The sequence below is a fragment of the Pseudoalteromonas sp. NZS127_1 genome (genome assembly GCF_015864295.1).
Lineage (GTDB): Bacteria > Pseudomonadota > Gammaproteobacteria > Enterobacterales > Alteromonadaceae > Pseudoalteromonas > Pseudoalteromonas arctica.
On the sequence record NZ_JADYXO010000007.1, the window covers coordinates 115344 to 173014 of the forward strand.

At 38.3% G+C, this 57671-nt stretch carries 48 protein-coding genes (1 of these 48 only partly in view); 22 read left to right on the forward strand and 26 right to left on the reverse strand.

The genetic code is table 11. The annotated features are described in order from the left end of the window. Positions 1-188 precede the first annotated feature (188 nt). The 5 genes from I6F50_RS08835 to I6F50_RS08855 form a co-directional block, all read right to left on the reverse strand. A complete protein-coding gene (locus tag I6F50_RS08835) occupies positions 189-1877 on the reverse strand; it encodes a hypothetical protein (protein WP_197175968.1) in 1689 nt (562 codons plus the stop codon). A gap of 11 nt (positions 1878-1888) precedes the next feature. Then, on the reverse strand, positions 1889-2272 hold the full coding sequence (locus tag I6F50_RS08840; RefSeq protein ID WP_024591078.1) for a DUF3192 domain-containing protein: 384 nt from the start codon (positions 2270-2272) through the stop codon (positions 1889-1891). A gap of 69 nt (positions 2273-2341) precedes the next feature. After that, entirely contained in the window at positions 2342-3115 is a 774-nt protein-coding gene (gene xni, locus I6F50_RS08845; protein ID WP_007580680.1) for a flap endonuclease Xni, read from the reverse strand. A 10-nt stretch (positions 3116-3125) separates the two neighbouring features. Continuing rightward, positions 3126-4469: a nucleotide 5'-monophosphate nucleosidase PpnN gene (gene ppnN, locus I6F50_RS08850; protein WP_007580678.1), complete on the reverse strand. Its 1344-nt coding sequence runs from the start codon at positions 4467-4469 to the stop codon at positions 3126-3128. Positions 4470-4534: 65 nt separating this feature from the next. After that, positions 4535-6070 (reverse strand): GGDEF domain-containing protein, encoded by a 1536-nt coding sequence (locus I6F50_RS08855; protein WP_165728000.1) that lies wholly within the window; start codon positions 6068-6070, stop codon positions 4535-4537. Positions 6071-6274: 204 nt separating this feature from the next. On the opposite strand from I6F50_RS08855, the gene I6F50_RS08860 reads away from it, so the two are divergent. From I6F50_RS08860 to I6F50_RS08870, 3 genes are all read left to right on the forward strand, one after another. Continuing rightward, the gene (locus tag I6F50_RS08860; RefSeq protein WP_197175969.1) at positions 6275-8062 is read left to right on the forward strand and encodes a M61 family metallopeptidase; all 1788 of its coding nucleotides are present in this window, start codon (positions 6275-6277) and stop codon (positions 8060-8062) included. 180 nt (positions 8063-8242) lie between these two features. Then, positions 8243-10333, forward strand: coding sequence for a bifunctional diguanylate cyclase/phosphodiesterase (locus I6F50_RS08865; protein WP_197175971.1), 2091 nt, complete (start codon positions 8243-8245; stop codon positions 10331-10333). Positions 10334-10431: 98 nt separating this feature from the next. Further along, a complete protein-coding gene (locus tag I6F50_RS08870) occupies positions 10432-12603 on the forward strand; it encodes a S46 family peptidase (protein ID WP_197175973.1) in 2172 nt (723 codons plus the stop codon). Positions 12604-12722: 119 nt separating this feature from the next. Here I6F50_RS08870 and I6F50_RS08875 read toward each other — a convergent pair whose 3' ends face one another. Continuing rightward, positions 12723-14510, reverse strand: a complete 1788-nt coding sequence (locus I6F50_RS08875; protein WP_197175975.1) for an NACHT domain-containing NTPase — start codon at positions 14508-14510, stop codon at positions 12723-12725. Positions 14511-15370: 860 nt separating this feature from the next. Between I6F50_RS08875 and I6F50_RS08880 the strand changes: the two genes are divergently transcribed. Further along, positions 15371-16642, forward strand: a complete 1272-nt coding sequence (locus I6F50_RS08880) for an O-acetylhomoserine aminocarboxypropyltransferase/cysteine synthase family protein (RefSeq protein WP_197139400.1) — start codon at positions 15371-15373, stop codon at positions 16640-16642. Positions 16643-16867: 225 nt separating this feature from the next. Further along, on the forward strand, positions 16868-17878 hold the full coding sequence (gene gntR / locus I6F50_RS08885; RefSeq protein WP_197139401.1) for a gluconate operon transcriptional repressor GntR: 1011 nt from the start codon (positions 16868-16870) through the stop codon (positions 17876-17878). Between the two features lie 94 nt (positions 17879-17972). On the opposite strand, the gene gntU is transcribed toward gntR, so the two are convergent. Further along, positions 17973-19316, reverse strand: a complete 1344-nt coding sequence (gntU, locus tag I6F50_RS08890) for a gluconate transporter (protein ID WP_197175977.1) — start codon at positions 19314-19316, stop codon at positions 17973-17975. Between the two features lie 150 nt (positions 19317-19466). Between gntU and I6F50_RS08895 the strand changes: the two genes are divergently transcribed. Continuing rightward, a complete protein-coding gene (locus I6F50_RS08895; protein WP_197118961.1) occupies positions 19467-20000 on the forward strand; it encodes a gluconokinase in 534 nt (177 codons plus the stop codon). 55 nt (positions 20001-20055) lie between these two features. Here I6F50_RS08895 and I6F50_RS08900 read toward each other — a convergent pair whose 3' ends face one another. From I6F50_RS08900 to hisG, 10 genes are all read right to left on the reverse strand, one after another. Then, positions 20056-20244: a DUF1289 domain-containing protein gene (locus I6F50_RS08900; protein WP_197118962.1), complete on the reverse strand. Its 189-nt coding sequence runs from the start codon at positions 20242-20244 to the stop codon at positions 20056-20058. A 2-nt stretch (positions 20245-20246) separates the two neighbouring features. Further along, positions 20247-20783, reverse strand: coding sequence for a hypothetical protein (locus I6F50_RS08905; RefSeq protein WP_197175979.1), 537 nt, complete (start codon positions 20781-20783; stop codon positions 20247-20249). A 119-nt stretch (positions 20784-20902) separates the two neighbouring features. Further along, the gene (gene hisIE, locus I6F50_RS08910) at positions 20903-21517 is read right to left on the reverse strand and encodes a bifunctional phosphoribosyl-AMP cyclohydrolase/phosphoribosyl-ATP diphosphatase HisIE (protein WP_197175989.1); all 615 of its coding nucleotides are present in this window, start codon (positions 21515-21517) and stop codon (positions 20903-20905) included. After that, complete coding sequence (gene hisF, locus I6F50_RS08915) at positions 21508-22287, reverse strand: imidazole glycerol phosphate synthase subunit HisF (RefSeq protein WP_197175991.1); 780 nt, start codon at positions 22285-22287, stop codon at positions 21508-21510. Before hisF ends, hisIE begins: the two co-directional genes overlap by 10 nt. Continuing rightward, positions 22269-23003, reverse strand: a complete 735-nt coding sequence (locus I6F50_RS08920) for a 1-(5-phosphoribosyl)-5-[(5-phosphoribosylamino)methylideneamino] imidazole-4-carboxamide isomerase (RefSeq protein WP_197111929.1) — start codon at positions 23001-23003, stop codon at positions 22269-22271. Before I6F50_RS08920 ends, hisF begins: the two co-directional genes overlap by 19 nt. 33 nt (positions 23004-23036) lie before the next feature. Further along, positions 23037-23627, reverse strand: coding sequence for an imidazole glycerol phosphate synthase subunit HisH (gene hisH / locus I6F50_RS08925; RefSeq protein WP_002960265.1), 591 nt, complete (start codon positions 23625-23627; stop codon positions 23037-23039). Continuing rightward, positions 23624-24685, reverse strand: a complete 1062-nt coding sequence (hisB, locus tag I6F50_RS08930) for a bifunctional histidinol-phosphatase/imidazoleglycerol-phosphate dehydratase HisB (protein WP_182724733.1) — start codon at positions 24683-24685, stop codon at positions 23624-23626. The genes hisH and hisB overlap by 4 nt, the downstream gene beginning before the upstream one ends. Continuing rightward, on the reverse strand, positions 24682-25791 hold the full coding sequence (hisC, locus tag I6F50_RS08935) for a histidinol-phosphate transaminase (RefSeq protein ID WP_197175993.1): 1110 nt from the start codon (positions 25789-25791) through the stop codon (positions 24682-24684). The genes hisB and hisC overlap by 4 nt, the downstream gene beginning before the upstream one ends. Further along, entirely contained in the window at positions 25781-27082 is a 1302-nt protein-coding gene (hisD, locus tag I6F50_RS08940) for a histidinol dehydrogenase (protein ID WP_197175995.1), read from the reverse strand. The genes hisC and hisD overlap by 11 nt, the downstream gene beginning before the upstream one ends. A gap of 5 nt (positions 27083-27087) precedes the next feature. Beyond that, positions 27088-27987, reverse strand: coding sequence for an ATP phosphoribosyltransferase (hisG, locus tag I6F50_RS08945; RefSeq protein WP_007580644.1), 900 nt, complete (start codon positions 27985-27987; stop codon positions 27088-27090). A 420-nt stretch (positions 27988-28407) separates the two neighbouring features. Here hisG and I6F50_RS08950 point away from each other — a divergent pair, with 420 nt between their 5' ends. Further along, entirely contained in the window at positions 28408-28644 is a 237-nt protein-coding gene (locus tag I6F50_RS08950) for a hypothetical protein (RefSeq protein WP_197118969.1), read from the forward strand. A 90-nt stretch (positions 28645-28734) separates the two neighbouring features. Here the strand turns inward: I6F50_RS08950 and I6F50_RS08955 are convergent, their stop codons facing one another. Continuing rightward, positions 28735-30591: a cytochrome c/FTR1 family iron permease gene (locus I6F50_RS08955; protein ID WP_197176019.1), complete on the reverse strand. Its 1857-nt coding sequence runs from the start codon at positions 30589-30591 to the stop codon at positions 28735-28737. Positions 30592-30874: 283 nt separating this feature from the next. Continuing rightward, complete coding sequence (locus I6F50_RS08960) at positions 30875-32158, reverse strand: sodium:proton antiporter (RefSeq protein ID WP_197118970.1); 1284 nt, start codon at positions 32156-32158, stop codon at positions 30875-30877. Between the two features lie 344 nt (positions 32159-32502). Between I6F50_RS08960 and I6F50_RS08965 the strand changes: the two genes are divergently transcribed. From I6F50_RS08965 to I6F50_RS08975, 3 genes are all read left to right on the forward strand, one after another. After that, complete coding sequence (locus I6F50_RS08965) at positions 32503-34419, forward strand: ATP-dependent DNA helicase (protein WP_197118971.1); 1917 nt, start codon at positions 32503-32505, stop codon at positions 34417-34419. Between the two features lie 9 nt (positions 34420-34428). Further along, on the forward strand, positions 34429-35130 hold the full coding sequence (tsaB, locus tag I6F50_RS08970) for a tRNA (adenosine(37)-N6)-threonylcarbamoyltransferase complex dimerization subunit type 1 TsaB (protein WP_024591060.1): 702 nt from the start codon (positions 34429-34431) through the stop codon (positions 35128-35130). An 83-nt stretch (positions 35131-35213) separates the two neighbouring features. Beyond that, positions 35214-35543, forward strand: a complete 330-nt coding sequence (locus I6F50_RS08975; protein WP_007580633.1) for a hypothetical protein — start codon at positions 35214-35216, stop codon at positions 35541-35543. Between the two features lie 257 nt (positions 35544-35800). Here I6F50_RS08975 and I6F50_RS08980 read toward each other — a convergent pair whose 3' ends face one another. Next, on the reverse strand, positions 35801-37090 hold the full coding sequence (locus I6F50_RS08980; protein ID WP_166420523.1) for an alkaline phosphatase: 1290 nt from the start codon (positions 37088-37090) through the stop codon (positions 35801-35803). A 415-nt stretch (positions 37091-37505) separates the two neighbouring features. Between I6F50_RS08980 and I6F50_RS08985 the strand changes: the two genes are divergently transcribed. From I6F50_RS08985 to rnd, 3 genes are all read left to right on the forward strand, one after another. Continuing rightward, positions 37506-38357 carry an alpha/beta hydrolase gene (locus I6F50_RS08985; RefSeq protein ID WP_165727985.1) on the forward strand — a complete coding sequence of 284 codons (852 nt, stop codon included), beginning with the start codon at positions 37506-37508 and terminating at the stop codon, positions 38355-38357. Positions 38358-38472: 115 nt separating this feature from the next. Next, positions 38473-40125 (forward strand): long-chain-fatty-acid--CoA ligase FadD, encoded by a 1653-nt coding sequence (gene fadD, locus I6F50_RS08990; protein WP_165727984.1) that lies wholly within the window; start codon positions 38473-38475, stop codon positions 40123-40125. Positions 40126-40176: 51 nt separating this feature from the next. Further along, entirely contained in the window at positions 40177-41307 is a 1131-nt protein-coding gene (gene rnd, locus I6F50_RS08995) for a ribonuclease D (protein WP_165727983.1), read from the forward strand. A gap of 148 nt (positions 41308-41455) precedes the next feature. On the opposite strand, the gene minE is transcribed toward rnd, so the two are convergent. Genes minE through minC form a run of 3 tightly spaced genes read right to left on the reverse strand, consistent with a single transcriptional unit; the run spans position 41456 to position 43240 of the window. Further along, positions 41456-41719: a cell division topological specificity factor MinE gene (gene minE, locus I6F50_RS09000; protein ID WP_007377619.1), complete on the reverse strand. Its 264-nt coding sequence runs from the start codon at positions 41717-41719 to the stop codon at positions 41456-41458. Between the two features lies 1 nt (position 41720). Further along, on the reverse strand, positions 41721-42530 hold the full coding sequence (gene minD, locus I6F50_RS09005; protein WP_165727982.1) for a septum site-determining protein MinD: 810 nt from the start codon (positions 42528-42530) through the stop codon (positions 41721-41723). A gap of 5 nt (positions 42531-42535) precedes the next feature. Then, positions 42536-43240: a septum site-determining protein MinC gene (gene minC / locus I6F50_RS09010; RefSeq protein WP_165727981.1), complete on the reverse strand. Its 705-nt coding sequence runs from the start codon at positions 43238-43240 to the stop codon at positions 42536-42538. Positions 43241-43395: 155 nt separating this feature from the next. Here minC and I6F50_RS09015 point away from each other — a divergent pair, with 155 nt between their 5' ends. Together I6F50_RS09015 and I6F50_RS09020 are read left to right on the forward strand one after the other, a co-directional pair. Next, positions 43396-43683: a YcgL domain-containing protein gene (locus tag I6F50_RS09015; protein ID WP_165727980.1), complete on the forward strand. Its 288-nt coding sequence runs from the start codon at positions 43396-43398 to the stop codon at positions 43681-43683. Next, positions 43676-44692: a lytic transglycosylase domain-containing protein gene (locus I6F50_RS09020; protein ID WP_165727979.1), complete on the forward strand. Its 1017-nt coding sequence runs from the start codon at positions 43676-43678 to the stop codon at positions 44690-44692. The genes I6F50_RS09015 and I6F50_RS09020 overlap by 8 nt, the downstream gene beginning before the upstream one ends. A gap of 40 nt (positions 44693-44732) precedes the next feature. Here the strand turns inward: I6F50_RS09020 and I6F50_RS09025 are convergent, their stop codons facing one another. Then, entirely contained in the window at positions 44733-45278 is a 546-nt protein-coding gene (locus I6F50_RS09025) for a GbsR/MarR family transcriptional regulator (RefSeq protein WP_165727978.1), read from the reverse strand. A gap of 204 nt (positions 45279-45482) precedes the next feature. Here I6F50_RS09025 and adhP point away from each other — a divergent pair, with 204 nt between their 5' ends. Beyond that, complete coding sequence (adhP, locus tag I6F50_RS09030; RefSeq protein ID WP_007583268.1) at positions 45483-46493, forward strand: alcohol dehydrogenase AdhP; 1011 nt, start codon at positions 45483-45485, stop codon at positions 46491-46493. Positions 46494-46621: 128 nt separating this feature from the next. On the opposite strand, the gene I6F50_RS09035 is transcribed toward adhP, so the two are convergent. Next, complete coding sequence (locus I6F50_RS09035) at positions 46622-49042, reverse strand: TonB-dependent siderophore receptor (RefSeq protein WP_197175997.1); 2421 nt, start codon at positions 49040-49042, stop codon at positions 46622-46624. A gap of 218 nt (positions 49043-49260) precedes the next feature. Further along, complete coding sequence (locus tag I6F50_RS09040; protein ID WP_197175999.1) at positions 49261-50538, reverse strand: amidohydrolase family protein; 1278 nt, start codon at positions 50536-50538, stop codon at positions 49261-49263. Positions 50539-50692: 154 nt separating this feature from the next. Between I6F50_RS09040 and I6F50_RS09045 the strand changes: the two genes are divergently transcribed. From I6F50_RS09045 to I6F50_RS09070, 6 genes are all read left to right on the forward strand, one after another. Continuing rightward, entirely contained in the window at positions 50693-52534 is a 1842-nt protein-coding gene (locus I6F50_RS09045) for a DUF885 family protein (RefSeq protein ID WP_197176001.1), read from the forward strand. Positions 52535-52631: 97 nt separating this feature from the next. After that, positions 52632-53144 (forward strand): YcgN family cysteine cluster protein, encoded by a 513-nt coding sequence (locus tag I6F50_RS09050; RefSeq protein WP_165727974.1) that lies wholly within the window; start codon positions 52632-52634, stop codon positions 53142-53144. Beyond that, positions 53144-53662 (forward strand): RNA methyltransferase, encoded by a 519-nt coding sequence (locus I6F50_RS09055; RefSeq protein WP_165727973.1) that lies wholly within the window; start codon positions 53144-53146, stop codon positions 53660-53662. Before I6F50_RS09050 ends, I6F50_RS09055 begins: the two co-directional genes overlap by 1 nt. Positions 53663-53732: 70 nt before the next feature. After that, complete coding sequence (locus tag I6F50_RS09060; RefSeq protein WP_197176003.1) at positions 53733-54623, forward strand: ABC transporter substrate-binding protein; 891 nt, start codon at positions 53733-53735, stop codon at positions 54621-54623. Between the two features lie 88 nt (positions 54624-54711). Continuing rightward, a complete protein-coding gene (locus tag I6F50_RS09065; RefSeq protein ID WP_007583255.1) occupies positions 54712-55968 on the forward strand; it encodes a sugar MFS transporter in 1257 nt (418 codons plus the stop codon). 257 nt (positions 55969-56225) lie between these two features. Further along, positions 56226-57671, forward strand: partial view of a methyl-accepting chemotaxis protein gene (locus I6F50_RS09070; RefSeq protein ID WP_197159902.1) — the 5' portion only. Its footprint extends 444 nt past the window's final position; 1446 of the gene's 1890 nt are visible here — the first part of the coding sequence; the start codon lies at positions 56226-56228; its stop codon lies beyond the right edge, outside the window.

Consider the following 57671-nt stretch of genomic DNA (forward strand, 5'->3'; position numbering starts at 1 on the left):
GTTTGATTTGCACATAAATTATTACCCTGAGAGAGTAATCGCTTGTTAGATCATTTATGTGAACGTGCTTGAAAATTTAAGGGCGCATTTATATCAACTTATCACCCATTTTGCTAGTTTATACAAGAAATACTGGGTATACACCAAAGTTATAATGGGTATGAAGACGTTAAATAGGTTTCCATAAATTAAATACAATTAAATAACGCGAGAGATTCTAATTTTTGATTAAAATCAGTTGGGTTTTGCCAATTTAGTATTTTCAGTTGTTCGTTTAATGTTTGCAGTTGCCACGCTGTTAGCGCAAGTTCTGGTTTAAAAACACTCTGGGCAACAATTTTAAGTGTGATCCAGAGTTTATGAGAATCAGTTAAGTGTTTTTTAGGTGTTTGCTCTGCTTCTAAAAGTGCCGTTGTCCATGGGTTGTCACTTAATAAATGAGTAAGCTGTTGCGTTAGTTGCTCGTTATTAATTGAATCTACTCCAAAAAATGAGCAAATAGGGGCACTCAATGTTTTATTTGGTGTGTCGTCAATCAGCGTTTTACGAGAAAGCTGTGTACTGCATTGCGTTAATAAAAAATGAGCATAAGCATATAAAGGTAATGTAATGTGTTCAAACTGGTCGTGTTTATTTTTACTGACTAATAAGGCCATTATTTTCACTAAACCATTTAATCTGTTAGTAACGTAGGCTTGTAGAGGGTGTGGGGTAACATTAACTAATTGCTCAAAAACAACTCTTTGAATTATCGCAGGTGCATTATAATAACCGACCATCGATAAACTATGCTTTAAGTCTTTAGCGGCCTGATGCTCCTTATTATAAGGTTTTACTGCCTCACATAAATTAGCAACTACCTGAGGGTGAGCCGCCATTAGCTGGCTTAGCCCTTTATAGCTATATTCGTGCTGTGACTTAATATTACTTATTAGTTCAAGTAAAGACTGTGCTTTATCAACGCCAACCACACTTTTTGACTTAACATGTTCACTGTTAAACACTTTGAAGCTAATGGTTTTATCAGCGCAATGCCATTGTTTTGGGTTGTCGTTAAGGGTTGCTTTAACGCTAAACCAAGCTAATTTATTTGGATTAGTGTTACTAATTAAAATATGTTTTTGCTGCGCATCAGTCGCTAAATAAATCATTGTTTGCTCGGCATAAAAAACGCGGCTTCCCGGTAATAGTGGCCCCAAATGGGCTATAAGTGATTTGATTAGCTGCAGTGCAAACAAATTTGGTGTGCGAATATACAAGTCAGTAAGTGCTTTAAATAAACTCATGTGTTTATTAGCCGTATTACTAGTAATGTTCATACTAATAATATTTGCTAAAGCAATTAGTGTTATGCCCCCATCGTAAAGCATTATTTTAGGAGCACTTACCAATGCTTGTTTATATTTACTTAACTTAGCTAATAATTGCGTAACGGGTTTGGCAGAATCGCCACTGGATAACATTACTTTAGCAGCTAACTGATGACGCATTTTCCATATGTTTTTATCAGAGTCTTGAAAAGGTGTTTGCTCACAGAGCTTGTTTAATTGCGCCCCAACACATAAATGCTCAATGAGTGAAGCCGCTATGTATAGCTCGCTTAGGGCATTGTTATAGTGTTGAGATTTACAAAGTGCAGCGGTTATTACACTTTGACTAACAACTAAGTTGGTGGCATAAGAATAATTAGGATTATAAAGTGTTAAACGAGCTTGTAATGCGAATGGCTGTTCACTATAGAGCACTCTATATTGCTCAGCTAGCTTACTTGCCATGGGGTATAAGGCTGTCCATTTTTGTTTATTGTTATAATAGCTTAAAAACAGCTGCGTATTATTAAGCAGCTGCTCTAAAGTAGTTGAAACAGCTTCATCCATTAAACCTTCACCTAATTTTGTTCTTGATATTTATTATATGCACTAGGACCCCATAAAAATAGCTGCCCATTTTTAAATAATAACCCAGTACATTCATCCATAGTGGTTATACCGTCAGATGTTTTATGCTGTGTACGGTAAAAAACTATCTGAAATACCTGTTCACCATCTCGTTTGGCATAAGTAAGGTCGGGGCTGCCTAAATAATCAAGCACAGTATTTAGTGTTGTTGGCTGCTCAAGTGATAGTTTTTCGATATAACGTTTATTAAAAGCTTCTCGGTCTTGCCAGATCATAGCCTGAGGATCGTCTTTATAAAAGGTGATCACCAACGCTGCTATCAGTGCATATAGCCCTAAACCTAAGATTAAATATCGGATAAATTTTTTCAATATGGTTTACTCTGACTCCGGTAACTAATAATAGTATACGTTTTGTAATGTTTAGAGGCTATTAACTTGCGACTAATTAAGTCTTAACTGCTTTAAACTAAAGCCTAAATTTATATCGGTGCGTAAACTAACCAAGTGCTTTGAGATTACGTACATATCCATATTAGCGGCTAACTTTGCTTTAATACTCGGGCTTAGAGACTCATCTTCGGCCGCATGCTCAATTGAATTATAGTTATTAACTATTTGCTGCGCAGACTTAGTGCCTATTCCTTTTACTCCCGGAATATCATTTGTTTTATCGCCCGCTAATGCCCAAAAATCAACGAGCTTATTTTGCTCAACACCAAAACGCTCTTTTATACTTGTCTCATCTAAATAGAGTTTTTTAAAGTAATCATAAACTGTAATGTAGGGGCCTAAGTAGGGTAAAAAGCCTTTATCAGTAGAGACAACAGTATTAGCTATTTGATTATTTGATGCCTTAAATGCAAGCGTTGCAATAATGTCATCGGCTTCATCGTTAATAGGCTCAAATACAACAATACCGGTTTCTTCTATTGCGGTTTTAAAGTGCTCTAAGGCATCTTTTAGCACTTGAGGCATTGGGGCACGGGAGTGTTTGTAGTCTTTATAAAAATGATAACGCCAGCTTTTGTCACCATCAAATACCGCAATCGCATGGGTTGCATTGCTTGTATCTAAAAGCTTTTTGCACGCATGAGCTACACGTGCACAGCACGTTTGTATCATTTGCTCATCACTGTGATGTTTTTGATTAGCGTCAACGGCGTAAATGCGCCTAATTAAATTAAGCGCATCAATAAGAAGTAAATGGGGTTTCAAACTATAAAACTCATGCTTTTATTTTGTAACACGGAATATATTTGCTGCCAGGGAGTTTCATACGGCCTTGATCAACAAATGCTTGTAATAACGTATCCATATTTTCCATAAGGGCAGGCTCGCCACTTAAAATGTATGGACCGTTTTGCTTAATGGCTTTAACGCCTTCGTCTTTTACATTTCCAGCTACAATACCTGAAAAAGCTCTGCGTAAATTAGCCGCTAATAACTGCTTTGGTTGATCAAGATGTAAATCAAGACTTGCCATATTTTCGTGTGTTGGGGCAAAAGGTTGTTGAAAATCGTTATCGATTTTTAACGTCCAGTTAAAGTAGTAGGCATCGCCTTCACTTTTACGGTAATCACGAACATTGGCCATAGCCGATCTTAGCTTTTGTCCAACTAACTCAGGATTATCAATAATAACTTCAAACTTATCTAATGCTTCTTTACCAAGCGTCATTTCAACAAATTCACACAGCTCTTTAAAGTACGCTTCACTTTCTTTAGGGCCAGTTAAAATCACAGGCAAACATTGTTTGGTGTTATCTGGATGAAGTAATATGCCTAATAAATATAGCAATTCTTCAGCAGTACCTGCGCCACCAGGAAAAATGATAATAGCGTGAGCTGTTCTTATAAAAGCTTCAAGGCGCTTTTCAATGTCAGGTAAAATAACTAATTCGTTAACAATAGGGTTTGGTGGCTCTGCAGCAATAATGCTTGGCTCTGTTAGGCCTAAGTAACGGTTATTGGTATTGCGCTGTTTTGCATGGCCAATAGTGGCACCTTTCATTGGGCCTTTCATGGCACCAGGGCCACAACCAGTACAAATATTTAATCCACGTAAGCCAAGCTCGTAACCCACTTGTTTTGTGTATTTATATTCAACTTCGTTTATTGAGTGTCCGCCCCAGCAAACAACCATACTTGGCTCGCTATTAACACGCAAAGCACCGGCATTTCTGAGCATATCGAATACCATATGAGTAATGGCTTTTTGCTCTTTTAAATCTTTTTCGTATTTTTGACAAATAAACAAAATATCGCGAATAACAGAAAATATATGCTCGTGAATTCCGGTAATTATTTCGCCATCAACAAATGCGGTTTCGGGTGGGTTTTCAAGCTCAATTTTAATGCCTCGTTCGCGGCTTACTAAACGAATATCAAAATCTTTGTATTTGTCGTATATATCGCTACTTTCGTCGGTATGGCTACCTACATTAAGCACTGCTAGTACGCAGTTTCTAAATAACTTATAACGCTCACTAGCAGAAGATTGCTCTAATAAATCAACTTCTAATTGCGACAGTAAATCTAAAACCCCAGTTGGGTTTAACTGTATTAACATAGACGTTCTCCTTACTGCTAAATCGTAAAAAACTACTTGTCATAAAATTTATAATGGCTATGACATTATTTACTGGTACAAAGTCTATCTCGTCCTGAATTTTTGGCCTCGTAAAGAGCATCATCTGCTCGATCAAATGCCTTTAACAGAGTATCGCCTTTTTTAAACTGAGTTGCACCTACCGAAATAGTGATCTCAATTTGTTTTTCTCTAAATTTAAAAGGTATATTTTTAATTACCTTTCTTACTTTATCCAGAGGTAATGTTGCGTTTTCAAGCGACACACCTGGCATTAACAATACAAATTCTTCACCGCCGTAACGCGCTATAAAATCGGACTTTCTTACCGATTTTTGCAACGCTTTTGATATAACCTGTAAGGTAATGTCACCTGCGGTATGGCCAAATCTATCATTGATAGATTTAAAGTGGTCAACATCAATAACCGCAAGCGTAACATCTGATGGCTGCACATTAAACAAATGCATTTCGTGATTGTAACGTTCATCAAATGCAGCTCGGTTAGGCAGTTTTGTAAGCCCATCAAGTAAACTTTTAAAGCGCTGTTCGTTTAAGCGTTTTTTATACGTTGTTAACTTATCTTCTAAAGTAATAATTCGTTTGTTTATTTCACTAAAGCTAGTGCTAAGCATTTCTCTGTCTTTTCGTTCTAACTTTTCTTTTGCTAGAAAATCTTCGCTTAGTGATTTTAATTCGTTATCTACAAGTTCTTTTAAAGATGAGATTGACGTTGCTTTTTGTGTTTGTTCGTTGAGGTTTTTTATTTTTAGTTCAATGCTTTTATTTAACGAATCAAACTCAATACTCATCGATTCTGAGTGTCTACTAGTAGAGACAATAGAATTATGTAGATCTTCGAGGGTTTGATTTAATGAAACTAAAAAGCTTTGTGCAGATTTACGCTCTTTGCTAATGTTTTTTACTACGACTTCAATTATGTTAATCGCAACATCGAGTAATGCATCGATTGTGTCACTTTCTGTAATATTATTTTTTATACTATTAATTTGTAGTGTAGCTTCTTCTTCAAGTATAAGTTCGTTAGCTAGCTCAAGTAGTTTTTTTGCACGAGCCTGTTTTACAGGGCGCTGATTATCGGCTTGAGGGTCTTGCTTAGTTAGTAATGCTTCATGATAAAAGAGAATAAGTTGATCAAGTAGCGGAATATAACCATGGGTTGACTGAACGTTATTAATCTCTTGATCGAGTAAATTTCTCAGGGCTCTGCGAGTATCGTCAGGTAAACCTTTAGTTTTTTGTAACTGTTTACCTGCATTTTGTACACTGTTGAATAAATCACGTTGCTGAGCTTGCTGAATCGATTCTTGATTTTTAAGTAATATCAAAGTTTCACTAACAAGGGGGGAGAGGTCTTCAAAGCTCATACCTTTATTGAGTGCACTTCTAAATTTAGCAAGGCGATTATCTAACTCAATATCAAGCCCTTTACAGCTTAGCGAAAGTTTAGCTGCAAAGTCGCACAAAATATCCACTTGATGTTTGCGTGCACTCTCAATAGCCATACGAGCATCAATTGCTTGTTTGAGTTTTTTATCTGTTGGATTAGATCTTTCAGACACCTAAGCGTACCGCCATCAAATTAATTTTATTATCTTCAGTTTACAACAAATTTTTATTATGTGTAGTTATCTAGTAAAAAACTTAGAAATTTTAATAAGCTACTACGTATAAACTCGTATACGGGGCAATTTGTCGTATTTAATTCACTTTTAAATAGGGGCTTGCTAGTCTTGCAGGCAATTAAGTTTCCACTAAGAGTTTCTATGAAAAAGTTATTAGCCCTATCTATTTTAGCTGCATGTTCAGCACCTGTATTTGCCGATGTAAATTATTCTTTAGAAATTTCGCAACCACAACATCATTTAGGCGATGTAAGTGTTGAGTTTCCAAAAACAGCGCAAGCACATCTTGATATAAAACTTCCTGCATGGCGAACGGGTCGCTACGAAATGCTAAACCTTGCCAATGGCATTCGTTACTTCAAAGCTAAAGATGAAGATGGTAAAGAGTTAAAATGGGAAAAAATTGATCACAGTACATGGCGTGTACACCTTAATGAGCCAACAGAAGTTAATGTTGACTACCAGGTGTATGCAAATGAGCTTGGTAAGCGCGCTCGCCACATTGACGACAGCCATGCATTTATAGATGCATCAGGCTTTTTTATGTTTAGTGAATCATTTCGCCAAGAGCCAGTAACCGTTAATTTAGAAGTGCCTAAAAAGTGGCGCTCTGTATCGGGTATGGATAATTTAAAAGGCAAAAATTCATTTAAAGCAGCAGATTACGACATACTTGTTGATTCACCAATCGAAACGGGTATTAACCAACTACACACATTTGAAGTAGATGGCCGTGAATACGATTTAGTTATATGGGGCGACGGTAACTACGATGTAGAGCAAATGCTTACCGATCTTAAAAAATTAGTTGCTACTGGTAATGTAATTTGGGATGGCTATCCATATGAACGTTATGTATTTATGGTTCATGCTACGTCGGGTGCTGGTGGTGCAACAGAGCATTTAAACTCAACAATTATTCAACGTCCACGCGATAGATTTGGTAGCCGCGAAGATTACCTAGCCTTTATTAGCACCGCTGCGCATGAGTTTGTTCATACGTGGAATGTTAAAGCATACCGCCCTCAAGGTTTAGTGCCGTACGATTACACTAATATGAATTACTCTAAACTGCTTTGGATTGCAGAGGGTTCAACAAGTTATTTTGAAGATCATTTAATGGTTCGCTCTGGTATTGAAACCACAGATGAATTTTTTAAAGTGATGAGTAAAACCATTAATCGTCATTTACAAACACCGGGCCGTGAAGTGCAAAGCGCAAGCGAAACAAGCTTTGATAAATGGATTAACCAAGGTGGCGATCATGCACGTAACTACAGCACTAATATTTATTCTGAGGGTTCGTTACTTTCATTAGTTTTAGATATCGACTTGCTAGAAAAAAGCCAAGGTAAAATAAGCTATCGCGACGTACACAAAGCACTTTATAACAATCATAAAATGCCAGCTGGTTTTACAGATGTAGATGTACTTAATATCTTAAAAGATTTAACAGGGCGTGATTACTCAAGCTGGTGGCAAGAAAATGTTGAGTCGCCTGCAAGTATTAACTTTGACGACTTACTTACTAAAGTAGGCTTGAAATTTGAACGTCCTGAAAAAGCAAAAGCGCTTGCAAGCATTGATGCTACCGCTAAAAACACCGGCGAGTTACTTACGTTAAGTTACGTTCGCCGTGGTGGCAGTGCGTGGAAAGCAGGTTTAACTACCGATGATAAAATTGTCGCTATAAACAAACATCACGTAGGTAAAGATTTAAAAACCAGCTTAGAAACGTTTAAAAAAGGCGATAAAGTAACCATTGACTATCTTCGTCGCGATGCTCTTGAAAGCTTAACATTAGTATTATCAGAAGATTTTGATAAGCCTAAAAAAGTAGTTGCTGATAAAGAGGCAACGCCTGAGCAAAAAGCACTATTCAAAGCATGGATTGGCGTGGAACATCCAAATGATGTGACAAAAAAATAAATTCAGTTTTTATAGCGTTTAAATATAGTTAACAATTATTAAAAAAGAGCTTCGGCTCTTTTTTTGTTTTGTATAATGGCGTATATAATGTACATGGAAATTTAATATTAAAATTAAATTTAATTATTATTTAGTATTTCTCTATTATTAAATAAAATTATTTATGGATATAGCCTCAAAATGAAATTAGATAACCCGACTTCAAACTTAACCCATCAATTTGTAATTAACGACTATTTGCATCAATTATTTGATGCGGTAAATGTTATTTCTGTTCAAGGTTATGACAATGAACGTCGTGTTATTTATTGGAATGAAGGCAGTGAGCGACTTTATGGATATACCAAAGAAGAAGCCATAGGACAAAAAATAGAAGACCTTATAATTCCAGAGCCAATGTGTGAATTAGTTATTAACGCACATAGTGAATGGGTAAAAAACGATATAGAAATTCCAGCATCTGAAATTATCTTACAAGACAAAGATGGAAACAATGTATCGGTTTTTTCCAGCCATGTTATGTTTACAAATCAATATAATACAAAACAAATGTACTGTATTGATATTGATTTATCTGAGGTTAAAAAGGCACAAGCAGATGCGTCATTTAATGAGCATATGCTAAAAACTATTTTTGGAGCAATTCCTGACTTATTTTTCTTGATGGAAAACGATGGAACTATTATTGAGTATCATGCCAGTAATGAGACCGATCTCTACACCAAGCCAAAGCAATTTATTGGTAAAAAAATGGGTGATGTACTCCCTCAAGATGTAGCCAAAAAATTTGAAACCTATATCAGCCTTGTATTAGAAAAAGAGCAGATGATGAGCTTCAAATACGAGCTAGCTTTGCCCCATGGGCTCGTTTTTTTTGAAGCAAGAATAAATAAAATAACAGAACATAACCAGTTAATGGTTATTATTCGAGATATTACAGAACAGCATAAATCAGATGAAATAATTAGACATCAAGCGTATTACGATAGTCTAACTTTACTCCCAAATCGTTTTTTAGCACTTGATCGTTTGTCGCAATTACTTATTGAAGCACAAAGAAATAACGAGAAAGCGGCAGTACTGTTTTTGGATTTAGATGATTTTAAAAAAATAAATGATTCTTTAGGCCATGAAACAGGAGACAAACTTTTAATTGAATCAGCGCAAAGGCTACAAGAGGCACTGCGAAAAGACGACACGGTAGGGCGCCTAGGTGGAGATGAGTTTATCGTATTACTACGAGGTATAACTGATCACCATGCAGCGCTAAAAATTACTGAAAAACTGGTCAATAACTTTAGAGCCCCTTTTAAAATTGAGGGTCGGGAACACATACTAACAGCGAGTATTGGTGTAGCCATATACCCAGAAAATGGCACAACCGTTGCTGATTTATTACGAAATGCTGACACTGCAATGTATCAAGCAAAATCATATGGTCGTAATACTTATTCATTTTTTACTAAAAAGATGAACGTAATTATTCAGCGCCGACTCGTAATAGAAGAGCAGATGCGTGGCGCCCTTGAGCGTAATGAATTTGAGTTATTCTACCAGCCCCAATTTGACGCCAAAAATAAACACATCATTGGTGCAGAAGCGTTATTACGCTGGCATAACCCTGTGCTAGGTAATGTAACACCCGATGAGTTTATACCTATTGCCGAAAATACAGGATTAATTGTACCTATTGGCAAGTTTGTAATTAGCCAAGCATTACACTTTTTAAACACATGGCAAAGTACCTGTAAACGCCAACAAAAATATACAATGGCTGTTAACTTATCTCCTCGCCAATTTAGAGACGTAGGGCTGCTCAGTTTTATTCAAAACTCATTGAGTGAAGCAAACGTAAACCCCGAAAGTTTAGAGCTTGAAATAACTGAAGGTGTATTGATGAGTTGCCACACTAATGTTGTTGATATACTGACTGAAATTACTGCATTAGGCATTAACTTATCAATGGATGACTTTGGTACAGGTTATTCATCATTAAGTTATTTGAGAGAATACCCTTTTAATGTACTTAAAATAGATAGAAGTTTTATTGATGGTATTGTACTAAACAATGAAGACCGTAATCTCGTAAAGGCAATTATTGCCATGTCGCACAGCTTAGGACTGACAGTGGTAGCCGAAGGTGTAGAAACAAAAGAGCAGCATACATTATTGAACGAATTGGGTTGTGATTTTATGCAAGGCTTCTATTTTAGTAAACCAATACCAGCAAAACAGTTCCTTGATTTATCGATAAATTTTGATAAAAAGTAAAATGAAACACTCGATTGTAACAATTCATTGCACGGCTATTGACCTTATTGTCCCATCGCGAGTAACCTGTTATAGAAACAAATAAAAAGGATTCTATAATGCGTTTAAAACCTCTTGTAGCTACATTAGTAGCCACATTTTCTTTATCACTTTCAAGTAGTGCCATAGCCGACGAAGGCATGTGGCAACCACACCAACTTCCAGAGTTAGAATCAATTTTAAAAGCCAAAGGGCTTGAAATTGATGTTGAATCTATTTCTAAATTAACCGAATTCCCAATGAATGCGGTAATTAGCCTAGGTGGCTGTACAGCATCGTTTGTATCGCCTAAAGGTTTAGTTGTGTCAAACCATCACTGTGTTTATGGCTCAGTACAATATAACTCAACGCCTGAGAACAACATTTTAGAAAATGGCTTTTTAGCTAAAAGTCCTGCTGAGGATTTACCAGCAGCACCGGGTTCACGCGTATACGTAACAAAAACGGTTACCAACGTAACAGATGAAGTAATTAAAGGTACTAACGAGCTAACAGCAAAAGCACGCTACGATGCACTCGAAAAAAACGAAAAAGCACTAGTAGCCCAGTGTGAAGCCGACGAAAGCTATCGTTGTAACGTGTATTCGTTTCATGGTGGTTTAGAGTTTTACCTAATTAAGTCACTTGAAATTAAAGACGTACGCTTAACTTATGCACCGGCAATGGGCGTAGGTAAATACGGCGGCGATATAGATAACTGGATGTGGCCGCGCCACACAGGCGACTTTGGTTTTTACCGTGCTTATGTAGGTAAAGATGGAAAACCTGCAGAGTACAGCAAAGACAACGTACCTTACGTACCAGACTCTTACCTAAAAGTAAGTGCCAAAGGCGTGCAAGAAGGCGACTTTGTAATGGTTACAGGCTACCCAGGGCGTACTAACCGCTACCGTATAGCAACAGAGGTAGATAACGTATTTAACGACAGTTACCCTAAAGCACGCGTTCATAACTCAAAATACGTGTCGCTTATTGAAGAAAACTCAGAAGACGGCAGCAAAGCGCGTATAGCTTACGAAAGTACTATTGCAGGTTACAACAACTATATTAAAAACTATGGTTCGATGATCGAAAGCTTTAAAAAAGGCACTATGCTTGAGCGCAAAAAACAGTTTGAGCAAGATCTAACACAATGGATCAATAGTGATGCTGAGCGTAAAGAGCAATACGGAAGCGTATTAGGTGAGCTATCTGAGCTAATTGCGCAATCACAAGAGCACAGTGAACGCGACCGTATGTTAGGTTATGTACATCGCTCACAAATGATCAGCACAGCACGACGTTTATACCGCTTAGCTTACGAAAAACAAAAGCCAAATAGCGAACGTGAATCTGGTTATCAAGAACGTGACTTACCTCGCATTAAAGCAGGGCTTGAGCGCATGACGCGCCGTTATGATAGCAAAGTAGACAAAGCTATTTTACTGCACTTTTTAGAACTGTATGCAGCACTTCCAAAAGAAGATCGTTTTAGCGACGTTGATAACGTATTTAAAGTACAAAATGGGTTTGATAAAGCAACCCAAAGCGCGTTACTTGATAGCATGTATGAGCAGTCAAGACTCGATAATGCCACTGTTCGCAATTCATTATTTGAGCAATCGTTTAGCCAGCTAAATCAAAGCCAAGACCCATTTGTGCAGTACGCTAAAGCAATCTTTAAAGTAATGAAAACTGAGGAAGATAAATCAAAAGCACTTGCAGGTAAATTACAAGCCGCTCGCCCAGAGCTAATGAGCGCAATCATTGCGTTTAACAAAGCTAAAAACAAACCTGTATACGCCGATGCCAACAGCACATTACGAGTAACCTATGGCACCGTAGGCGGCTACTCACCTCAAGATGGCTTGGTAGCAACACCTTTTACCTCGCTTGAAGGGTTACTAGCTAAAAACACCGATGTTGACCCATTTAATGCGCCTAAAAAGCTACAAGAGCAAATTAAAGCCAAGCTTTACGGTGATTACACGGGTGGCATGAATACAGTACCCGTTAACTTTTTATCAAATGTAGACACTACCGGTGGTAACTCAGGTTCGCCAACACTTAACGGCAAAGCAGAGCTTGTAGGTTTACTGTTCGACGGTGTTTACGAAAGTATTATTGGTGATTGGGATTATAACCCAGAGCTTAATCGCTCTATCCACGTTGATTCACGCTACATGCTGTGGGTAATGGATAAAGTAGATAATGCACAAAACTTGTTAGACGAAATGACAATCGTAAAATAAGAGAAGGGCGCTTACCGTAAAGGAAGCGCCTTTTTTGTTGATGTTGGATTCGCTTATTTATGACTGCTAAGTGTCATGAGCGGACTGTCGTAACCTTAGACACTTGTATGGTAAATTTTTTAAAAGGGTAAAATAGCATCAGTTACTTTGTCTGATATTTCCAAATCTGCCTCTAAATTTAAAACTTCGTCTTTAAATGAACTATTATCAAACCTTTTGGAGAGATACTTGGTCACTTCTATTTGTATTTTATTTTCTTTAAAAAACTTATCAATAACTATTACATAGTCGCCATCCAAGTCTTGAGAGTCGACATAATCTGATTCATCACAATAAGATAGAAACTCAGCGAGCATCATCGCTTTACTTTGTAAGTATGAGTTTATAGCATTTTTTGCAAACTCTGAGTATTGAACGTATAAAACAGAAGACAATGTATCTCCCCAATAAAAGTTCTTTAGCCTACCGGCTTCATCTATTCGCACTTTTGAATCACTACCTACTAGTTTTAATAAAGAAGGATAATTTATATTAATTCTTGAATTATCATCTAAACAAAGTGCATTTTTCTTATACGGGATAAGAAAATATTTTCTGTAATTTCTTTCATCGATAGTTTCAAGAAACGATAGGGTATTTTGCCATTTTCTAAACTCATTAAAATCATTGATGACTAGTTTATAAAAACCTATTTTACGATCCTCACTAAGCATTGAAATAAATACGGAAGCAAAATACTCCTGAATACTTTTATGAGTGAAAGAGAATTCATCAAAACCATCTCGAATGATTAGTGCAGTAATACTTGTTATATCGTCAATTAAACGATCTTCCAAATTTTCTGGGAGTCCATCCAATTTTGCCGAATTATGTAAATAATCTTGAAATAAATAGCTAGGAAATCGAGTGTTATTATCATTCAAAGATAAGAAACTTAAGGAGTTAAATAATCGTTGCATTTGATAATCGGTTAAGCCAGCCTTTCTTTCTCTCTCAAAGCCCATTTTCATTCTATCGTGCCTATAAAGCATCGTTGGGAAAATTAAGCTGTAAAATTCAGAAAGGCTGTCTGGTTTGAACTGTCTCGCATTATAAGTAATAGTAAATAAGGTAAGTAATAAAGCTGTAGTAGTAACTTCAGAGATAAAGTCACTGTTTGAAAGGATTGTATTAATACTTTCTGCTTCCTTATCTGATTCATATAAATGGTTTACAAATTTCTTTTGTGTATCAAGTGACATAGGGCTTATTTTTCGTTTAGAAAAATAAAAAGAAGAGCCCATACCAGAATCTGGTCTTGAAGACACCACAATCCGTAAATCAGGATAAGTTCTTACTATTGTTTCTAACTCTCTTGCGATTCGGGTTCTTTCGTTATTTGGTACCTCATCAAAACCATCTAAGAATAAGACTATTTTTTTTGACTTCGCCAAAAAATCAAATAGAGAATTATCAAGTTTAACCCCTAGATCTTCGATTGCTTCCATTAACTCTTCTTTGAGCTTTTTCTTATATCCCAAATTTCTAAATTCGATAAAAATAGGTATAAAATTACTTCCAGCTCCTTCTTTGATGCAAAGTTTTCTAAGGTATAAAGATTTCCCTTGACCAGGACCTCCTTCGACTAGGACTTGTTTAGTACCAAATTGACTAAATGATTCAATTTTTTCACCGTCAAAAAGTACAGCGTCATCAAAAAATATATTATTTAAATTTACAATTGAATCGGGATTTAATATGGTTTTCACTTGTCCTATTCGTTCAACATTATCTTTAAAGGACTTAAGCTTACCGATAGCGAATGCTTCAGATATTTTTTCTTGAACTTTTCCTTTGGCAGACTTTAATAAGTCATCGACAATACCATCGAGACCACCAGTTGCTTTTTTTATTATATCGTCAATCATAACGGCTCCATGTAGGTTGAGGATTTCTCTATTTGCCTAGCAGCTTATTGAACACCATTGTGGTTTTTTATAACACACCAAAATGGCGTATATTACATATCCTGATAATTTCACCAATAATTACATTTGTAAACAGGTAATTAAAACAGCTAGGAATTAAGCATGTTATTTTACCCCAAAACGGCGTTTAATAATGTTATCGGACAAAATTAGGCTCCTACTCAAAGAAGTAGGAATAAATTTAACTTTTCCAGTGTCCGGTTATCGCTCTTAGCTGAACTTAGAAAGAATGCTAGAAGCTTATGGCGTCTGCTCTCTTGTATGAATAACGTTACGCCAATAGTTTCAAGTTATAACTAAGAGAACCAACTACCTTTCTTACTTAATACAGAGTAAGTTATGAGAATAGAGACGACAGCTAAACCTAGCCCTACAAATATGTTATGAAATGATATGTATGTAGCGCAAATTAATGTCACTCCACAACTCATTTTTATGGCAATATTTTTGTTTGATTTTAACTCGAACATTTTTGACATACTAATAACTCCTTTTATTACACTGCAGGTTTATTGAAGGATATTTTTCTTTTTTACGCTGGAATATCCTTATTTTATGGGCTTCTATTAATAGCAAATTGTGTAAATTATTACCAATAATAAATATTATGCTAGGGTGGGTTGTCATATTGTTAGTAAAGGGTGGCTAGTTGTTAAATATCATTTGAATGCCCATTAATCGGCACCTTTAACTTAAATCAAGCAGCCTCAAAACCACCTAAACATCCTTTAATATATTTCATGTGCATTTTATAACCAAGAAGTGCTAGGTTAGTGGTAAATTAATTGAAGGAAATAATTATGAAATTAGAGTCATTAGCACTGCACCACGGTTACGAATCTGAGCCTACGACCAAATCGGCAGCCGTGCCTATTTATCACACTTCTTCTTATACATTTGACAATACGCAGCATGGCGCTGATTTATTCGATTTAAAAGTACCTGGAAATATTTACACCCGCATAATGAACCCAACCAATGCCGTACTTGAACAACGTATTGCTGCGATGGAAGGGGGCATTGGTGCGCTGGCTGTTGCCTCTGGGATGGCTGCTATTACGTATGCTATCCAATGTTTGTGTGAAGTAGGCACTAATATTGTGAGTACCAGCCAAGTATATGGTGGCACGTATAACTTATTTGCACATACCTTACCTAGGCAAGGTATTGAAGCGCGCATGATTAAAGCCGATGACTTTACCGCGTTCGAGAATGCAATTGACGACAACACCCGCGCTGTTTTTTGTGAATCTATTGGTAATCCGGCAGGCAATATTGTTGATATTGAACGCTTAGCACGTATTGCACACAGTAAAGGTGTGCCGCTTATTGTTGATAATACAGTAGCTACGCCGTATTTATGCCGCCCATTTGAGCTGGGCGCCGATATAGTGGTTCACTCACTTACTAAGTATATAAACGGGCATGGTACTGCCATTGGCGGCATGATTGTCGACTCTGGTAAGTTTGATTGGAAAGCCAACCCCACGCGCTTTGCAATGATGAACGAGCCCGATCCGTCGTATCACAATGTGGTGTATACCGAAGCCTTTGCTGAAGCTGCATTTATTGGACGTTGTAGAGTAGTGCCACTGAGAAATACCGGTGCAGCGCTTGCGCCTAAAAACGCATCTGACATTTTAATCGGCCTTGAAACATTAGGTTTAAGAATGGATCGCCACTGCGAAAATGCACAGCAGTTGGCTGAGTATTTAGAAAATCATCCAAAAGTGCTTTGGGTTAATTACGCAGGGTTAAAATCAAGTCCGTATAACGAAATGAGTCAAAAAATTACCAGTGGTAAAGCATCCGGTATTTTAAGCTTTGGTATTGCTGGTGGGCTAGAGGCTGGCACTCGTTTTATTGATGCACTAAACATGATTTTACGCTTAGTTAATATTGGCGATGCTAAGTCACTTGCGTGTCATCCTGCGTCAACCACACACCGCCAATTAAATGATGACGAATTAGCAAATGCAGGCGTAAGCCGCGATTTAATTCGTTTGTCAGTCGGTATTGAAAACATTGTAGATATAATGGCAGATGTAAGCCAAGCGCTCGATAAAGCTTAAAATTACATTAATTAGAAATGCTTGTTCAACTTTACTGTAAATACAGTATCGTTTGCTAAAAAGGTTTAGGTTTTCTAAACCTTTTTAGACATTCATTTAGCAACAGTGTAAATACAGGCGGTAGGCTAAATATTTATTACTTTAACCCAAATAAAAAGGGCTAAAAGTAGTGATTTTTCACAATAGTTGGTATGTTACAAGTAACATTTTATTTAATTGTGTGTGATGAAAAAAAACAAACGTTCTTCTCTTCAAGATATTGCCGATGCGGTTGGTGTAACCAAAATGACGGTGAGTCGTTATTTACGTAATCCCGAAAAAGTATCAGGGTCTACTCGCACTAAAATTAGCGCAGCTATTGATACGCTAGGCTACATTGCAAATAAAGCCCCTGATTTACTGTCTAATTCTAAAAGCTACTCTATTGGTGTACTAGTCCCATCGTTAACGAATCACGTGTTTGCTCAGGTGATAAGAGGCATTGAAGATGTGACAGGGCCTGCAGGATACCAAACAATGTTGGCCCATTATGGTTACAACCCTGAAATTGAAGAAAAACGGGTTGAGTATTTATTGTCGTACCACGTTGATGGTTTAATTTTATCAGAAACCACACACACAGACAGAACGTTAAAAATGATTGAAATGTCAGGCGTACCTGTGATTGAAATAATGGATACTCATCACTGTGCTATGCAACAAGCGGTTGGTTTTGATAACGTTAAAGCAGCTTTTGATATGACGACAGCGCTTTTAAATAAAGGCTATCGTAATATTGTTTATATAGGTGCAAGGCTTGATGTGCGAACACGGCTAAAATTTCAAGGTTATTCAGATGCTATGTTAGCTAAAGGCTTTACGCCTAATAGTGTGATGACTGATCAAGCTTCATCTTACAGTTTAGGCGCTGAACTTTTACAAAAAGCGCGTACTGACTACCCAAATACTGAATGTCTGTTTTGTACTAATGATGATTTAGCAATTGGGGCTATTTTTGAGTGCCAGCGAAACAATATTTTAGTGCCTAGCCAAATGGGGGTTGTGGGTTTTCATGGTCATGATATTGGCCAAGCAATGGTGCCTCAATTAGCAAGTGTGATCACCCCTCGTTATCAGATAGGTAATGTTGCGGGAAGAGAATTGCTGAGCCGAATTAATTCCGATTTGGATGCTAGCATTAATTATGAGCAAGTAATTGATACTGGTTATATAGTTCATCTAGGTGAAAGTGTTTAAATACTCTAATTACATGAGCTTAATTACCTGAGCCTAAATAACAAAAGGCTCAGGTGATTTTTATGTGTACGTTGATAACTCTACAACTGTAAATTTACAAAAACAGAGATATAACCATAGCGACAAGTGCGCCAACAGACCCAATAATGGTTTCCATTACTGTCCACGTTTTAAGAGTTTGCATTTCGCTCAAACCGAGATAGCGACTCGCTAACCAAAATCCTGAGTCGTTTACATGGGAGAGCACAATAGAGCCCCCACCAATAGCGATGGTGACAGCAGCAAGCTGCGCTCCATCAAGGCCTAAAGGCTGAAGCATTGGAATAATTAAGCCACACGCTGTAAGCATAGCTACTGTCGCTGAGCCTTGAATAACCCGCACAGCGGCTGATAATACAAAAGCGAGTATTACAATCGGTAAGCCTGAGCCTGCTAAGTAATTACCCAGTGCCGTACCTACCCCTGAATCAACTAATACTTGTTTAAATACCCCACCGGCACCAGTGACAAGAATAATAATTCCTGCAGGTTGTAAGGCACTACCACAAATTTCCATGATTCTAGCATTAGGGACACCGCGCCTTGCGCCGAGCAAATAAAATGCCATTAGGCAGGCAACTAAAATTGCTGTAAATGGATGACCTATAAAGGCTAACCAATTATATAAATCAGAGTCTTTTTCAACAAAGCGGCTACCAATAGTATTCAAACTAATCATAATTAATGGCAAAGCAATCAAACCTAATGCTAATCCAAAACTAGGTGTGCCTTTACCAACTCTTTGGTTATCGTCGATTTGTTCGTGCTGTGGGAGTTCTACATGAATAGATTTAGAAATAATAGAGCCCCAAATTGGACCTCCTATAATCATTGCCGGTATGGCAGCAATAAGGCCAAATAAAATCATATAACCATAGTCAGCGCCTAATTGAGAGGCAACCAAAATCGGCCCTGGCGCAGGAATAAGAAACGCCTGACAAGACGCTATCCCAGCAAGTAGCCCAATACCAATTTTAACAACGCTGCCACCGCCTTTTCTTACTACAGCAAAAACAATACCGATTAAAAGTACCACGGCCACATCAAAAAACAGGGGGAGGGCACAAATAAAGCCCGTAAAGGTAAGCGCCCAATTAGCGTTTTTTTCTCCAAAACGGTGTAAAAGTGTGTGGGCAATACGATCCAGCGCGCCGGTTTCTTCCATTACTTTGCCAAACATGGCGCCTAAAGCGACCACCACCGCTACAAAGCCTAGTGTTCCGGCCATTCCTTTTTGAATTGTAGCGGCAATTATTTCAGGGCTCATTCCTGAGAATAATCCTGCAATCATAGAAACAAGGATCAAAGAGACGACAGCATGTAGTCGTACTTTCATTACTAAAAAAAGCAATAAAAATATGGAGCCTGCCGCTGTTAGTATTAATGATAGATCTGACATTTTTCCCTACTTATATTCAGTGTGAATTATGATGTTTAGTGTGTGTTTAACTTCACTTTCGCATTTGTTACGGGTAACATGTTACCCGTAACTCAATATAATATATACATTGAAAATAATTAATTATTAAATTAAGGCGAGGGTAAATACATGAGTAACACAAATGTAGGTCGTGTTTATATTGTAATGGGGGTTTCAAGCACAGGAAAGTCAAGTGTGGGTGATGCATTAGCAAAGCGCATTGGCGCTAAATTTATCGACGGAGACGACTTACATCCCAAGGCTAATATATTAAAAATGTCATCTGGGCAGCCTTTAAATGATGCTGATCGTGTGCCTTGGCTAGAAAGAATACGTGATGCTGCATTTAGCATTGAAAAGAAAAATGAAGTCGCGGTAATAGTTTGCTCAGCATTAAAAAAGAAATACCGAGAACAAATATGTGACGGAAATATAGGCATTACCTTTTTACATCTTTATGGTGATTTTGAACTGGTTAAAAGCCGTATGCAGGACAGAAAAGGGCATTTTATGCCTGTTGATTTACTCAAAAGCCAATTTGAAGCGTTAGAAGTACCAAAAGAAGACGAGCCCAATGTTATAAATATAGATATTAATAACTCATTTGAGCAAGTAGTCAAAAGTTGTATTAGCGCAACTAAAATGAATAAGCACAACAAGTAAAAAGTTTTTAGTTAATCAGTTAACTGTTACTTTTAACATTTAGGGGCTTTATTTGTTATGGGTTAGCATCTGCTCGTGGTGTTTCTAAAATCGCTTTTTTTTCATCTTCAGATAATATTATCCAATCAAAAATTTCTTCGTTGGTACGGCCGCAACCGGTGCAGTAACCGCTGCGCCTTTCGCATATTCCTAAGCAATCGGTTTTAAATTTAGATGGTTTTTTGTTTTGATTTAATTGGCGCATAATTAAAGCCCTAACGGTGGTGCAATTTCAAAGCGAGTATTGAACCCATTACCTTCTTGATTGGTAGAGAGTGTAATGACAGGGGTTTTAGTATCAAGTACAAAGGTGCTGTAAATTGAACTTGCTGTTTCTTTTTGGCTTTCAAACCAACCTGTTGTGGTTAAGCATTGGCGTAATTGCTTAGCCAGTTTTTGATGAGACTTTACGGTTTGCGTTTGTGTATTAACGGGTGTTTGGCATTGGTAGCTTGCTTGCTCTGACTTATTTAAAGTAATCGTACAGCTTGCTCCAATAATATGAGTATTAGTACGCCATTGATTAGTAAACTGGTTATTTACTTTATCTGTTTTGATTGAATTAAAACCAGATTCATAACCATTTATTAGGTTATTTATGGTGCTGCATTCATCGGGTGTTACTGTGGTTTTTACAGACTGATTCGTTGTAGTAGTGGCTGCTGTAGTTGTAGTCTGATTAGTTTTGCTGGTACAGCCCGCTAAAATAAACGCGATAATAAGAGGAATAATATAGTTTTTCATAGTTCACAGTAACCGATTAATTGAGCCTCGCACTATACCATACATAATTTACTCAATTAAAAGCGAAAAACAAAAAGGCCCATAAAATATGAGCCTTTTGTAATTTTCTGTAACAGGTGCTATTTATGGCGACCTTGCAAGCATTTAACTACATCTTCAAGGGCTAAGCCTTGGCGTTGTAGCAATACGGTAAGGTGATAAATTAAATCAGCAGACTCGTTAGTTAGCTCATCGTTATCGTGTTTCATAGCGGCAAGGGCAACTTCTACGCCTTCTTCACCTACCTTTTGACAACTACGGCTTAAGTCTTTTGCAAATAATGAGGCAGTGTAGCTTTTTTTAGGGTCGTCGTTTTTACGCGCTACAATCACATCTTCTAACTGTGCTAAAAAGCTTAAACTTGGTTTTGCTTCATCGCCAAAACAGCTTTGTGTGCCTAAGTGGCACGTTGGGCCTTCTGGGTTGGCAAGTACTAAAATTGAATCGTAGTCACAATCGGTATGCACAGATACTACGTTTAAGTAGTTTTCTGATGACTCGCCTTTAGTCCATAAACGCGATTTTGAACGCGAGTAAAACGTTACCTTATTGGTATCAAGCGTAACGTTTAGTGCTTCGCTGTTCATAAAGCCTTGCATTAAAATAACACCCGAGCGGGCATCTTGAATAATAGCAGGGATCATTTCACTTTTAGCGAAATCGACTTGATCTTGGTTTTGTTGTGTTACTTGCATAATCTTGCTGCCACTTGGTTATCTGTTAAAAATTGTTTTAGTTCGCCAATGTTAATCACATTTTTATGAAAAACGCTGGCGGCTAATGCACCATCTACTTTGCTTTGTTTAAATACATCAACAAAATCTTGCATAGAGCCCGCACCGCCTGAGGCGATTAAAGGAATGTGACATAGCTCGCGAATTTTACTGAGTTGCTCGTTGTCGTAACCGTTACGAACGCCATCTTGGTTCATACAGTTTAATACGATTTCGCCTGCGCCTAAGTCTTGTACGCGTTTAACCCATTCTTGTGTTTTATGACGCGTACGGCTTGATGCATTAGGATCGCCGGTTAATTGATACACTAAATACTCGCCGGTAATTTCATCAAAAAAGCTGTCTATGCCGACTACAACACATTGCTTACCAAACTCATCGTGTAATTCTTTAATAAGTTCAGGGCGCGCAATAGCAGGGCTGTTAATGCTTATTTTGTCAGCACCGCGCTCAAGTACACGCGCTGCATCAGCGACAGATTTAATACCGCCCGCTACACAAAATGGAATATCAATATTGCGTGCAATACTCTCTACCCAGTTTACATCAAGTAGGCGTTTTTCAACGCTTGCACTGATCTCGTAAAAAACCAGTTCATCTGCGCCGGCTTCGCTGTAGGCTTTAGCCATTGTCAAAATGTCGCCAACAACTTCATGACCTTTAAACTTAACGCCTTTAACTACTTGGCCGTCTTTAACGTCTAAACACGGGATTATGCGTTTTGATAACATGCCAGTGCCTCCTCAACGCTAAATGCGCCATCAAGCAATGATTTACCTAAAATAACGCCGCCCACACCGAGCTCTTTAAGCTTTTTAATGTCATCTAGTGAGCTTACGCCCCCTGAGGCTTGCACTTTAATTGTGCTGTTGTGGCGAGTTAAATCTTCATATAATTCAAACGATGGACCCGTCATGGTGCCATCTTTACTGATGTCCGTACATAAAAAGTCGATAACACCTAAGCCCACGTAAAAATCTACCAGCTCAAGTAAACCAAATTCAGATTCACTTAACCAACCGTGCGTAGCAGGTGCCCAGCCCGTGGCTGTTTTATTTACATCAAGGGCAATTACAAAGTGCTCTGCGCCAAATTGTTCAATCCAGGCTTTTACTTGTTCGCGTTTTTCTACTGCCATTGAACCAATAACAACTTGGTTTGCACCGGCTTTTAGCCAATCACTTACATCTTGCTCTGAGCGAATACCGCCGCCCACTTGGTACGGTACGTTAAGTGCTTTGGTTGCAGCTTGAATATGTTTCCACTGCTTTTTATTTGGATCGCGTGCACCTTCTAAATCAACAAGGTGTAGTTTACCTGCGCCACTGTCGGCGTATTCTTTTAAACGCGCGCCAAGTTCGAAAGGGTAAAATTGTGCTGTGTCGTATTTACCTTGGTACAAGCGCACAATTTGATTTTGTAATACGTCTAATGCTGGAATAATCACAAATAATCTCTTTTTTGTTAGTTAATAGGCAGCTTATAACTGCCAATCAACAAAATTTTGTAATAAACGTGCGCCAACTTTTGCGCTGCGCTCTGGGTGAAATTGCATGCCCGCGTAATTGTCTTTTGCAACAATGGCTGAAAAGGTTTGACCATATTCGCCGCTCACGAGTGTGGCGTCGTTTACGGTGTGCGCAAAGCTGTGAACAAAATACACTTGCTCATCGAGCGTTAGCCCTTTAGTTAACGCATGCTCTTTGTTAACGCTTAAGTTATTCCAACCCATATGCGGCGACGTTAAATTGCCTACATCAAGCGCTTTTACTTGCCCTGGTATTTTACCTAGGCACTGTACGTTACCTTCTTCGGTGCTTTCGCACAGTAACTGCATACCTAAACAAATCCCCATAAGCGGGCGCTGGTATTCATTTATTGCTTGTTGCCAGCCGTTATCTACTAGGCGTTTCATAGCAACCGACGCATGGCCTACACCTGGCAATATAGCGCGCTCAAAACCCGCTAATTGCTCTGGTGATGTAATTACTGTTGGCGTTTGCCCTAGGCGTTCAAACGCAAAACGTACTGAATTTATATTGGCACAACCGGTATTAATTATGGCAATCATAAACATCCCTTAGAGCTGGCTGTTTGTTGGGTCGTGTCTTGTGCTACTGCCATGCGAAGCGCGCGTGAAAACGCTTTAAATAAACCTTCTACTTGGTGATGACAGTTACCGTCGCTTACCGATAAAATAAGGCTAATAGCGGCGTTATCACTTAAGCTTTTGAAAAAGTGCTCAACCATTTGTACGTCTAAATCACCTGCTTTTTCGCGGCTAAAGTTAGCGTTTAATACAAATGATGCACGACCTGATAAATCAATTTGTGCTTCGGCTTTACACTCATCCATAGGAAGAGCAAAACCATAGCGCGCAATTTGCGATTTAGTACCGAGGGCTTGTTTAAGTGCAACACCAAGAGCAATACCAATGTCTTCAACCAGGTGGTGCTCGTCTATGTGTAAATCGCCTTTGGCTTTAATGTTTAAACCAATGTTTGCGTGCGTACGAATTTGATCAAGCATGTGATCAAAAAAGCCAAGCCCGGTGTCTATGCTGCCATTTTTAGTTTGATCTAGGTTTATTGCCACATCAATTTGGGTTTCTTTGGTATTGCGTGTAACACGACCTTCGCGGTTTGCAGTGGTCAATTTAGTCACTATCGCACTCCAATCACCGTCGTATAAAATACCTTCACAACATAAGTTTTGAGCAAGGCCAATATCGGTCTGGCGATCGCCAATAACAAAAGAGCGTGCTAAATCTACTTTGCCTGAGCGCATAAGCTCGGTAAGTAAGCCTGTTTTAGGTTTACGGCAATCGCAGTTTTGCTCGTTAAAGTGAGGGCAAATTAATACTTCGTCAAAGCTAATGCCTTGGCTTTGCATTATGTCCATCATTTTGTCTTGTGCAATATCAAAGTCAGCAGTCGGGAAGCTATCTGTGCCTAAACCATCTTGGTTAGATACCATAACTAAACGGTAACCTGCAGCTTGTAATTGTAATAATGCAGGGATAACGCCAGGTAAAAATGCTAGCTTTTCAAGGCTATCTACCTGTTTGTCGGTAATTGGCTCTTCAATGATAGTGCCGTCGCGGTCGATAAATAAATAGGGGTTGCTCATGATACTTCGTTTCCTGCTAAAGATGCTGTGGTAGCTAGCGTTTGTAGACCATCTAACCAAATTTTTACTTGTTCAAGTTCTTGTTCACTGCCAATTGAAATTCGTAGCCAGTCGTCTTCACCGTATAGCGTAAAAGCGCGCATAACCAAACCTTGCTCAAGTGCAATTTTAAAATAGTTTTTATCGGCTAATTTTAAAGTAACAAAGTTACCTTCACCAGTGAGAATTTTTAATGCAGCAGGGGATGCGTTTAGCCAATCCACTAATTTAACTTTTAAGCTATTTAAAATAGTAACTTGGCGGCGCATTGATGTAATTGCATCGGGTGCAATTGCTTGGGCTGCAATGCTTGCTACTACGCCCGATACCGGATACGGCGCAATGACTTTACGAATTGGCGCAAGAGTTGCTGCTTGTGCAAGGGTAAAGCCTGTTCTAAGGCCTGCCAGCGCAAAGGCTTTAGAAAGCGTACGCAAAACCACTACATTACTAAATTCATTAATAAGCTTAGTCGCGCTTTGCTCAGGGCAAAACTCTATATAGGCTTCATCAACAATAACTAATGCTTTACCTGCAAGTGCTGTTGCAATCGCTTTTACTTTATCTAGTGGCGTTAAGCTACCCGTTGGGTTATTTGGGTTACAAATAAATACCAGTTTTGAGTTGCCAGCAGCTGCGACTATTTCGTCAGCACTGCCATTTAGTAATAACTCTTGGGTAAGCGCATTAATGCCAACGTTGTGTGTATCAGCCGTTACTTTGTACATACCGTAGGTTGGTAAAAATAGCGCAATACTATCTTCAGCTGGTTCACAATATGTGCGCACTAAAAGCTCAATGCCTTCATCTGCACCGCGCGTCATTAATACATTTTCGCTTTCAAGCTCTGTATAAGCTGCATACCTGTCAATAACCAGTTGCGGTTGAGGATCGGGGTAGCGATTTAAATCTTCAACACTCAGTTCAAGATTTTTAGCATACGGGCTTTCGTTAGCATTGAGCCACGTAGTACCGGTTAACTTTTCACTTTTTGCAGAGCTGTATGCAGCGAGGGCTGCAATATTTTTAGGTAATAAGCTAGACGCTTGTGCGCTCTCATTGCTCATTTTTAATTGCCTCTAAACGAATTGAAACCGCATTAGCGTGGGCATCAAGGCCTTCTGCATCTGCAAGTGGTAAAATAGCTTTTGAAAGCTGCGTTAAACCACTTTTAGTAATTGTTTGCACTGTGTATGTACGAAAAAAATCAAGTAAGTTTAAGCTCGAGTATGTTGCACTGTAACCATACGTTGGTAACACGTGGTTAGTACCTGATGCGTAATCGCCCGCTGATTCTGGCGTGTAGTCACCTACAAATACTGAGCCTGCGTTTTTAACTTTATCTAGGTATGGAGTTGCATCGCCTAGTTGTAAAATTAAGTGCTCTGGTCCGTATTGCGCCGATACATCAAATGCTTGCTCAATTGAATCAACCAAAATAAGCGATGAATTAGCGAGCGCTTGCTCGGCTGTTTCTTTGCGACTCAAATTAGCTAACTGGCGTGTAAGTGCCTGCTGAGTTTGCTCTATAATATTCTCACTGTTACATAATAAAATAACTTGCGAGTCTGCACCGTGCTCTGCTTGTGAGAGTAAATCGGCGGCTATAAATTCTGGGTTCGCACGTTCATCTGCAATAACTAATACTTCAGACGGACCTGCTGGCATATCAATTGCCATACCTGGAATAGTTTGCGCAACGAGCTGTTTAGCCATTGTTACAAAGCTATTACCTGGACCAAATATTTTGTTCACTTTAGGAACCGATTCGGTGCCATAAGCCATTGCTGCAATTGCGCCTGCGCCACCACTTTCTATCAAAGTAGTAATGCCACATAACTTAGCTGCATATAAAATAGCAGGGTTAATCGCTTTATCACCTTTTACCGGTGTAGCAAGTACAACGGTTTTTGCGCCACTTAACTGCGCTAATACACCCTGCATAATAACCGACGATGGCAGTGGAGCACTGCCACCGGGTACATAAATACCGACTGCTTCGATGGCTTGATATTTCAGTTCACATACAACGCCTGGTTGGGTCGATAATTTAATATCTTTTGGCAATTGTGCTTTGTGAAAACGTTTAACGTTTGCATAAGCGGTATCAATTGCGTATTTAAGCTCTGCACTTAGTGCTTGCTCTGATGCGTTAATTTCATCAAGCGGAACACATAAGCGAGGGTTAGATCTATTATCAAACCCTTTAGCCATGCTAAGTAAGGCTTCATCGCCTTGCTCTTTTACGTTAGCTAAAATAGTTTTGCATATAGCTTCAACCTTGGCACTGGCAGAAACTGCAGGGCGCATTAGCGCCGCTGCTTGTACTTGTGAAGATTCCTCATTCCAACGAAGCATGGCACTTACTCCATCATTTTTTCAATTGGCATAACTAAAATAGAGTTAGCGCCTAAGGCTTTTAACTGCTCCATTGTTTCCCAAAATAATGTTTCGCTGCTTACCATGTGAAGTGCTACGTATTCATCGTTACCAGCAAGGGCAAGTAGAGTAGGTTGACCAGAACCTGGTAAAATTTCACAAATTTCATCAAGTTTGTTTTTTGGTGCGTGTAGCATGATGTATTTGCTTTCTTTAGCTTGTCTAACACCACGTAGGCGCGGCATAAGCTTATTGATTAGTGCTAGTTTGTCAGCATCTTGAAGATCTTTATTTTGAATTAAACAGGCGTTTGATTCTAAAATTGTTTCGCCTTGAATTAAGCCGTTAGCTTCAAGTGTTGCGCCAGTAGATACTAAATCACAAATTGCATCAGATAAACCCGCACGCGGTGCTACTTCAACAGAACCCGTAAGCATTACTGTACTTGCGTTAATGCCTTCGCGCTTTAACCACTGAGTTAAAATTTCTGGGTAGGTAGTCGCAATACGTTTGCCTTCAAACCAGCTCTTATCGCGAGCGCCAAGCTCTTGTGGCCATGCAAGTGCAAGACGACAGTAACCAAAGTCTAGTTTTGAAAGTTTGGTTACTTCACTTGGAACACCTTGTCGTTCACGTTCTGCTTGAACTTCTACAAGTACGTTTTCGCCAACTATGCCTAAGTCACATACACCGTCCATTACTAAACCCGGAATATCGTCATCGCGCACACGTAGTACGTCAATTGGCATATTAGTTGAGTGTGCAATTAAGCGTTGTTCACGAAGGTTAAGTTTAACACCTAACTGTTTAAGCAGATCTTGACAATCTTTAGATAGGCGGCCGCCTTTTTGGATGGCGATACGTAGACGATTACTGTTGTTCATTATTCATTTTCCTTTAATTTAAAAACTAAAAACCCCGAGGGGAACCTCAGGGCGAAAATGAATCAATGTTATTTGAATCGCCAGAGGTTCCTTTTAGGAATAACCTCTCAGCGAAAGACCTGACAGGTTATTCCGGTGAATGGTGGTGATGATGTACTGTTGTCAGGTTTAAGCGCATTTTTTATCCTATGTAACTGCCCGTTGTTTTGTTAACGTGCAGTTGTTATCTGTTTAAATAAATTTCGCATTCATAAAAACATAAACAGCTATATTATGGCAAGTTTTTTTTAGCTTAATTAAAGCATATGTTATAACTGTCGATACTATTAAGATAATAAGCGCAATTTTCGCGAATAATTGTTTGTTTATTATTCAAATTAAGCATTTTGACAATCAAACAGTTAAAATAAGGAAGTATGTATGGATATTATGATTCCTTATTTAGGAAGAATAACTAGGCTAGAAGTTGAGACAAAAAGTGCTTTTCATATTGCGGGTGTGCAAAGTGGCGCTGCGGCTGAAAAAGTTGAACTAGAGAATAAAAAAAGGCGTGAGTTACAAAAAAAGAAAAATCTCAATATGCTTGATGATCAAAATAATAAAAAAAAGTCTAACTTAGATGGGGACGAAAATCCCCATTTAGATACATGGGCATAGGTTACAGTTAATAGTTTAAAGTTATTTGTAGATTGCTAGAATTCAAAAAGGGAAGCCTATTTACTAGGCTTCCCTTTTTTGTTGAACTAATTACTTCTGGCTTTTACTTTTGAATATATAAAAGCTAAATATAGCGAATACACAAACTTGAGCCGCAATACCTTGCCATGTCGATTTTATACCAAGCCATGCAATATCAAAGCTCATTGGTAGTGACGCAATACCTATTATATCGGCCTCTTGTAGTGCAATAACGGCTTTGCCCATAAGCATAAATGAGAGTGCAAATAATAGGTAAGTGGTAATTGCAAAAAACTTAGCAACCGGTAATTTAATTGAGTATTTAATTAATACCCACGTAATAATAGCCAGTATTGCTACACCGATGGCAAAACCCGATGCAATAGATGAATATTGAGCCGGCGAGCTTTGTGTTAATAATGACTGGTAAAATAGTACGGTTTCGAATACTTCACGGTATACGGCAATAAAAGAAAGCCCTGCTAACCCCCATAATGTACCCGACTCAAGACGCTTATCTATATTGTCTTTTATGTATTTTTGCCATTGTTGCGCACTGGTTTTACTGTGCATCCATACGCCAACATACAGTAAAATAACAGCGGCAAATAATGCACCTGCACCTTCCATAACTTCGCGACTTGCACCACTTATTTCTATTAATGTTTGCGCAGCAGCCCATGTTAAGCCACCTGCAATAAGTGCGGTTATCCAGCCAACATGTACATATTTAAGCGCATCTTGACGTTTAGTTTTAATAAGTACGGTCATAAGGGCAATAATAACGAGGAGTGCTTCTAAGCCTTCGCGTAGCAATATAACTAAACTTGCTGAGAGGAGTGCACCATCAGTTAGTTTGGTTTCGTTTAGCATGCTATCTGCTTTCGCGAGTTGAGCTAGCGCCGCACTTACTTTATCGCCAACGATGGCAGTATCTTTCTCGTTTTTGAAGGTTTGACGCAGGTTCATCAGTTGTACTTCGATGTTTTTACGCAAAGCTTCGTCGTAAGCATTTAAGTTATTTTCAACAAGTTCAAAGCCATCTAAGTATGCGCTAATTGCTAAGTCACTCGCTTGAGAGTAATTACCTTTAGCATGCGCGGCTTGCGCTGCAAGTAACTGCGTTCGAGTAACCGTTATCGGATTTTTTTTACCGGTAAATAATTGCTCTGGATTACCACGTAACCATTTAACGTAGTGTGCTTGCGCTTCACTTTGACCTGCCGATAATTGTGCAGGGTTTAGGTTTACAATTTGCGAAGCGGTAACATTTTGATCTACATTTTGCGGTTTTTTAACGTCTTTAAATGCCAAGCTACCAACATAAAAAGCTAAAGACCAACGTTGTTGTTCGTTAAATTGAGTAAACGCAACCATTGGCGTGTCGTTAATACCGTTACTTACAGCGTCAAACAAACCCATTAATGAGCGGTTAGTTGCGCGTTCTTCATCGGTAAAGTTGGTAGGCTCTGGTGATAAGTTTTTTGCAAGCGGGCCGTCGCCTTGACCACTTGGGCCGTGACACATTGAACAGTTAGCAGCAAAAAGCGCTTTGGTTTGCTCAACAGGTAGTAGTGACGTAGGTAACGATAGCTGCGGCATAAAGACAAGAAGTGATTCACGAAGCGCAGAGCTTGCTGCGCGTACATCGGCAACGCTTGCTTTATTGGCAATCGCTGAATGCAAGGCTTTAGCTTGTACCTTTACTGTGTCGAACTCATTTGTTTGGCTTGATAGCTGTCCAGCTTGCTCAATAATAACGTGCGCAAATTCAGTCATTTCTTGATATTCGTCGGGGTCGAGTATTTCACCATTCCCAACAGCTGCTACGTAATCAACACCTACGTACTCTGCAAGCTGTGCAATTTGCTTTATTTTTATTTGTTGATCGGGTGAGGCAGAAACGCTAAAGCTTGCCGTCATCATGATCAAAAGTGCAAAAATGAAATTAAGCTGACGCTTGCTTACAGACACAAAGTTAATAAACATGTGAGAATTATTTATGGACATTGAAAAGCCCTGCAGAGGAAAAGCCAAAATTATAATTGTTTTCATTTGCATTTCAAGCAGATTAATTTAAACAAAGCAGATAAATAAAAAGGATAACAATTTATATAACTTTAAAGTGTTTTTGTAACACGAGAGTAACAGTAACCAAGTGATTTTTATAATAACTTGGTTACTGAATGTGTTGCGGACAAAGTATTTATTACTTGGCTTGCTCAGCTGACTTAATGCTGCTTTGAATAAGCGGCGAAATAGTTAAGCCTTGTACAATAATAGAAAATATAACCACAACGTAAGTAACAATAACGATTAAGTTATGTAGGTCTGAACCGCCTACAAAAACTTGCTCGCGTGGTATAGCTGCGGCCATTGCCAGTGCAAGGCCACCACGTAGTCCACCCCAGGTTAAAATTTTAACACTGTGTTTATCGTAAGTCCTAAAGCGTTTAAAAATTACAAATGGTGCGCCTACACTTATAAAGCGTGCAAGTAATACCGCAGGTACCATTAATAAGCCTAAACCTATTTCGCCAATAGTGATTGGCATAGTAACTATCAACATACCTATTATTAAAAACAGTAGGGCATTTAAAAAGCTGTCGGTTGCATGCCAAAAGTCTTTTACGTAGCGTGTGTCTTCAGGGCCTGTGCGCTCAGTTGCTTTAGTGCGGGTGATATTACCCATTAATATGCCGCTCGTTACCATAGCAAGTGCGCCAGATATTTCCCAAATATTTGCAGCAGCAAAACCTGCGGTAGGAATCGTTAAGGTAATTAATAAGCGAATGTTTACATCGCGGCTATTAATAATTAAAAAGTGGCCAACTAATGCAATGACTAAACCAAATGCAATACCCCCTATGGCATCAACAAAGAATAGCTCTGCTATGTCGCCAAATTGTGCATCGGTACCATAAAAAGCAACTGAGAATATAGTGGTAAATATAACTAAACCGATACCATCGTTAAATAGCGACTCACCTTCTACTTGAACTGAAATACCTTCTGGTGCTCTCATTTGTTTAATAATAGCAAGTACAGCAATAGGGTCGGTTGGACTAATAAGCGCGCCAAACAATAAACAATAAATAAAAGGAACATCAAAACCAAAAACGGGGAATAAATAAAAGCTTAAATAGCCCACTATAAATGTGGAAGCAATGGTTGAAAATAATACCAGAGCAGTAATTTCCCATCGCTGCTTACGTAGGGCAAGTAGGTTTATTTCGAGCGCACCCGCGTAGAGTAAAAACCCCAACATGCCTTTAAGTAATAACTCGTTAAAGTTAATACTGGAAACAATTTGGGTCATTGCTAATGCATTTTGATCGCCTAATAATTTAACTGCAATGATCAGCAATAAAGAAATAACCACAGAGCCCGTTGTAATGGCAATAGTAGTTTGCATTTTGAGGATGTACTGGTTTGCAAAGGCTATAAATATTGCAATTGCAGAGAGAAAGCAAATGAGGTACCAAGCATTCATTGATTAACCTTAACTATTTTTTAAACGACACACAAAAAGGAGGATTATAAACCCGCGTATGGTACTCCTGTAATATTTGAGAGTCACAGTATTTATACCTTTATATCGCTTTTAATAAGGATTATTTTTAGTAAGAGTTAATAACAAATTAGGCTTTGTAAATATTGTCATCAATAAATTAAATGTACGTTATAAATACAGAGTGTATTGTAAAATCGAATAATGAATCACTCCCTAAGCTCGAATAATAAAACGCACGTTAACCCATAAAATAAAAGTCGATTTTGTAATTACTTGCCCTAAATGCTTTGCTTACGTAAAATCCCGCTATTATTTATTTTAAAGTGATTGGTATTATCAAACAGCTGTTTAGTGCAACCGGGCCTTTGGCGTCATCGTTAGATGGATATACGCCTCGCCAACCACAAATTGATATGGCAGTAGCTGTTGCAGATGCATTAAAAAACAGTTCGCAATTAGTTGTTGAAGCAGGCACGGGTACTGGTAAAACATTTGCATATTTAGCCCCTGCACTTAAATCAAAAGGCCGAACGATAATATCGACTGGCTCTAAAGCCTTACAAGAGCAGTTATACCACCGCGATTTACCTCAATTAGTAAAAGCGCTTAGTGCTTCTAAAAAAACCGCCTTATTAAAAGGGCGTGCCAATTACTTATGCACCTACCGACTAAACCAGCATGTTGCGCATGTACCTACTGACGACTCCGACGTAATGCACCAACTAGCCATGGTGGCTAAGTTTGCCAGTGAAACGCAGTCAGGCGATTTAGCCGATTGTATTGGTATAGAAGATGATGCCAAAGTGCTGCCTTATGTAAACTCAACAGCCGATAATTGTTTAGGCAAAGAATGCCCAGACTTTCAAAGCTGCTATATACGTAAAGCACGTTTAACAGCAGCAGATGCTGATGTGGTTGTTATTAACCACCATTTGTTTTTTGCCGACATGGCCGTAAAAGAAAGTGGCTTTGCTGAACTTATGCCAAAAGCCGATGCGTATATATTTGATGAAGCCCATCAGTTAAGTGAAATTGCCAGTGATTATTTTGGTGAGAGTATTAGCACTAAAAAGCTGGTGGATTTAATTAATGATTTACGTGCTATTTATCGAGCCGAAATTCCCGATATGCTGCAGCTAGGTAAAAGCTTAAATAAGCTTGAAACAAGCGTTGCTGATTTACGATTACAGTTTGGTGTTGATGGCAGTAGAGGCGATTGGCGAGAAAAGCTAAGTGATAAACAAATATGTGCGGCGCTTCATCGCGTCATTAGTGATTTAGATTTTGTTTACCAAGTACTTAAACTTTGCCTAGATAGAAGCGATAAAATAGAGCACCCGTTTGAGCGTGCTCTTGCATTTAAAGGGCAGTTAGAACGCGTTTTTGATACTGCTCAAACCGGTTTTAGTTACTGGTATGAAACAACGCGCCGTTATTTAACAATAAATATAACGCCATTAAATGTTTCAGCTAAGTTTGCTCAAATGATGCAAGACACGGGCGCAGGCTTTGTATTTACATCAGCAACACTTTCGGTCGACAACAAACTAGAGCACTTTAATGCAAGCCTTGGTTTAAAACCAAAGCAAAGCATGATGGTAGATAGCCCGTTTGATTACCCTAATCAGGCGCTGCTGTGTTTACCGCGTTATTTACCTGAATCGCACGCGGATAATATGCCGCATGCGATTGTAAAACTAACGCTTGAGCTTATAAAATCAGCACAAGGGCGTTGTTTCGTCCTGTTTACAAGCTATAGAATGATGCACTTAGTTGCCGAAGGACTCACCACACAAATAGACTACCCAGTTTACATGCAAGGGCAAATGTCTAAGCGTATTATTTTAGAGAAATTTACGCGCCATGGAAATGCGGTATTACTCGGCACGGCTTCTTTTTGGGAAGGCGTTGATGTACGCGGCAGTACGTTAAGCTGTGTTATTATAGACAAATTGCCATTTGCAGCCCCTGACGATCCATTACTACAAGCTAAAATGCAAGATTGCCAAATGCAGGGTAAAGACCCTTTTTCACACATACAATTACCGCAGGCTGTTATTGCGCTAAAACAAGGTGTAGGGCGTTTAATTCGAGATAGTAAAGACAAAGGCGTACTTGTAATATGCGATAATCGCTTAGTTACACGCCAATATGGCCAAGTATTTTTAAAAAGCTTACCGCCGATGCGCCGCACGCGAAGCTTAGAAGATGCCAATACATTTTTAAAACAAATTAATTAGAGTAATAAAATGATCAAAAGTAATATTCTTGCCCTTGATGCTTCAACTGAAGCACTTTCAATTGTTTTACATTTTCAGGGCCAAACATTTCATCATTTTGAAGAATGTCCGCAGCAACATAGCCAAAAAATACTTCCACTTGTGGATGAGCTATTAACTAAAGCAAACTGTAAATTAAAAGACTTAGATGTCATTGGTTTTGGGCAAGGCCCGGGTAGTTTTACTGGTGTGCGTATTAGTGTAGCAATAGCACAAGGTTTAGCGTATTCAACTAATTTGCCGCTTGTAGGTGTGTCTACTTTGGCTATTATGGCGCAACAAGCGTTTGAACAAAACGGTAGTCTTAGTGTTTATCCAAGCATAGATGCACGCATGGGCGAGATATACTTTGCACATTACCAAGCGCAAAATAATCTAATGCTTTTAGTTAACCAAGAGTGCGTTATAAAACCTGATTTACTAAACAATGACTATATAGCGACCAGTGAGCCATCTGTAGCGGTGGGCACAGGCTTTAAAACCTATCCTGATGCGCTTAATGACTTTGAAAACGTGACAATTAATACTGATATTACATTGCCTGATGCGCGTTATATGTTAGCGCATGTTGAAGCCGCGTTTTTAGCGGGTGACGTTGTAAAAGCGAGTGACGCTCAACCTAAATATGTGCGCGATACGGTAACGTGGAAAAAGCTACCAGGACGTGAGTAGCCATATCTTGAATTCAAGTATTATTTGCAAATTGGTTGTTTTTAAATCATAATTTTATGCAATATTAAGGTTGGAGACGCGTAATGACGCTGCCTATTGGTTCAGGTTTTTTTACCGGAGATATTCCGGGTAGGGTTAGCCCTACTAAAGTTGTTACTAATAAACCACAGAGTTTATTAGACCAGCCGGCTGCTCAAAAAACGAATACCGATTATGTAAAAAGCAGTGTCGAGGGCGTCGAACTGGCTAATCAACTGTTTAAAAGCAGTGCTAAAAGCAATGAATACAGCCAAACAATTTACGACCAACCGACAGCTCAAGTAAGTAAAGCGATTTCTACTTATACTGAATTTGCCAATTTAGAACGCAGAGCCGAAGTACAAAATTTAATAGGCGTTGATATATACGCTTAAAGCTCATTCAAACGTTTTATACCAACCTACATAAATCTTTGATCAATTTAACGGATTAAATTGCACTATAACGTCGTTAAAAATTTTTTATTTAGAACAACTAGATACAAAAATTTTTGCCTAGTTCTAGTGTAATTTTCTTAACGTTAAATAGACCCCGTATATAAGCAGGTTGGTATTAGATAAATACAGCGATAAAATTTAATAAAAAGCCCGAACATATGTTCGGGCTTTTTGTGTTCAAAACGAAGCAAAGATTACTGTTCAATAAAGCCGATTAGCTTATCTGCAATATCAGTATTATTTTGTGAACCAATAAATTGATCACTGCCTTTGCCATAAGCAAATACTTGAACGTCTACAGCGGTGTGTCCACCGGTTGTCCAGCCAGTAAAGCTCGCATCACTAATAATACTTTTAACAGCTAAATTAAGCGCTTTTTCGCCCATTTTTTTAGCTTGCTCAAGTTTGATTTGGTTTTCAGTTGTAAATTCAATATTGGTGTTAGCAGTCCATACTGGTTTTAAGTCTTTAGACTCCATAAGTTTGTCTGTTAACTTACTAGCCGTTGCCTTAACACCTTTAATTACGTCTGTTTCCCATTTAAATTGGCCGTGCGAACCAATAGTTAGGCCGCCCGTTGAGTGATCGGCTGTAACCACAAGTATAGTGTCTTTATTTTTATCAACGTATGCTTTTGCTTTTTCGATTGATTTAGCAAAGTCGTCCATTTCAGCCATCGCACAGGCTATATCGTTAGAGTGACCACACCAATCAATTTGGCTGCCCTCAATCATTACAAAAAAGCCTTCTTCGTTTTGGTTATCTAGTAAACCAAGTGCTTTAGATGTTAACTGAGTCAGGCGAGTTGGGTTTATATCAAGTGCAAATGGCAGGCCTTTGCTTGCATACAAACCTATGGCAGGTATTTGTGTAATTTGGCCCAGATTATTAATATCGTCGCCATATTGGTAACCTGCGGCTTTAAATTCTTCAACTAAATTACGGTCATCTCGAATAAAATATTTAGTACCGCCACCAAGCATTAAATCAACGGGTAATTTACCAGCAATCTTATTATCAATATAATCGTTGGCAATATCATCGTAGTTGTAACGAGATTCATTGTGAGCTGTAAAACTCGCTGGTGTTGCATGATTTATTTGTGACGTTACAACAAGCGCTGTTGTCATACCGCGCTCTTTTGCTATTTCGAGCATGGTTTTAACTGGCTTTTTATCTGTATCTACAGCAACCGCGCCATTATAACTTTTATGACCGCTACTAAGCGCTGTAGCACCTGCTGCACTGTCAGTTACATAAGTATGGTCGTCAGGGTAGGTATGCGCCATGCCTTTTAAAATAGTGTCAAAAACCGTACCTTCGACTTCTTTTGTTGCAGGGTCATCTTTAAAATAGCGATAAGCCGTGGTGTAAGCCGGACCCATACCGTCACCAATCATATAAATTACATTTTTAGGTGCTGATTCTGCGTAAGCACCAGAAGCGGTGCATAAAAGTGCCAATAAGCTGATCTGTTTTTTCATGGTTGTACCTTATGAGTGTACCTTATTTAATAGCCGCTGATATTGTATACAGATAGGATGATAAATAAATGAATATCTGAGATATTTATAATTTATACTTTGATTTTATATACATAGAATTGTAGTTAACGCTGTTAGTTCTATTTATTTAAATTATACTAGTTATAAGCTATCTATATATGGTGCTCTCACCTTTTATTTGTTTAAAAGGTACTCAATATTAATATGTTAAAAAACCTTTGCTTATCACACCATTTTTAAGTTGTTGAAAATATTGAGTTTGGTTTTCTACTCAGTGCTATATTTGATACAAGGAAGATAATTAAATCGTGAATTTCGCACCATTTCCTAAGTTAGTGGTCTGACAACTTGTATGCTATAAATAATGATGCTCTAAATTAATAAAGGACTTACCATGCAGCCGTTTAATATTGAAACCAATAATTTAAATATTCATGGCTTAAAAGTAGGTTCAGGGAACGAAATAGTAATAGCGCTACATGGGTGGTTAGACAACTGCCATAGCTTTATGCCAATGTTAAACAACGTTAACCCAAAGCACACTTGGTACTGCATTGACTTTGTTGGGCACGGTTTATCGAGTTGGCGAAGTGATGACGCACACTATTATTTTATTGATTATATTGATGATGTGTACCAACTTATAAATGCGCTTGGTGTTAAAAAAGTACATTTAGTGGGTCATTCAATGGGGGCTATGGTTGCAGGACTTTTGGCTAGTTGTTTTGGCGATTATGTTAAGTCTGTTACCTTTATAGAGGGTATTGGTTGTGTTACAACGCCAAGTGAAGGTGTATGCGAACAGCTAAAAAGTGCGGTATTAAATAGAGCGCGTTTAAAAAATAAAAAGTCGAGAACTTATAAATCGAAAGAACTTATTTATGAAGCACGTGCTCAAACAACCGATTTAAATAGTGAGCTTATTACGCTCTTAATGCAGCGAAATATAAAACAGACTTCAGATGGTTTTACGTTAACAACAGATCCAAAGCTTAAAAATCACTCAGGTTTTAGGTTTGATGAAGCGCAATGTATTGGTGCAATAAAAGATTTAGCTGCACCATGTCAATTAATTTTAGGTAACGAAGGTTATTCGTTTGTAAAACAAAATTTGGCAAAGTATATTAGTTATTACAATAACTTGAAGGTAATTGAAGTAGAGGGTGGGCATCATTGCCATATGCAAAGTAGTGAGTTATGTTTTGAGCATATTCAAGACTTTATGCTGCAAAATGGTGCATGTTAATTGTAAGTTTACGTGAAATGTGGGATTATTCCTGCATTAGAGTATTTGCTCAATTGTTAAAGCGCCTTACTTAGATTAAGGTTAATAAAAATATAATTATAAACAGGGGCTAAGAGTGGAAAAAATCTGGCTTAAGCGCTACCCAGAGGGTATGCCTGAAACAATCGATCCTGAGCATTACAACTCGTTACTCGAAGTGTTCGAAAAAAGTTTTTCTGATTACAAAGATCTACCTGCATTTACTAATATGGGTAAAACGTTATCGTATGACGAAATTGACACCGCAACCAAAAAAGTTGCTTCCTATATTCAAAATGATTTGGGTCTTAAAAAAGGTGACAAAGTTGCCGTAATGATGCCTAACTTACTGCAAACACCAGTCACAATTTTAGGTGTTTTGCGTGCAGGTTGTGTGGTTGTAAATGTTAACCCACTTTATACTGTGCGCGAATTAGAGCATCAGTTAAAAGATTCCGACACTACCGCTATTTTCATTCTAGCAAACTTTGCTGACACGCTCGAAAAGTCACTTGCTCATACCGATGTTAAACACATTGTAGTAACGCAAGTAGGCGATATGGTTGGCGGGCTTAAAAAGCATATAGTTAACTTTGTTGTGAAGCACATTAAAAAAATGGTGCCAAAATTCAACTTACCGAACACAATTAACTTTTCAGACGTTTTAGCTGCGGATGAAGCTAAATACACGCGTCCTGAAATGAGCTTGTCTGATCTTGCTTTTTTACAGTACACCGGTGGCACAACAGGTGTATCTAAAGGTGCAATGCTTAGCCACGGTAATATGGTCGGTAACCTTGAGCAAGTTTCAGGTTGTTTAGATAAAGTGTTAAATCGTGGTACAGAAGTCGTTATTACTGCTTTACCGCTTTATCATATCTTTGCTTTAACAGCTAATTGCTTAACGTTTATGAAATACGGTGGCTTAAACGTACTTATTACTAATCCACGTGATATGCCTGGGTTTGTTAAAGAGCTTGGCCAACATAACTTCACCGCTATTACTGGCGTAAACACACTATTTAATGGTTTATTAAATACTCCAGGTTTTGCTGATCTAGATTTTAGCCACTTAAAAATGTCGTTAGGCGGTGGTATGGCGGTTCAACGTCCTGTTGCCGAAAAATGGCAAAAAGTGACTGGTTCAAAACTAATGGAAGGCTACGGACTTACTGAATGTGCTCCTTTAGTTACTATTAGTCCTTTTGATTTAAAAGCATACAATGGCTCTATTGGTTTACCTGCGCCTAATACCGATATTAAGTTAATGCTTGATAATGGTGAAGAAGCCGCAAAAGGCGAGCCAGGTGAGCTTTGGGTTAAAGGCCCGCAAGTAATGGTTGGTTATTACAAACGACCAGATGCAACCGCTGAATGTTTAAAAGACGGCTGGTTTGCTACAGGTGATATTGCGACTTATGATGATGAAGGTTTCTTCTTTATTGTAGATCGTAAAAAAGACATGATCATTGTATCTGGCTTTAATGTTTTTCCTAATGAGATTGAAGAAGTAGTGGCTATGCACGAAGGTGTACTAGAAGTAGCCGCTATTGGTATTCCTCATGATGTAAGTGGTGAACAAGTTAAAGTTTTTGTTGTGAAAAAAGACCCTTCTTTAACTGAAAAAGATATAATAAGTCACTGTCGTGAAAATTTAACTAATTACAAGGTCCCCAAACTGGTAGAGTTTAGGGATGAGTTACCTAAAACTAACGTAGGTAAGATACTCCGAAGAGCCTTGAAAGATTAGCAACCTATAAAAAAGCCGACATATGTCGGCTTTTTTATTGTAGGAGATTAAGTGCAATACCAATTGATCGAAACCCAAAATCAACTGAACACTTTTGTTGAACAAATAAAAAACAAACCTATTTTAGCTATCGATACTGAGTTTATGCGTCGTCGTACTTTGTATCCTGAAGTTGCACTTATCCAAGTTTTTGATGGTGAACACTTAGCACTTATAGATCCATTAGCTGAGCTTTCACTATTTGATTTTTGGGAAATACTAAAAGATCCCGCAGTTTTAAAAGTACTGCATTCTCCTTCAGAAGATATTGAAGTTTTTCAAAAGTACGCAGGCTTTGTTCCAGCCCCGTTATTTGATACACAATTTGCATTACAATTACTTGGTGAAGGCAACTGTATGGGTTTTGCCCTTATGGTAAAAGAGCTGCAAGGTATTGAAATAGATAAAAGTGAGTCACGTACTAATTGGCTACAACGCCCGTTAACTAAAAAACAACTAGATTACGCTGCCGCTGATACATTTCATTTATTACCATGTTTTGAGCTGATTATCGATCGCATTAATGCCGCTGGCTTTTTTGATATTGTAATAAACGAGAGTGAGCTGATTGCTAAAAAACGTGCATTTCAGACCCCAGACGAGCTTTTATATAAAGATATTAAAAATGCATGGCAACTTAAACCGCACGAATTAGCGGTGTTAAAAGAGCTTGCTGTATGGCGAAGAAACAAAGCCATTAAGAAAAATTTGGCACTTAATTTCGTGTTAAAAGAACATAACATGACTGAAATTGCTAAGCGCGGCCCTTCAAGTTTAAACGCTCTTAGGCAAATTCCAGGTGTTGAGGCTATTGAAGTTAATCGCTCTGGTGTAGATATAATAAAGTGTATTGAAGTTGCTAAAGAAGTCCCAGATGCTGAGCATCCAGATGTGCTTAAGCGCTTAATTGATTTTCCTACCTATAAAAAAGTAGCGAAAGATATAAAACAAAAAATCACTAAAGTAGCTAAAGAGCACAATATACCAGAAGACGTTATGGCCTCTAAAAAGCAAATCAATCAATTGATTAGTTGGAATTGGAAGTTAACGCCTGATCAAAAACAGAGTCATATAAAGCCTGACTTACTGAGCTCTTGGCGATATACCTACGTTAAAGATGCTTTAAAAGAGTGGGATACTTAACGCTAAATATATACCTTTAACTGTGTGATAAGGGTCTTTTGATTCATATTACATGGTTAAAAAGTTTTAGTTGAGCGTAGATATTCATAGTAATTATTAAAAAGTAAACACAAATAAAGAGGGCGCTAATAAAGCGCCCTTTCTTCGATTACTTCTTTTCTTCATCAGGTAGTGTAACGTTTAGCTCAAGTACGGCTAAATCGTCTTCGTTCTGATCGAACTGAACCTGAACTGCATCGCTACTTACGTTCACGTATTTACGGATCACATCTAAAATATCTTGTTTTAATTGTGGTAAGTAATCCGGCGTTCCTCGTTGAGAACGCTCGTGCGCGACAATGATCTGCAATCGCTCTTTTGCTAATGACGCACTGTTTTTCTTTTCTGAGCGGAAGTAGTCAAGTAAAGACACGTTAACCTCCAAAAATCCGTTTAAATAAGCCTTTTTTCTCAACGTCTAAGAAGCGAAAATCGACAGTTTCACCTAGTAGGCGATTAATTGCGTCAGAGTAAGCTTGGCCTGCATCAGATTCTGTATCTAATATAACAGGTTGGCCTGAGTTTGAAGCACTTAACACCGCTTGCGATTCAGGGATCACACCTAGCAGTGGAATAGATAGAATATCTTGTACGTCTTCTACCGATAGCATTTCACCTTTTTCAACACGACTAGGATTATAGCGTGTTAATAGTAAGTGTTCTTTAATGTTTTCTAGGCCTTCTTCAGCTCGTTTTGATTTGCTGTGTAGAATACCTAAAATACGATCAGAATCTCGAACTGACGACACTTCTGGGTTTGTTGTCACAATTGCTTCGTCAGCAAAGTACATTGCCATCATAGCGCCAGCTTCAATACCTGCTGGTGAATCACATACTATGTAATCAAAGTCTTCTTTTAATTCGTTTAGTACGCGCTCAACACCTTCACGGGTTAATGCATCTTTATCACGAGTTTGTGAAGCGGGTAGTAAAAATAATTTATCTACACGTTTATCTTTAATTAGCGCCTGGTTAAGTTTTGCCTCACCATTTATTACGTTTACAAAGTCATAAACAACACGGCGTTCACAACCCATAATTAAATCTAAGTTACGTAAACCAATATCAAAGTCGATAATAACTGTTTTATAGCCTTTTAACGCTAAGCCTGTGCCAATTGCAGCACTTGATGTTGTTTTGCCAACACCGCCTTTACCAGAGGTAACGACAATTACTTTTGCCATGAGATTTATCCTTTAACCAAAGCTGAAATTTCTAATGATTCGTCTTTTTGTTGTATTTGCACTGCATTTCCCCAATGTTCACCTTGTAGCGAATCACTGATCCAGTAGTTACCATCTATTGAAACTAGTTCGGCTTCAAGTTTTTGGCAAAAAATGTGTGCTTCTTTAAAACCTTTTGCGCCTGCAATAGCGCGGCCGCGTAACGTGCCATATATATGTACATTACCATCGGCAATAACTTCAGCGCCGTGACTTACTGCACCAAGCACGATTAAATCGCGGTCTTTAGCATAAACTTGCTGGCCAGAGCGAACGGTACCGCTAATAATTTGCGCCGGCAAATGCACTGTTTTTTCTACAATAGACGTATTAGCCTCTTGTTTAACAGGTTCGCTCTTAACGTCTTGTGAATAATTTAAAACAGATAAGCCAGCCGCTTTAGCTTGGGCATGTTGCTCATCAGAGCCATTACACACACCAACTGCATTAAAGCTCATGCGCTCAATCAACGATTTTAAGTGTACAAAATCGAGTGAACTGTTTTTAACTTCAAGTAAATTAACAACAATAGGGGCACCTTCAAAAAACCTAGGTGCTTGGGCTATTTTTATATACAACTGTTCTGCTAGAAGGGCTATATCAGTACTATAAAGATGCAAAACTGATAACGTAAAAAGATTCCCTTTTAACTCAAAAATTTGGTCCGACATACACGCTCAATTGAATTGTCTGATTAAAAATCAATATTAGATAAACGTAGGCTGAATAAGGCCTTTATTGAAATTTCTAATCTAAATTTTCTAACTTATTATTACTCTCATGTTATAGTGTGCAGCATTGTTAAGCAAGAATTTATAGGGTCATAATGCTCACTGCTGTATATAAAAGTAAGAAAAAAGCGGATACCTTCTTATTTGTTGAAAAAAGAGATGATTTTAGTAAAGTTCCGGAACCTTTAATGGTCATGTTTGGTCAACCTCATTACGTTATGATCATAAACTTAGCTAAACGTGAACATTTAGGTGGAGCCGATTTAGAAACTGTAAAAGCAGCATTATCAAACCCTGATAAAGGCTACTACTTACAAATTCCACCGCCAGAGGAAAACTTGCTAAGTCAATTACGAAAAGAAAATGGAGTTGATAGTGATTAAAAAACTGACCGTTTTATTATGTGGAGTTTGCTTAAGCGGCTCTGTAATGGCTAAAACACAAGCTGAGTTTCAAACATATTTAACTGATTTAAAGCAAGAAGCGATATCTAAAGGTTACGAAGCGAAGCTTATTGATGATGCTTTTGCAACAGCAACCTATAAAGAGAAAGTGGTGTCGGCTGATAAAAACCAGCCAGAAGTAAAAGAAACACTTGAAACGTATTTACCAAAACGTGTACCTCAATGGAAAATTGATCGTGCACGTAAGCTCTACGCAGAAAACAAAGAGGTACTTGAACAAGTAGCTAAAGAGTTTGGCGTACAAGCTCGTTTTATAGTGGCACTTTGGGGACTTGAAAGTAATTTTGGTACCATTCAAGGTGGCCATAATGTTATTTCATCTTTAGTGACGCTTGCTTTTGATGGACGCAGAGAAGCGCTTTATAAACGCCAGCTTTGGGCAGCACTGGATATTTTAAAATCGGGTCACATTACCTTAGATAAATTTAAAGGGTCGTGGGCTGGTGCTATGGGGCAAACACAATTTATGCCTACATCGTTCAACGCTTACGCGGTTGATTACAATAACGATGGTCGTAAAGACATTTGGACCACAAAAGAAGATGCTTTTGCTTCAATTGCTAATTATTTAAAGCAAGAAGGGTGGAACGATTCGCTTACTTGGGGACGCCAAGTTCAGTTACCTGAAAACTTTGATAGTAAATATGTTTTAGTACGTGGTACTAAAACACGTAAGCAGTGGTTAGAGTATTGGAATGACTCAGAGCGTTCATTAGCTGATTGGCAAGCACTGGGTGTTCGTAAAGCCGATGGTTCTGATTTACCTAATGTAGACGTACGTGCTGCACTGGTTATGCCTGATGACATAAATGGACGCATGTACTTAGCGTACGATAACTACAAAGTGTTTATGCACTGGAATCGCTCGTATTACTTTGCCACCAGCGTAGGTTATTTGTCAGATAGAATTGGATATCCAAAAATCTAATTATTAAAATATGTATATAAATAAAGCCGCAATTGCGGCTTTATTCTTTCTTAAAAATCTTATCTTTTAGGTCAATAACTTTTCCAATACCAGAGCCTAGCTTCATCAGCTTATTGAGTTGTTCTGGCGTTAAACGTTGTAGCTCTGATGACCATTTTGTTACGGTTTCAAGCAGGTTATGAATTTCACCCATTTGTTTTTGCGCGTATAGTTCGTCGTCGTTACTGGCTTCGTCTAATAAGTTATCGCGCAGCAATGTTAGGGTGGGCTCAACTTCGCGTTTTTTACGTTCTTCAAATACACGATTAGCCATATCCCAAATATCGCCAGCAGGGGCGTAGTACTCTTTTCGATCGCCTGGAATATGCTGTACTTTAATCAATTGCCACGATTGCAGTTCTTTAATACCCATACTTACATTACCGCGAGAAATACTAAGCGCATCAGCAATCTCGTTGGCTGTCATCGGGTTTTTAGTAATAATCAGCAAACCACACATTTGCCCGATTGTACGATTAAATCCCCAGCGGCTGCCCATCTCACCACAATGCATTACGAAGGCAAAATTCTTTTCGGATAAACTCATTGCTTAATAACTTTCAGTAATTTCAGAAACTAAATGCTAGCACGCTCATTTTGGATAGCAAGTTCTTAGCCACTTTATAAATCAATTTAAACGACTAAAGTATGATTTAGATTAATATTCATACATCTATATTGGGATATGTTGTACACACAACAGTGCGTAAATAAATCCTTTTTTTATTTTTTTAAATACGATGGAATGACTATGAAAGCTGCAATTAATAATGAATACAAAGGTAAATTACAAATAACAGATCTGCCAATTCCTGAGGTTGGAATAAACGACGTTTTAGTAAAAATAGCCGCTTGTGGCGTTTGCCACACCGATTTACATGCCTGTCATGGTGATTGGCCGGTAAAGCCAAAAATGCCATTAGTTCCAGGGCATGAAGGAGTTGGTGTTATTGATAAAGTTGGAAGCAACATTAAGCACTTAGAAGTTGGCGATAGAGTGGGTATTCCTTGGCTCTATAGTGCATGTGGGCACTGTGAGTTTTGCCTAGATGGCAAAGAAACACTGTGTTTATCGCAGCATAATACGGGTTATTCTATTGATGGTAGCTATGCAGAATATTGTTTGGCTCACGGTGATTACGTTGTAAAAATACCTGAGGGATTAGGCTTTTCTGAAGCTGCTCCATTATTTTGTGCAGGTGTTACAACCTATAAAGCATTAAAAGTATCTGGTGCTAAACCTGGGCAGTGGGTTGCTATTGTTGGTGTAGGCGGGCTTGGTCATTTAGCAGTACAGTACGCTAAAGCAATGGGTTTTAATGTAATAGCTGTTGATACAGGTAAAGAAAAACTCGCGCTTGCTAAAGAGCTTGGCGCAGATATAACACTCGACTTTAAAGAAGTTGTTCCTAGCGAAGCTATTTTTGAACAAGTAGGTGGTGCGCATGGCGTTGTGTGTACTGCGGTATCTAAAGCTGGGTTTGAACAAGCTTATAAAAGTGTACGCCGTGGCGGTAAATGTGTATTAGTGGGATTACCTCCAGAGGATATGCCGCTTCCTATTTTTGATACTGTGCTTAATGGCGTGTCAGTAGTGGGCTCTATTGTTGGTACACGTAAAGATTTGCAAGAATGCTTGGAATTTGCAGCGCAAGGTAAAGTAAAAGCGATTATTGAAGAAAAACGCTTAGAGGACATTAACGAGATTTTTGATGATATGCTCAAAGGTGAAATTAACGGTCGCATAGTGGTTACTATTTAATTTAGATTAAGCGTTTATAAAACACAAAAAAGCACGGCTTCTAAATTAGAATACCGTGCTTTTTAAGTATTTAACTAACCTGAGCTCTGGTTAAGATAGATTTATTATCCAGAGTTCAGGTTAACTAGTTAAAGAGTGTAACTAAAACTTAGTTTTGCATTACGCTCTTCCCCTGGCATACCACCTAAAAACATCGCTTTTGAGTAATACTTTTTGTTGAACAAGTTATTTAAGTTTAACTGCATATGCCATTTATCAGTTGTATACGATACCGCTGTATCGTAAATCGTGTAACTTGGTACGTAACCATCAGGAATTGAGAACGAACTTGAATTAGTACTTCTGTTATCTACAAATGTAATACCACCACTTATATTTACAGCTTCAGGTAAGTTAAACATATCTGCGTAATAAGTTACCCACGTGCTTGCTGTTACGTAAGGTACACCTTTTTGGCGTGTGTCGTAACTGCTGCTGTTAGGGTTACTTTTGTCACGTGCATCTTGATAAATACCGTTTACGTTTACTTTCCATTTATCATTTAAGTAAGCGTTTAAATCAAGTTCAATACCTGTTGTTTCTTCTTTACCATCATAATAGCTTTCAGGTACATTTGAGCCTGATGTTAAAGCGTCATAAAGTGGATTTGCGTATTCTAAATTAGTACGAGAGCTTTCGAATATAACAACAGAAGCCAGTAGTTGATCATCAAACGCTTTAAATCTAAAGCCTAAATCGTTACTCATTGATTCAGAATCTTCTCTGTCTGCTTCATTACCCGCAACAGATCCCAATACACTATACGCTGTACGACCTTTTGAATGATTTACAAATACAGATAAATCTTCAGATGGCTGGTACGTTGCACCTAGATTATACGTTAAGCCAGAATCTGATGTACTCGCTTCAGGTGTTGGCTCTGCGCGGCTTGAGCTATAGCGCTCATCTACACCAAAGTGCTCGTAAGTTTGCTCAATTCGGTTATATGCTACACCAATACGCGTTGTAAGCTCTTCAGTAAGATAACCAACATGTTGAATGCCTAAGCCCCATGCTTGTACTTTTTTATTGTAGTCGCTGGTTTTAAGTGGATCGAAGTCATCAAAGCTGCCAGATGGCCAATTTGGTTCTCTTATATCGTAAATATACGGCAAAGAACCTTGGTACGTTACATCACCATCATTGTTTGTGAGTACGTAATCTTGATCCCATATTGAGAATTGTTTAAAACGAATATCTCTATCTTCGTAGTTTGCGTTAATAAGTAATTCGTTATCTACGTCGCCTAACATAAAGTCATAACGTAAATCTAAAAAGTACTGCCACGATTTTTCATCTGCTTCTACCTGGCGGTATTCTTGACGGCGTGCTGCATACGGGTAAAGTACACCATCTTCAACTAAAGGTGCACGAGGGTCGTTATTTATAATTGAATCGCGCGTTGAATAAACGTAGTTATAAGCACCTGTTTGGCGTGCAAAACTTGATGTGTAGTTACGGTACTGTAGTTGCTGGTTTAAAAACAAATCGTCAGTAATGTAATAGTTATGCGTTAATTTAAAACGCAGCTCTTCACCTTCGTTGGCATCAGCCATTGGTGAAATAATACCATTTGTGCCAAAGCTATAAGGTGTTAAGCCATCAGATGCAGATAGCGAATTAGCAAGTTGGTCGCGTTGCGCATCACTTAACTGTACGCCGCTTCCTGTCGGATCGTTTACTAAATCGGCACCGGTTACTTCACCCGCGCTTAAACCGTTTGCAGTTTCTGCGTTGTAAATACGAATAGGGTGACCAATAGAATCAACCGCTATTTCATCTTTTATATAGGCTGCAGAAAGCATGATGTTTTGTCTGTCGTTTAGTACGTATTTAAGCGAGGTATAAATTTCGTCGCGATCTTCTTTTAAATCGCGAAAGCCGTCACTTGACGCTGTTTTAGCCATTACACGATAGGCCAAGTCATCTGTTATAGCGTTAGTGCTATCAAACGATAATGAATAGCTATCCCACTGGCCAAGCTCAGCCGATACTTTGTGTTTTTCTTCAAATTCTGGCTTTTTCTCAATTAGGTTAATTACGCCACCCGCACTACCAATGCCATATAAACCTGTTGCTGGGCCTTTTAAAACCTCAACAGATTCAACATTTGTAAGCGAACGAGTTGGATTAAATGTATTGCCTAAACCAGCACCACCATACATACCATCGTAGGTATAGTTTGCGTCTAAGCCACGAATTACTAAGTTATCACCAATACCGTAGTTATTACCTGCTTGTGTTAAACCACTTACGTTTCTAACTAAATCTTGTAGGCTATCTACACCTTGAGATTCAATAAGTTCACGGTCAATAATAACAACCGGTGCAGGTGTTTCCATTAAAGACATGTCTGATTTAGTCGCAAGACCTGAGCTCATCACCACGCGATTTTGTTTTTCGTATACGCTGATACGTTCAATATCAGAGTCAGCTATAGTATTTTCGGCAAATGCCATATTTGCATTTAAACAAGCAAGAGTAATAAGAGAGTACTTAAACGTTTTCATAGAGTGATAACTATTCGCGTTATTGAATTTGCGCGAATGATAATGGTTATTGTTTTTAAAGTGAATAGAAAGTTCATTTTATTTGATTAAATAAAACTGTTCGGATAATTAATAAACAAAACCAAGCCTAATAAAGGTACGTTGTACCTTTATTAGGATGTTTGAGATGGGTGAGGGGTTTATTAAGACTAAGTAAGCTCAGCCTTAATAGCGTGTATTTACAATTGGTTTTTATAAACAACACCTGCTTTCATTACGAAGGGTACTGACTCTAAGGTTTTAATGTTTTTAAGAGGGTTTGCTTTTACAGCAATTATATCAGCAGCAAATCCGGTTTTAATTTGTCCTAACTGAGTATCCATTTTTAATAACTTAGCGCTATTAATAGTGGATGCTTGAATGGCTTGTAGTTCTGTCATGCCAAATTCAACCATGCGGCTAAACTGTTTTGCATTATCCCCGTGCGGGTAAATTGCTGCATCGGTCCCGAACACCATTTTTACACCCGCTTTTACAGCACGGCTAAAGCTATCACGCTGCCTTTTTGATACTTGGCGTTCTTTATTTAGATTTTCTTCGTCTACGCCATTTTGCTCGCCATAAGTTAGCGTGTATTCGGTGTTATAAATATCCATAGAAAGCCAAGTTCCATGCTCTTTGGCAAGGGCTATGGCTTCGTCATCTAAAAAGCTGGCGTGCTCTACGCTATCAACACCTGCTTTAATGGCTGTTTTAATCCCGCTTGTACCATGTGCATGGGCTGCAACCGGTAAATCGCGCATATGGGCTTCATCAACAATGGCTTTCATTTCTTCAAAAGAATACTGCTGTGCACCTACTTTAGTGCCTTTTGAAAATACGCCACCGGTGGCGCAAAACTTAATTGCGTTTGCCCCATATTTAATGTTTTCGCGCACCTTTATACGCGCAGCCCATGGACCGTCTGCGACGCCACTTGAAGTATATTTAAGCTCAGGAGGTAATCGGTTGTTATCACAGTGCCCGCCGGTAATTCCGAGTGATGGACCCGCAGCCCAAATACGAGGGCCTACAATATCACCTGCATTTATTCCATCACGCACCGCTATAACGCTGTAACCTTCAGCGCCAACATTACGTACTGTAGTAAATCCGGCTTCTAAGGTTTTTTTAGCAAAATAAGCCGCTTTAATTGCCATACGCGGAACAGATTGTCCTAAACGCTCACTACGAGAAACAGTTGGGTCACTTGTTAAATGCACGTGCATATCCATTAAACCAGGCATAAGTGTTAGCTCCGGCAACGCGATATGCTCATCATTTTTAGAAAGCCTAGGTTTTTTGTTTTGTTCAATGTTTGTAATTACGCCATCATCAATAGTAATCAAGGGCGATTTAATGAGCGTGCCATTTTCAACATTAACCATGGCTTTAGCCGATAGGTATGTAACGGCATGGGCATTAAAAGTAGTTAAGCAAAGTAAGGCAATAGAGGTACTGAGTAGTCGTTTTTTCATTTTATTTTTCTTTTAAATCATATTTGAATTAATAGAAATGTAACAAGTTCAGATAAAAGTGCAAATTTAATACGATGAATGCAATCTGTCGTAATTTCTTTATTAAGCGCTGTTAAATGCGCATAATTAAAAAACGATATTAAAAAGGATTATCATGAAATCAATTAAATTAGCATTAGTTGCCAGTGGCGTTATGTTTGCTTTAAGTGGCTGTATGAATACTGGGCTTAATACAAGCACTAACACCAGTGCGCAGCTAAACACAGTTAACGCATCGGCAGGTATTGTTTCAGAGCTTTCGGCAGAGCAACAGCTTGATGTACTTGTTGCACAGTATTACGATGAATCGCTTACATATAGCCCTATAAGCGCAACGTACAGTGGCCGTAACGAGTTTAACGATCAATTTACGCCAGCTATCTCAAAAGAAAATAGAGCAAAAAAAGCGGCTTTTTATAAAAAATATCAACAGCGATTAAACTTTATAGATAAAGCACAGTTAACAGGGCAGTCGCTTTTAAGTTTTGAAATATTAGAGCGCGACCTTGCACTAAAATTAGAGGGCATGCAGTTTCCTGATTATTTATTACCAATTAATCAAATGGCGGGTGCGCATAACACGTTTGCAGGTTTTGGCTCAGGTCAAAGCGCTCAGCCGTTTAATTCAGTTGAAGATTACACTGCTTTTATGTCGCGCAGCGAAGGTTTTGTAAAGTGGCTTACTAGTGTAGAGCGCTCAATGGCTCAAGGTATTAAACTAGGTATTACCTTGCCAAAGCCTCTGGCTGAAAAACTGCAACCACAATTTGCGGCTCATGTAGTTAAAAATGCTGAAGACTCACTATTTTGGGGACCAATTAAAAAATTACCAGAATCGTTTAGCGCACAGCAAAAGCAAAAAATTACAGCGCAGTATCGCGAACTGATTATGCAGCACTTAGTACCAGCTTATAAAAGCATGAGTGACTTTTTAGCTAATCAGTATATTCCTAATAGCCGAGAAAGCGTTGGTTATAGTGACTTACCAAACGGTAAAGCATGGTACGAATACCAAATTAAGAAAAACACGACGCTTAGCTTATCTGCAGACGAAATTCATGAGATTGGTTTAAGTGAAGTGTCGCGCATTTTAAGTGAAATGAAAAAAGTAAAAGAAACCGTAGGTTTTAAAGGCGAGTTATCTGAATTTTTTGACCACTTACGTAATTCAGATGAGTTTTACTATAATACGCCACAGGAGCTAATTGCAGCATATGAAAACGTTAAGAAAAAAATAGATGCGCGTTTGCCTCTGCTTTTTAACATAGCACCAAAAGCACCTTACGTTGTAAAAGCGGTTGAAGCTTACAGAGCGCAGTCGGCTGCAGGTGCGTCGTATGCATCTCCTGCACCTGATGGCTCTCGCCCAGGCATTTTTTATATCAATACGTATAACTTAAAAGCACAGCCGAAATTTTTACTCGAAACCTTATCTATTCACGAAGCTGCGCCAGGACATCACTTTCAAATAGCTCTGCAACAAGAAATAGACGGCTTACCTGACTTTCGCAAATTTGGTGGTTACACCGTATTTGCAGAAGGTTGGGCACTTTACGCAGAAAGCTTAGGCAAAGAGCTAGGCTTATTTACCGACCCTTACATGTGGTACGGGCGTTTATCAGACGAGCAATTACGTGCAATGCGTTTAGTGCTTGATACTGGTTTTCATGCAAAAGGGTGGACGCGTCAGCAGGGTATTGATTACATGCTTGCTAACTCATCTATGGCTAAAAGTGACGTAATAGCTGAAGTTGAGCGTTATATTGCATGGCCGGGGCAGGCGCTTTCTTACAAGTTAGGGCAGTTTAAAATCCAAGAACTACGTGATTATTCTAAAAAAGAACTCGGCGATAAATTTGATATTAAAGCGTTCCACACGCAAATATTAATTGATGGTGCATTACCAATGCCAATTTTAGAGGAAAAAATTAAGCGTTGGGTTAAATCGCAAAGCTAATTTTTAGCGCAAAGCCAGTACTTTGAAAGGGTATTGGCTTTGCGCCATTTGCAGCAATACGGTAGAATGCGCGCTCTTTAGGGGGCACGAGTAAACTATGTTTGATCAACAATTAGCAAATACACAATTTTGGCTTAAAAAAAGCTTAAGCGACATGAGTCAAAACGAATGGGAAGCCATTTGTGATGGATGCGGAAAATGTTGTTTAAATACGTTTATTGATAGCGAAGATGAAGACGAATTTACCGCCACCGATCAGTTACGTGAAGGTGAGCAGTTAATATTTACTAATATTGTGTGTCAGTATCTTGATAACAACACCTGTGGTTGTAGCGAGTACGAAAACCGCCAAACGCTTGTTCCTTCTTGTGTAAAACTCACAAAAGAAAACCTTAAAGACATCTTTTTTATGCCGCAAAGTTGCAGTTACCGCCGTTTACACGAAGGGCGTGGCTTGGCTTCTTGGCATCCGTTATTAAATAATGGCGATAAAACAAAAATGCACGAGTTAGGGATTTCTGTAAAAGATAAAACAGTAAAAGATTGCGATGTAAAGCTAGACGACTTTGATTTATACATTGCAGAGTGGCCAACAAAGGACGCTGATTAATGAGCAAACAACAAGCGGTAATTGGTTTAATTAATCCTAAAAGCCCGACTAATGTTGGTGGCGTATTGCGTGCTGCAGGGTGTTACGACGCTAAACAGGTTTTTTTTACTGGTAATCGTTATTTAAACGCCAAGAAATTTCATACCGACACAAAAAATGTACTTGAGCGTATCCCGCTTACCGAAACTGATAGTTTAGAAGTAGTAAAGCCAGAGGGTGCAACCGTTGTTGTTATTGAACTTATTGAAGGTGCAACGCCTTTACCTGAGTTTAAACACCCTGAAAATGCATTTTATATATTTGGTCCTGAAGACGGCTCAATCCCAAAAGATGTTTTAAAGTGGTGCGATGAGGTTGTTTATATTCCCACTATTGGCTGTATGAACCTAGCGGCAACCTGTAATGTAGTTTTGTACGACCGATTAGCTAAATTAGGCGGCGTTGAGAGCAGCGATACAACAATTATAAGCTCGCGCGATACAAATAATAAAATGAAATGGGAAAAAGCATCTGATTAAGGTTTATCAGTGCAAAAAGTTTAGTTGTAACTAAACTTAAAAACATGATTAATCATAAATAGATTTTTACATGCGCTGGTTTTATTTTATATTATTACTGACAAGTAGTAATTGTTTTGCAGAAACGTCAGTTGAATATTATCAAAATGGTATTCAACATGTTTTAAATGGGCATTATCACAAATCAGGAGTGCTCTATGAAGCGAAAACTCCCAAACAAACACTCCATTTAGCCACACTCGACTGGCCTCCTTATATTGGTAGTAATTTATGTAATAAAGGATGGGTTTATCAGTTTTCTATTGCCTTATTAAATAGTAAGGGCTACAGCGTATATATTGAATTTTTGCCTTGGGCAAGAGCTGTACGAAATGTAGAACTAGGCAAAGCTGATATATTAATGCCTGAATACTTTATAGAAGATACAGCCCCCTCCGATTATGTTAATGGTAAAACACGTCGAGAATTACTTGGTTTATCTAATTCGTTTAAAGGTGGCGAAATTGCATTTTTAAAACGAAAAGGTGATAAGGATCGTTTCACTGGAAACTTAAAATCGCTTAAAGGGCAAAAAATTGGGGTTGTTCGTGGGTATCAAAACACACCTGAGTTTGATGCCATGATGGATAATAATGAGTTTGAAATTATTACCTCTGTTGATGATTTACAACTTGTTCAGCTACTGGTTGCTAAGCGTGTTGATTTGATTATAGGCGATCCCGACGTTTTAAAGTTCTCAGTTTCTTACTCCTCTTTGAGTAAATCTAAAAAAAACACCTTGCTTTCATCCATTGAAAAAGAAAACATCCCTTTGCAATACAACCCATTATATTTTGCTATTAGTAAGCTTACACCTAACTGGCTTTTAGTATTAGAGGATATAAACGAAGGGCTTTATCAGTTTCATAACAGTGGCGAAATAGACCGAATTATTAGTGCGACCAATACGCAATGTGAATAACGCCGCTGGAACGTTCCACAAGCACGCTGACTAATTTATATATAAACATGTAGAATCGTTTTCAACTTGTTAATGGAGTGAAAACGACGTGAGTGAAATAAATACAAATCAATCATTCGCGGTCAACGAACAGCCAAATAAAAATTATCTGTTTCCACTGACTGCAATGACGACCCTATTTTTTTTATGGGGTTTTATTACTGTTTTAAACGATGTACTAATACCACGATTAAAAGGCGTATTTGATTTAAGCTTTTTTGAAGCGATGCTAGTACAGTTTTGCTTTTTTGGTGCTTATTTTATTGTTTCTATCCCTGCGGGGATTTTAGTTAAGCAGTTTGGTTATAAAAAAGGGATTTTAACTGGTTTAATTGTAGCTTCAATTGGGTGCATGTTGTTTTATCCTGCTGTTGTAGTACATGAATATTGGCTATTTTTGAGCGCTTTATTTGTACTTGCCGCTGGTGTAACGGTGCTTCAGGTTTCTGCCAATCCTTATGTTGCAGCTCTTGGGAGCGAAAAAACAGCTTCTTCTCGTTTAAATTTGGCACAAGCACTTAATGCGCTTGGTACTACCGTTGGGCCTTATGTAGGTGGTTTATTATTTTTTGGTACAGCGGGTAGTCTAGCTGCCTCTGCAGCAACCGCTGAGTCTGTAAAAGTGCCTTATTTAATGCTCGCTGGTGCCTTATTACTTATCGCTATTATATTTGCCTTTATAAAGCTTCCAGAAATTGAAGCCCATAAAGAGGAAAATAATGCTGCAGTAGAATCTCGTTCATTAACTCAAGCACCTCACTTAACTATGGGTGTACTTGCTATATTTTGTTATGTAGGTGGGGAGGTTGCCATTGGCAGCTTTTTAGTTAACTATTTTGGTGAGGCGCACATAGCAGGACTTGAAGAGCATACTGCGGCTGCACTTATTAGTTATTACTGGGGCGGGGCAATGGTAGGACGTTTTATTGGCTCTGTATTATTACAAAAGATAGCACCTTCTAAAGCTATAGCGTTTAATGCATTTAGTATTATTGCGCTATTGCTGATCACTATTTTTACTCAAGGTGACGTCGCTTTATACTCAGTATTGGCAATTGGTTTATTTAACTCAATTATGTTCCCGACTATATTCTCAGTTGCTATTGAGCGACTAGGATCGTTGACCAGTAAAGGTTCTGGTTGGTTATGCTTAGCTATTGTAGGCGGTGCACTTGTACCATTACTTCAAGGCTTTATAGCCGATACAGTAAATATACAGCAAAGCTTTTTTGTTCCGATGCTCTGTTATGTATTTATTGCATGGTACGGATTAAATGTTGTTCGCTTAGCAAATAAGTGGAAATAACAGACTATACAAGAGTGACTGAATACGTATTCAGTCACTTATAAAGCTACATTTAATAGGAACGTTCCATAAGCAATTAATACGAGTCGCAATTTATTTCAATATTAGTCAGTTACCCCCTACAGCCTTTTGTTTTTTAATCCTTTATCCTTATTTTTATCTAATAACCTAGTCACAAGCCTTATTTATTAGGACATTTAGCTAAATTTTTGCTAAAACTGTATGGATAATAGAGATAAATAATAAAAAGGATGTATATGCTTAACTCGTTGAAATTTACTTCCAAAGTGACTATTGCAGCCTCTTTAATTTTGGTTTTGGTGCTAGGGTTATTTACTTTTAATAACTACATTTCGATGCGCAAGCAAACCGAGCTGCAGTTAAGCCTTGTATTACAACAAAATTCCGAATCTGTTTCACAAAATATAGCGAGTTGGTTAAATGCAAAGTTGGCGATTGTTATATCAATTGCTAAAACCCATAAAGCTAATGATTCTAAAGCACTCACCCTTTCACAATTAAATACTGCAGAGCTTGCCGGAAGCTTTAAAAATACGTATATAGGTAAATCCAGCGGCACGTTTATATTAAACGATCAATCAGTTGTTTTACCTGCTGATTTTGATGCGACCTCTCGCCCTTGGTATAAATTAGTCGAAAACAAATCAAATACCGCTTTTACAACTCCCTATATTGATGTAACAACTAACGAGCTTACAATTTCAGCGGTAGTACCCATGCTACAAAATGGCCAGTTTAGCGGCGTTGCAGGTGCCGATATTGATATGCAAACAGTGACTAAAATTATTAACGATATTGATTTTTTAGGTCTCGGTTATGGTTTTTTACTCGATAACAAAGGTCAAGTGTTAAGCCATCCTAATGCTAAGTTAAACTTAAAAAATACATCAGACATTTTTGGTACTAATACGCCCTTGCAAAGTGAGTTTACCCAATACGAGATAAACGGAGAGTCTAAGCTTATCTCGTTTACAAAAATTAGTGGTATTGAAAACGTAGATTGGTACCTAGGTGTTGTTATAGATAAAGATAAAGCGTATGTCAGCGTTTCTAACTTTGGCCAAACTGCGGCTGTTTTTATGGTGATAGGGATCATTACTATCATTATTATGATGCAGCTTTTATTACGCTATTTAATGCAGCCTATGAACCGTTTAAACGATGCCATTAAAGATATAGCACAAGGCGAAGGCGATTTAACAAGGCGCTTAACCGTTGAAAATGATGATGAGTTTGGCGACTTAAGCCATTCATTTAATATTTTTATCGAAAAAATTCAGCATTCAATAGAGCAAGTAAAAGAGTCCACAGAGCAATTAGATACAGTTATTGAGAGCTTGGTATCACAAACACATTCATCATTGTCTATGTATGATGACCAAAGCAAGCGTACCGATAGCGTGGCAGCGGCTATTAATCAGTTTTCAGCTACATCTATGGATATTTCAAATAATGCAGAGAGTGCATCGCAGCTTGCTAAAAATGCAGATGAGCACTCAACACAAAATCAAGAAGCATTAAGCCACAGCGTTGCAACCATCCATCAGCTTTCGGCTAATATGGAGAAAGCTCAGCAAACTATAAACAGTTTAAATACGCACACAGCCAGTATTGGGCAAGTGCTTGAAGTTATTAAAGGTGTAAGCGAGCAAACTAATCTATTGGCACTCAATGCTGCAATA

Excerpts from the sequence above, each read along its gene's own strand:
- I6F50_RS08835 (WP_197175968.1), bottom strand. The coding sequence starts at position 1,877 with ATGGATGAAGCTGTTTCAACTACTTTAGAGCAGCTGCTTAATAATACG.
- ppnN (WP_007580678.1), bottom strand. The coding sequence starts at position 4,469 with ATGTTAATACAGTTAAACCCAACTGGGGTTTTAGATTTACTGTCGCAA.
- I6F50_RS08860 (WP_197175969.1), top strand. The coding sequence starts at position 6,275 with ATGAAAAAGTTATTAGCCCTATCTATTTTAGCTGCATGTTCAGCACCT.
- I6F50_RS08865 (WP_197175971.1), top strand. The coding sequence starts at position 8,243 with ATGAAATTAGATAACCCGACTTCAAACTTAACCCATCAATTTGTAATT.
- I6F50_RS08870 (WP_197175973.1), top strand. The coding sequence starts at position 10,432 with ATGCGTTTAAAACCTCTTGTAGCTACATTAGTAGCCACATTTTCTTTA.
- I6F50_RS08875 (WP_197175975.1), bottom strand. The coding sequence starts at position 14,510 with ATGATTGACGATATAATAAAAAAAGCAACTGGTGGTCTCGATGGTATT.
- I6F50_RS08880 (WP_197139400.1), top strand. The coding sequence starts at position 15,371 with ATGAAATTAGAGTCATTAGCACTGCACCACGGTTACGAATCTGAGCCT.
- gntR (WP_197139401.1), top strand. The coding sequence starts at position 16,868 with ATGAAAAAAAACAAACGTTCTTCTCTTCAAGATATTGCCGATGCGGTT.
- gntU (WP_197175977.1), bottom strand. The coding sequence starts at position 19,316 with ATGTCAGATCTATCATTAATACTAACAGCGGCAGGCTCCATATTTTTA.
- I6F50_RS08895 (WP_197118961.1), top strand. The coding sequence starts at position 19,467 with ATGAGTAACACAAATGTAGGTCGTGTTTATATTGTAATGGGGGTTTCA.
- I6F50_RS08900 (WP_197118962.1), bottom strand. The coding sequence starts at position 20,244 with ATGCGCCAATTAAATCAAAACAAAAAACCATCTAAATTTAAAACCGAT.
- I6F50_RS08905 (WP_197175979.1), bottom strand. The coding sequence starts at position 20,783 with ATGAAAAACTATATTATTCCTCTTATTATCGCGTTTATTTTAGCGGGC.
- hisIE (WP_197175989.1), bottom strand. The coding sequence starts at position 21,517 with ATGCAAGTAACACAACAAAACCAAGATCAAGTCGATTTCGCTAAAAGT.
- hisF (WP_197175991.1), bottom strand. The coding sequence starts at position 22,287 with ATGTTATCAAAACGCATAATCCCGTGTTTAGACGTTAAAGACGGCCAA.
- hisH (WP_002960265.1), bottom strand. The coding sequence starts at position 23,627 with ATGATTGCCATAATTAATACCGGTTGTGCCAATATAAATTCAGTACGT.
- hisB (WP_182724733.1), bottom strand. The coding sequence starts at position 24,685 with ATGAGCAACCCCTATTTATTTATCGACCGCGACGGCACTATCATTGAA.
- hisC (WP_197175993.1), bottom strand. The coding sequence starts at position 25,791 with ATGAGCAATGAGAGCGCACAAGCGTCTAGCTTATTACCTAAAAATATT.
- hisD (WP_197175995.1), bottom strand. The coding sequence starts at position 27,082 with ATGCTTCGTTGGAATGAGGAATCTTCACAAGTACAAGCAGCGGCGCTA.
- hisG (WP_007580644.1), bottom strand. The coding sequence starts at position 27,987 with ATGAACAACAGTAATCGTCTACGTATCGCCATCCAAAAAGGCGGCCGC.
- I6F50_RS08950 (WP_197118969.1), top strand. The coding sequence starts at position 28,408 with ATGGATATTATGATTCCTTATTTAGGAAGAATAACTAGGCTAGAAGTT.
- I6F50_RS08955 (WP_197176019.1), bottom strand. The coding sequence starts at position 30,591 with ATGATGACGGCAAGCTTTAGCGTTTCTGCCTCACCCGATCAACAAATA.
- I6F50_RS08960 (WP_197118970.1), bottom strand. The coding sequence starts at position 32,158 with ATGAATGCTTGGTACCTCATTTGCTTTCTCTCTGCAATTGCAATATTT.
- tsaB (WP_024591060.1), top strand. The coding sequence starts at position 34,429 with ATGATCAAAAGTAATATTCTTGCCCTTGATGCTTCAACTGAAGCACTT.
- I6F50_RS08975 (WP_007580633.1), top strand. The coding sequence starts at position 35,214 with ATGACGCTGCCTATTGGTTCAGGTTTTTTTACCGGAGATATTCCGGGT.
- I6F50_RS08980 (WP_166420523.1), bottom strand. The coding sequence starts at position 37,090 with ATGAAAAAACAGATCAGCTTATTGGCACTTTTATGCACCGCTTCTGGT.
- I6F50_RS08985 (WP_165727985.1), top strand. The coding sequence starts at position 37,506 with ATGCAGCCGTTTAATATTGAAACCAATAATTTAAATATTCATGGCTTA.
- minD (WP_165727982.1), bottom strand. The coding sequence starts at position 42,530 with ATGGCAAAAGTAATTGTCGTTACCTCTGGTAAAGGCGGTGTTGGCAAA.
- minC (WP_165727981.1), bottom strand. The coding sequence starts at position 43,240 with ATGTCGGACCAAATTTTTGAGTTAAAAGGGAATCTTTTTACGTTATCA.
- I6F50_RS09015 (WP_165727980.1), top strand. The coding sequence starts at position 43,396 with ATGCTCACTGCTGTATATAAAAGTAAGAAAAAAGCGGATACCTTCTTA.
- I6F50_RS09025 (WP_165727978.1), bottom strand. The coding sequence starts at position 45,278 with ATGAGTTTATCCGAAAAGAATTTTGCCTTCGTAATGCATTGTGGTGAG.
- adhP (WP_007583268.1), top strand. The coding sequence starts at position 45,483 with ATGAAAGCTGCAATTAATAATGAATACAAAGGTAAATTACAAATAACA.
- I6F50_RS09035 (WP_197175997.1), bottom strand. The coding sequence starts at position 49,042 with ATGAAAACGTTTAAGTACTCTCTTATTACTCTTGCTTGTTTAAATGCA.
- I6F50_RS09040 (WP_197175999.1), bottom strand. The coding sequence starts at position 50,538 with ATGAAAAAACGACTACTCAGTACCTCTATTGCCTTACTTTGCTTAACT.
- I6F50_RS09045 (WP_197176001.1), top strand. The coding sequence starts at position 50,693 with ATGAAATCAATTAAATTAGCATTAGTTGCCAGTGGCGTTATGTTTGCT.
- I6F50_RS09050 (WP_165727974.1), top strand. The coding sequence starts at position 52,632 with ATGTTTGATCAACAATTAGCAAATACACAATTTTGGCTTAAAAAAAGC.
- I6F50_RS09055 (WP_165727973.1), top strand. The coding sequence starts at position 53,144 with ATGAGCAAACAACAAGCGGTAATTGGTTTAATTAATCCTAAAAGCCCG.
- I6F50_RS09060 (WP_197176003.1), top strand. The coding sequence starts at position 53,733 with ATGCGCTGGTTTTATTTTATATTATTACTGACAAGTAGTAATTGTTTT.